This is a genomic window from Bradyrhizobium sp. USDA 4473 (assembly GCF_054063335.1).
In genome coordinates this window covers 4,680,464-4,733,848 of record NZ_JBSSGE010000001.1, presented here as the reverse complement: position 1 = coordinate 4,733,848, position 53,385 = coordinate 4,680,464, and the positions used below count along the sequence as shown (strand labels likewise).

60 protein-coding genes and 1 pseudogene (2 of these 61 only partly in view) are annotated in these 53,385 nt (G+C 65.3%); 25 read left to right on the top strand and 36 right to left on the bottom strand.

Annotated features, from left to right (window positions below; all coding sequences use genetic code 11):
* Nucleotides 1-321: the 5' portion of an SRPBCC family protein gene (locus tag ACVW17_RS21985; RefSeq protein WP_456753866.1), read on the bottom strand. It extends 120 nt beyond the left edge of the window; only the first 321 of its 441 coding nucleotides appear in the window; its start codon is at nucleotides 319-321; the stop codon falls past the left edge of the window.
* Nucleotides 321-647 (bottom strand): ArsR/SmtB family transcription factor, encoded by a 327-nt coding sequence (locus tag ACVW17_RS21980; RefSeq protein WP_456753865.1) that lies wholly within the window; start codon nucleotides 645-647, stop codon nucleotides 321-323. The genes ACVW17_RS21985 and ACVW17_RS21980 overlap by 1 nt, the downstream gene beginning before the upstream one ends.
* Nucleotides 648-802: 155 nt before the next feature.
* Here ACVW17_RS21980 and ACVW17_RS21975 point away from each other — a divergent pair, with 155 nt between their 5' ends.
* Together ACVW17_RS21975 and ACVW17_RS21970 are read left to right on the top strand one after the other, a co-directional pair.
* Complete coding sequence (locus tag ACVW17_RS21975) at nucleotides 803-1,477, top strand: methyltransferase family protein (protein ID WP_456753864.1); 675 nt, start codon at nucleotides 803-805, stop codon at nucleotides 1,475-1,477.
* A gap of 9 nt (nucleotides 1,478-1,486) precedes the next feature.
* A complete protein-coding gene (locus ACVW17_RS21970; protein WP_456753863.1) occupies nucleotides 1,487-1,846 on the top strand; it encodes a GFA family protein in 360 nt (119 codons plus the stop codon).
* A gap of 100 nt (nucleotides 1,847-1,946) precedes the next feature.
* On the opposite strand, the gene ACVW17_RS21965 is transcribed toward ACVW17_RS21970, so the two are convergent.
* On the bottom strand, nucleotides 1,947-2,654 hold the full coding sequence (locus ACVW17_RS21965; protein WP_456753862.1) for a glutathione S-transferase: 708 nt from the start codon (nucleotides 2,652-2,654) through the stop codon (nucleotides 1,947-1,949).
* Nucleotides 2,655-2,807: 153 nt separating this feature from the next.
* Between ACVW17_RS21965 and ACVW17_RS21960 the strand changes: the two genes are divergently transcribed.
* Nucleotides 2,808-3,212: a DUF3606 domain-containing protein gene (locus ACVW17_RS21960; RefSeq protein WP_456753861.1), complete on the top strand. Its 405-nt coding sequence runs from the start codon at nucleotides 2,808-2,810 to the stop codon at nucleotides 3,210-3,212.
* 298 nt (nucleotides 3,213-3,510) lie between these two features.
* Here ACVW17_RS21960 and ACVW17_RS21955 read toward each other — a convergent pair whose 3' ends face one another.
* Nucleotides 3,511-4,470: a Tim44 domain-containing protein gene (locus tag ACVW17_RS21955; RefSeq protein WP_456753860.1), complete on the bottom strand. Its 960-nt coding sequence runs from the start codon at nucleotides 4,468-4,470 to the stop codon at nucleotides 3,511-3,513.
* Nucleotides 4,471-5,002: 532 nt separating this feature from the next.
* Between ACVW17_RS21955 and ACVW17_RS21950 the strand changes: the two genes are divergently transcribed.
* Nucleotides 5,003-5,254 (top strand): hypothetical protein, encoded by a 252-nt coding sequence (locus ACVW17_RS21950; protein WP_456753859.1) that lies wholly within the window; start codon nucleotides 5,003-5,005, stop codon nucleotides 5,252-5,254.
* A 100-nt stretch (nucleotides 5,255-5,354) separates the two neighbouring features.
* Here the strand turns inward: ACVW17_RS21950 and cckA are convergent, their stop codons facing one another.
* The 7 genes from cckA to flgB form a co-directional block, all read right to left on the bottom strand.
* Nucleotides 5,355-7,946, bottom strand: coding sequence for a cell cycle histidine kinase CckA (gene cckA, locus ACVW17_RS21945; protein WP_456756495.1), 2,592 nt, complete (start codon nucleotides 7,944-7,946; stop codon nucleotides 5,355-5,357).
* 142 nt (nucleotides 7,947-8,088) lie between these two features.
* Nucleotides 8,089-9,162, bottom strand: a complete 1,074-nt coding sequence (flhB, locus tag ACVW17_RS21940) for a flagellar biosynthesis protein FlhB (protein WP_456753858.1) — start codon at nucleotides 9,160-9,162, stop codon at nucleotides 8,089-8,091.
* Nucleotides 9,163-9,174: 12 nt separating this feature from the next.
* Nucleotides 9,175-9,945: a flagellar biosynthetic protein FliR gene (gene fliR / locus ACVW17_RS21935; protein WP_456753857.1), complete on the bottom strand. Its 771-nt coding sequence runs from the start codon at nucleotides 9,943-9,945 to the stop codon at nucleotides 9,175-9,177.
* A gap of 18 nt (nucleotides 9,946-9,963) precedes the next feature.
* Nucleotides 9,964-10,227 (bottom strand): flagellar biosynthesis protein FliQ, encoded by a 264-nt coding sequence (gene fliQ, locus ACVW17_RS21930; protein ID WP_456753856.1) that lies wholly within the window; start codon nucleotides 10,225-10,227, stop codon nucleotides 9,964-9,966.
* 109 nt (nucleotides 10,228-10,336) lie between these two features.
* Entirely contained in the window at nucleotides 10,337-10,657 is a 321-nt protein-coding gene (gene fliE / locus ACVW17_RS21925) for a flagellar hook-basal body complex protein FliE (RefSeq protein ID WP_050631837.1), read from the bottom strand.
* A 26-nt stretch (nucleotides 10,658-10,683) separates the two neighbouring features.
* Nucleotides 10,684-11,109 (bottom strand): flagellar basal body rod protein FlgC, encoded by a 426-nt coding sequence (gene flgC, locus ACVW17_RS21920; RefSeq protein WP_456753855.1) that lies wholly within the window; start codon nucleotides 11,107-11,109, stop codon nucleotides 10,684-10,686.
* A 27-nt stretch (nucleotides 11,110-11,136) separates the two neighbouring features.
* Nucleotides 11,137-11,547, bottom strand: a complete 411-nt coding sequence (gene flgB / locus ACVW17_RS21915) for a flagellar basal body rod protein FlgB (protein ID WP_456797871.1) — start codon at nucleotides 11,545-11,547, stop codon at nucleotides 11,137-11,139.
* A 370-nt stretch (nucleotides 11,548-11,917) separates the two neighbouring features.
* On the opposite strand from flgB, the gene ACVW17_RS21910 reads away from it, so the two are divergent.
* From ACVW17_RS21910 to ACVW17_RS21895, 4 genes are all read left to right on the top strand, one after another.
* The gene (locus tag ACVW17_RS21910; RefSeq protein WP_456753853.1) at nucleotides 11,918-12,853 is read left to right on the top strand and encodes a flagellar biosynthetic protein FliO; all 936 of its coding nucleotides are present in this window, start codon (nucleotides 11,918-11,920) and stop codon (nucleotides 12,851-12,853) included.
* Nucleotides 12,850-13,602: a flagellar type III secretion system pore protein FliP gene (gene fliP, locus ACVW17_RS21905; RefSeq protein WP_456753852.1), complete on the top strand. Its 753-nt coding sequence runs from the start codon at nucleotides 12,850-12,852 to the stop codon at nucleotides 13,600-13,602. The genes ACVW17_RS21910 and fliP overlap by 4 nt, the downstream gene beginning before the upstream one ends.
* Before the next feature lie 87 nt (nucleotides 13,603-13,689).
* Nucleotides 13,690-14,577, top strand: a complete 888-nt coding sequence (locus ACVW17_RS21900; RefSeq protein WP_456753851.1) for a hypothetical protein — start codon at nucleotides 13,690-13,692, stop codon at nucleotides 14,575-14,577.
* 51 nt (nucleotides 14,578-14,628) lie between these two features.
* Nucleotides 14,629-15,780 carry an aminotransferase class V-fold PLP-dependent enzyme gene (locus ACVW17_RS21895; protein ID WP_456753850.1) on the top strand — a complete coding sequence of 384 codons (1,152 nt, stop codon included), beginning with the start codon at nucleotides 14,629-14,631 and terminating at the stop codon, nucleotides 15,778-15,780.
* Here the strand turns inward: ACVW17_RS21895 and ACVW17_RS21890 are convergent.
* The 4 genes from ACVW17_RS21890 to ACVW17_RS21875 all read right to left on the bottom strand — a co-directional run bounded on the left by ACVW17_RS21890 (nucleotide 15,777) and on the right by ACVW17_RS21875 (nucleotide 19,170).
* Nucleotides 15,777-17,018, bottom strand: a complete 1,242-nt coding sequence (locus tag ACVW17_RS21890) for a YbfB/YjiJ family MFS transporter (protein ID WP_456753849.1) — start codon at nucleotides 17,016-17,018, stop codon at nucleotides 15,777-15,779. The genes ACVW17_RS21895 and ACVW17_RS21890 overlap by 4 nt on opposite strands.
* Before the next feature lie 130 nt (nucleotides 17,019-17,148).
* Nucleotides 17,149-17,859 (bottom strand): SDR family NAD(P)-dependent oxidoreductase, encoded by a 711-nt coding sequence (locus ACVW17_RS21885; protein ID WP_456753848.1) that lies wholly within the window; start codon nucleotides 17,857-17,859, stop codon nucleotides 17,149-17,151.
* Nucleotides 17,860-17,946: 87 nt separating this feature from the next.
* Nucleotides 17,947-18,906, bottom strand: a complete 960-nt coding sequence (locus tag ACVW17_RS21880; RefSeq protein WP_456753847.1) for a LysR family transcriptional regulator — start codon at nucleotides 18,904-18,906, stop codon at nucleotides 17,947-17,949.
* Nucleotides 18,907-18,933: 27 nt separating this feature from the next.
* A complete protein-coding gene (locus tag ACVW17_RS21875; RefSeq protein ID WP_456753846.1) occupies nucleotides 18,934-19,170 on the bottom strand; it encodes a hypothetical protein in 237 nt (78 codons plus the stop codon).
* A gap of 33 nt (nucleotides 19,171-19,203) precedes the next feature.
* On the opposite strand from ACVW17_RS21875, the gene ACVW17_RS21870 reads away from it, so the two are divergent.
* On the top strand, nucleotides 19,204-20,286 hold the full coding sequence (locus ACVW17_RS21870) for a glyoxalase superfamily protein (RefSeq protein WP_456753845.1): 1,083 nt from the start codon (nucleotides 19,204-19,206) through the stop codon (nucleotides 20,284-20,286).
* 12 nt (nucleotides 20,287-20,298) lie between these two features.
* On the opposite strand, the gene ACVW17_RS21865 is transcribed toward ACVW17_RS21870, so the two are convergent.
* The 5 genes from ACVW17_RS21865 to fliL all read right to left on the bottom strand — a co-directional run bounded on the left by ACVW17_RS21865 (nucleotide 20,299) and on the right by fliL (nucleotide 27,330).
* Nucleotides 20,299-24,090, bottom strand: a complete 3,792-nt coding sequence (locus ACVW17_RS21865; protein ID WP_456753844.1) for a tetratricopeptide repeat protein — start codon at nucleotides 24,088-24,090, stop codon at nucleotides 20,299-20,301.
* Nucleotides 24,091-24,359: 269 nt separating this feature from the next.
* Entirely contained in the window at nucleotides 24,360-25,160 is an 801-nt protein-coding gene (locus ACVW17_RS21860) for a MotE family protein (RefSeq protein WP_456797870.1), read from the bottom strand.
* Nucleotides 25,157-25,627, bottom strand: coding sequence for a DUF6468 domain-containing protein (locus tag ACVW17_RS21855; protein WP_456753842.1), 471 nt, complete (start codon nucleotides 25,625-25,627; stop codon nucleotides 25,157-25,159). The genes ACVW17_RS21860 and ACVW17_RS21855 overlap by 4 nt, the downstream gene beginning before the upstream one ends.
* Entirely contained in the window at nucleotides 25,624-26,826 is a 1,203-nt protein-coding gene (gene fliM / locus ACVW17_RS21850; RefSeq protein WP_456753841.1) for a flagellar motor switch protein FliM, read from the bottom strand. Before fliM ends, ACVW17_RS21855 begins: the two co-directional genes overlap by 4 nt.
* Nucleotides 26,827-26,844: 18 nt before the next feature.
* Entirely contained in the window at nucleotides 26,845-27,330 is a 486-nt protein-coding gene (gene fliL, locus ACVW17_RS21845; RefSeq protein WP_456753840.1) for a flagellar basal body-associated protein FliL, read from the bottom strand.
* A 381-nt stretch (nucleotides 27,331-27,711) separates the two neighbouring features.
* Between fliL and flgF the strand changes: the two genes are divergently transcribed.
* The 6 genes from flgF to ACVW17_RS21815 all read left to right on the top strand — a co-directional run bounded on the left by flgF (nucleotide 27,712) and on the right by ACVW17_RS21815 (nucleotide 32,398).
* Nucleotides 27,712-28,476 carry a flagellar basal-body rod protein FlgF gene (flgF, locus tag ACVW17_RS21840; RefSeq protein WP_456753839.1) on the top strand — a complete coding sequence of 255 codons (765 nt, stop codon included), beginning with the start codon at nucleotides 27,712-27,714 and terminating at the stop codon, nucleotides 28,474-28,476.
* Nucleotides 28,477-28,492: 16 nt separating this feature from the next.
* Nucleotides 28,493-29,281: a flagellar basal-body rod protein FlgG gene (flgG, locus tag ACVW17_RS21835; RefSeq protein ID WP_456753838.1), complete on the top strand. Its 789-nt coding sequence runs from the start codon at nucleotides 28,493-28,495 to the stop codon at nucleotides 29,279-29,281.
* A 2-nt stretch (nucleotides 29,282-29,283) separates the two neighbouring features.
* Entirely contained in the window at nucleotides 29,284-30,339 is a 1,056-nt protein-coding gene (flgA, locus tag ACVW17_RS21830) for a flagellar basal body P-ring formation chaperone FlgA (RefSeq protein ID WP_456753837.1), read from the top strand.
* A 5-nt stretch (nucleotides 30,340-30,344) separates the two neighbouring features.
* Entirely contained in the window at nucleotides 30,345-31,097 is a 753-nt protein-coding gene (flgH, locus tag ACVW17_RS21825; protein ID WP_456753836.1) for a flagellar basal body L-ring protein FlgH, read from the top strand.
* Nucleotides 31,098-31,444: 347 nt separating this feature from the next.
* A complete protein-coding gene (locus ACVW17_RS21820) occupies nucleotides 31,445-31,879 on the top strand; it encodes a hypothetical protein (RefSeq protein ID WP_456753835.1) in 435 nt (144 codons plus the stop codon).
* Nucleotides 31,880-32,104: 225 nt separating this feature from the next.
* Nucleotides 32,105-32,398 carry a hypothetical protein gene (locus ACVW17_RS21815; RefSeq protein ID WP_028337177.1) on the top strand — a complete coding sequence of 98 codons (294 nt, stop codon included), beginning with the start codon at nucleotides 32,105-32,107 and terminating at the stop codon, nucleotides 32,396-32,398.
* A gap of 95 nt (nucleotides 32,399-32,493) precedes the next feature.
* On the opposite strand, the gene ACVW17_RS21810 is transcribed toward ACVW17_RS21815, so the two are convergent.
* The 4 genes from ACVW17_RS21810 to ACVW17_RS21795 all read right to left on the bottom strand — a co-directional run bounded on the left by ACVW17_RS21810 (nucleotide 32,494) and on the right by ACVW17_RS21795 (nucleotide 34,170).
* Nucleotides 32,494-32,940 (bottom strand): DUF1801 domain-containing protein, encoded by a 447-nt coding sequence (locus tag ACVW17_RS21810; RefSeq protein WP_456797869.1) that lies wholly within the window; start codon nucleotides 32,938-32,940, stop codon nucleotides 32,494-32,496.
* Nucleotides 32,941-32,995: 55 nt separating this feature from the next.
* Nucleotides 32,996-33,220 (bottom strand): hypothetical protein, encoded by a 225-nt coding sequence (locus ACVW17_RS21805; RefSeq protein ID WP_456753833.1) that lies wholly within the window; start codon nucleotides 33,218-33,220, stop codon nucleotides 32,996-32,998.
* Nucleotides 33,221-33,418: 198 nt separating this feature from the next.
* On the bottom strand, nucleotides 33,419-33,850 hold the full coding sequence (locus tag ACVW17_RS21800) for an SRPBCC family protein (protein WP_456753832.1): 432 nt from the start codon (nucleotides 33,848-33,850) through the stop codon (nucleotides 33,419-33,421).
* Complete coding sequence (locus ACVW17_RS21795) at nucleotides 33,847-34,170, bottom strand: ArsR/SmtB family transcription factor (protein ID WP_163154645.1); 324 nt, start codon at nucleotides 34,168-34,170, stop codon at nucleotides 33,847-33,849. The genes ACVW17_RS21800 and ACVW17_RS21795 overlap by 4 nt, the downstream gene beginning before the upstream one ends.
* A gap of 1,061 nt (nucleotides 34,171-35,231) precedes the next feature.
* On the opposite strand from ACVW17_RS21795, the gene ACVW17_RS21790 reads away from it, so the two are divergent.
* Together ACVW17_RS21790 and ACVW17_RS21785 are read left to right on the top strand one after the other, a co-directional pair.
* Nucleotides 35,232-35,984 (top strand): carbonic anhydrase, encoded by a 753-nt coding sequence (locus ACVW17_RS21790; protein ID WP_456753831.1) that lies wholly within the window; start codon nucleotides 35,232-35,234, stop codon nucleotides 35,982-35,984.
* A gap of 53 nt (nucleotides 35,985-36,037) precedes the next feature.
* A complete protein-coding gene (locus tag ACVW17_RS21785) occupies nucleotides 36,038-36,445 on the top strand; it encodes a ClpXP protease specificity-enhancing factor SspB (RefSeq protein ID WP_456756494.1) in 408 nt (135 codons plus the stop codon).
* Nucleotides 36,446-36,467: 22 nt separating this feature from the next.
* On the opposite strand, the gene ACVW17_RS21780 is transcribed toward ACVW17_RS21785, so the two are convergent.
* Nucleotides 36,468-37,253, bottom strand: a complete 786-nt coding sequence (locus tag ACVW17_RS21780; RefSeq protein ID WP_456797868.1) for a 2-keto-4-pentenoate hydratase — start codon at nucleotides 37,251-37,253, stop codon at nucleotides 36,468-36,470.
* A gap of 108 nt (nucleotides 37,254-37,361) precedes the next feature.
* On the bottom strand, nucleotides 37,362-38,390 hold the full coding sequence (locus ACVW17_RS21775; RefSeq protein WP_456753829.1) for an SDR family oxidoreductase: 1,029 nt from the start codon (nucleotides 38,388-38,390) through the stop codon (nucleotides 37,362-37,364).
* Between the two features lie 95 nt (nucleotides 38,391-38,485).
* Here ACVW17_RS21775 and ACVW17_RS21770 point away from each other — a divergent pair, with 95 nt between their 5' ends.
* Nucleotides 38,486-38,914 carry a winged helix-turn-helix transcriptional regulator gene (locus tag ACVW17_RS21770; protein ID WP_456753828.1) on the top strand — a complete coding sequence of 143 codons (429 nt, stop codon included), beginning with the start codon at nucleotides 38,486-38,488 and terminating at the stop codon, nucleotides 38,912-38,914.
* A 30-nt stretch (nucleotides 38,915-38,944) separates the two neighbouring features.
* Here ACVW17_RS21770 and ACVW17_RS21765 read toward each other — a convergent pair whose 3' ends face one another.
* From ACVW17_RS21765 to ACVW17_RS21755, 3 genes are all read right to left on the bottom strand, one after another.
* A complete protein-coding gene (locus ACVW17_RS21765) occupies nucleotides 38,945-39,751 on the bottom strand; it encodes a phytanoyl-CoA dioxygenase (protein WP_456753827.1) in 807 nt (268 codons plus the stop codon).
* Between the two features lie 255 nt (nucleotides 39,752-40,006).
* Nucleotides 40,007-40,372, bottom strand: coding sequence for an RNA polymerase-binding protein DksA (gene dksA, locus ACVW17_RS21760; RefSeq protein ID WP_456753826.1), 366 nt, complete (start codon nucleotides 40,370-40,372; stop codon nucleotides 40,007-40,009).
* Nucleotides 40,373-40,582: 210 nt separating this feature from the next.
* Nucleotides 40,583-41,194, bottom strand: a complete 612-nt coding sequence (locus ACVW17_RS21755) for an NAD(P)-dependent oxidoreductase (RefSeq protein ID WP_456753825.1) — start codon at nucleotides 41,192-41,194, stop codon at nucleotides 40,583-40,585.
* A gap of 102 nt (nucleotides 41,195-41,296) precedes the next feature.
* On the opposite strand from ACVW17_RS21755, the gene ACVW17_RS21750 reads away from it, so the two are divergent.
* Nucleotides 41,297-41,683, top strand: a complete 387-nt coding sequence (locus ACVW17_RS21750) for a winged helix-turn-helix transcriptional regulator (RefSeq protein ID WP_212015608.1) — start codon at nucleotides 41,297-41,299, stop codon at nucleotides 41,681-41,683.
* 57 nt (nucleotides 41,684-41,740) lie between these two features.
* Here the strand turns inward: ACVW17_RS21750 and ACVW17_RS21745 are convergent, their stop codons facing one another.
* Nucleotides 41,741-42,154, bottom strand: coding sequence for a flagellar assembly protein FliX (locus ACVW17_RS21745; RefSeq protein ID WP_456753823.1), 414 nt, complete (start codon nucleotides 42,152-42,154; stop codon nucleotides 41,741-41,743).
* Between the two features lie 267 nt (nucleotides 42,155-42,421).
* On the opposite strand from ACVW17_RS21745, the gene ACVW17_RS21740 reads away from it, so the two are divergent.
* The 4 genes from ACVW17_RS21740 (at nucleotide 42,422) to ACVW17_RS21725 (ending at nucleotide 44,971) form a co-directional block, all read left to right on the top strand.
* Nucleotides 42,422-43,546 (top strand): flagellar basal body P-ring protein FlgI, encoded by a 1,125-nt coding sequence (locus ACVW17_RS21740; RefSeq protein ID WP_456753822.1) that lies wholly within the window; start codon nucleotides 42,422-42,424, stop codon nucleotides 43,544-43,546.
* Nucleotides 43,546-43,902 (top strand): flagellar assembly peptidoglycan hydrolase FlgJ, encoded by a 357-nt coding sequence (gene flgJ, locus ACVW17_RS21735; RefSeq protein ID WP_456753821.1) that lies wholly within the window; start codon nucleotides 43,546-43,548, stop codon nucleotides 43,900-43,902. The genes ACVW17_RS21740 and flgJ overlap by 1 nt, the downstream gene beginning before the upstream one ends.
* A gap of 22 nt (nucleotides 43,903-43,924) precedes the next feature.
* Nucleotides 43,925-44,422, top strand: a complete 498-nt coding sequence (locus tag ACVW17_RS21730) for a hypothetical protein (RefSeq protein WP_456753820.1) — start codon at nucleotides 43,925-43,927, stop codon at nucleotides 44,420-44,422.
* Nucleotides 44,423-44,584: 162 nt separating this feature from the next.
* Nucleotides 44,585-44,971 carry a hypothetical protein gene (locus ACVW17_RS21725; RefSeq protein ID WP_456753819.1) on the top strand — a complete coding sequence of 129 codons (387 nt, stop codon included), beginning with the start codon at nucleotides 44,585-44,587 and terminating at the stop codon, nucleotides 44,969-44,971.
* Between the two features lie 23 nt (nucleotides 44,972-44,994).
* Here the strand turns inward: ACVW17_RS21725 and ACVW17_RS21720 are convergent, their stop codons facing one another.
* The 3 genes from ACVW17_RS21720 to ACVW17_RS21710 form a co-directional block, all read right to left on the bottom strand.
* Nucleotides 44,995-45,360 (bottom strand): hypothetical protein, encoded by a 366-nt coding sequence (locus ACVW17_RS21720; protein ID WP_456753818.1) that lies wholly within the window; start codon nucleotides 45,358-45,360, stop codon nucleotides 44,995-44,997.
* Nucleotides 45,361-45,388: 28 nt separating this feature from the next.
* The gene (gene flaF / locus ACVW17_RS21715) at nucleotides 45,389-45,754 is read right to left on the bottom strand and encodes a flagellar biosynthesis regulator FlaF (RefSeq protein WP_456753817.1); all 366 of its coding nucleotides are present in this window, start codon (nucleotides 45,752-45,754) and stop codon (nucleotides 45,389-45,391) included.
* Nucleotides 45,755-45,960: 206 nt separating this feature from the next.
* A complete protein-coding gene (locus tag ACVW17_RS21710; protein ID WP_456753816.1) occupies nucleotides 45,961-47,130 on the bottom strand; it encodes a flagellin N-terminal helical domain-containing protein in 1,170 nt (389 codons plus the stop codon).
* Between the two features lie 365 nt (nucleotides 47,131-47,495).
* On the opposite strand from ACVW17_RS21710, the gene flbT reads away from it, so the two are divergent.
* The gene (gene flbT, locus ACVW17_RS21705; RefSeq protein ID WP_456753815.1) at nucleotides 47,496-47,915 is read left to right on the top strand and encodes a flagellar biosynthesis repressor FlbT; all 420 of its coding nucleotides are present in this window, start codon (nucleotides 47,496-47,498) and stop codon (nucleotides 47,913-47,915) included.
* Nucleotides 47,916-47,989: 74 nt separating this feature from the next.
* Here flbT and ACVW17_RS21700 read toward each other — a convergent pair.
* Nucleotides 47,990-49,454 (bottom strand): annotated as a pseudogene (locus tag ACVW17_RS21700) (flagellar protein).
* Here ACVW17_RS21700 and ACVW17_RS21695 point away from each other — a divergent pair.
* The gene (locus ACVW17_RS21695) at nucleotides 49,383-49,886 is read left to right on the top strand and encodes a hypothetical protein (RefSeq protein WP_456799039.1); all 504 of its coding nucleotides are present in this window, start codon (nucleotides 49,383-49,385) and stop codon (nucleotides 49,884-49,886) included. The pseudogene ACVW17_RS21700 and the gene ACVW17_RS21695 sit on opposite strands and share 72 nt — an antisense overlap.
* Here the strand turns inward: ACVW17_RS21695 and flgK are convergent.
* Nucleotides 49,879-51,756 (bottom strand): flagellar hook-associated protein FlgK, encoded by a 1,878-nt coding sequence (gene flgK / locus ACVW17_RS21690; RefSeq protein WP_456797867.1) that lies wholly within the window; start codon nucleotides 51,754-51,756, stop codon nucleotides 49,879-49,881. The genes ACVW17_RS21695 and flgK overlap by 8 nt on opposite strands.
* A 46-nt stretch (nucleotides 51,757-51,802) precedes the next feature.
* Nucleotides 51,803-53,385, bottom strand: the 3' portion of a protein-coding gene (locus ACVW17_RS21685; protein ID WP_456753812.1) for a flagellar hook-basal body complex protein. It continues 250 nt past the right edge of the window; only the last 1,583 of its 1,833 coding nucleotides appear in the window; the start codon falls outside the window, past its right edge; the stop codon is at nucleotides 51,803-51,805.

Here is a 53,385-nt window from a genome sequence, read left to right as displayed (position 1 = left end):
CGTGCCGCCGTCGACCGGCGTCAGCGTCCAGGTGACCACCGAGTCGAGCTTCGAGCCGTATTGCGGATTGGTATCGGCGCCGCCCTTCCAGGAATAGCGCAGCAGGCGCGGCGGATCGCAATCCAGCACCTCGCAATGCACGACGCCGTCCCAGTCGCCGATCGGCTTGGTGCGGAAGTTGAAGCGGTGTCCGACGCGCGGCTGAAAATCGTTCGGCATCAGCCATTTCATCAGCAGTTCGCTCGTGGTCAGCGTCCGCCAGATTCTGTCGGCGGCATAGGGCAGCACCTTCTCGACCGTGATCGCGTGCGTCTCGCTCATCACTCACTCTCCTTCAACAATTTCTCCAGATTGGCGAAGCGCTCGGCCCAGAACGTCTCGTAGTGGGCGAGCCAGTCGATCAGCGGACTGAGCCCCTTCGGCGCGACGCGGTAGTGGATGTGCCGGCCCTCGCGCCGCTCGGCGACCAGCCCGGCGTCACGCAACGCGCGCAGATGTTGCGACACCGCCGGCTGCGACACCTTGGAGCCCTGCACCAGCCCGGTCGCGGCGATCTCGCCTTCGCGGATGATCCGCTCGAACACCGCGCGCCGCGTCGGGTCCGCGAGGGTTTTGAGCACATTGGTCAGCTGCATGGCTGCGGTCATGCAGATATATAAGCAATTACTTATACGATTGTCAATTGAGGTGCGATGCGACCGCGCCCCAGGAACACCTCACCGGCTCCGAAAGTTGATGATCGGGGCCGCATGCCTGCCGGGAAAAGGGTGCGATAATCGCGGCCGGACTCACGGAGCCGCCCATGATCGCAAAGCTCCTCGTGCAAAACACCTTCTTCGTCATCGCCATGGCCGCGCTGCTGTTTGCCTCCGCCGGCACGCTGCACTGGCCCGGCGCGTGGGCCTATCTGATCGCCTCGGCGCTGATCGGCCCGGCCTGCGGGCTGTGGCTCGCCAAGGTCGATCCCGGCCTCCTGGCCGAGCGCATGCGGCTCACCGCACGTGAGGGCCAGCCGACCGAAGACAAGCGCTTCATGCTGGCCTTCCTGGTCATTGCGGTGCTGTGGTTCATCGCGATGGGGCTCGACCGCCGTTTTGGCGGCGCCAATGCCGGCGTGGCGCTGATCGTGCTTGGCCTCGCGCTGTACCTGCTCTCGACCGGGCTGATCCTGTGGGTGTTCCGCACCAACTCGTTCGCGGCACCGGTCGTGAAGGTGCAGAGCGAGCGCGACCATCACGTGATCTCGACCGGGCCCTACGCGCTGGTCCGCCACCCCATGTATACGAGCGTGATGCTGTTCTTCATCGGCGTGCCGCTGACGCTCGGCTCCTGGTGGGGTCTGGCCTTCGTGCCGGTGTTCTTCGCGATGTTCGCGTTCCGCACCCGGATCGAGGAGCGCACGCTGGTGGCGGGATTGTCAGGCTATGCCGATTATACGGCACGGGTGCGCTACCGCCTCGTGCCCGGGCTGTGGTGAGGAGCGATCATGGCAGAGAGCAAGATCTACACCGGCGGCTGCCATTGCGGCCAGGTCCGCTTCGAATGCACCACCGACATGGCCATGGTCACCGCCTGCAACTGCTCGATCTGCACCAAGAAGGGCCTGCATTTCGTATTCATGCCGCCAACGAGCTTCCAGCTCCGCGCCGGCGCCGAGAACCTGAAGGAATATCTCTTCAACCGCCACGCCATCCGCCACCAGCTCTGCGTCGATTGCGGCGTCGACGTGTTCGCGCGCGGCAACAAGCCCGACGGCAGCGACATCGTGGCGCTGAATGTCAGCTGCATCGACGGCATCGATCTGTCGAAGATCAAGATGACGCCGGTGGACGGCAAGAGCCGGTGACTGCGAAGCAGTCATTCCGGGGCACGCGGAGCGTGAACCCGCAATCCAGAGATTGTGGCGCGAGATTCCGGGTTCGCTTCGCGCCCCGGAATGACGGCGATCACAAATCCAGCGCCTTGTAGCGCCGGAAAATCCCCTCCTCGTTGAACGGGATCCGCCGCGCGCTCGCCAGATAGGCCTTGATGTTCGGCCGCTCGGCGACGCGATCGCGGAGCGCGATCAGGCGCGGAACCTTCTTCTCATATGCCGCCATGCGCTTTGGAAACGCGTAGCGCAGTCCTTCCACGATCTGGAACAGCGACAGGTCGACATAGGTCAGCCTGCGGCCGGTGACGAACGCGCCGCCATTCGCCGCGACCAGATCCTCGAAATAGCCGAGATATTTCGGCACCCGCGATTTCCAGAACTCTTCCGTGCGCTTCTTCGCCGGCGCCTTCTGGTCTTCATAATACAGCGACGGGCCGAGCGGATGATGGGTGTCGTGGATCTCCAGCACGAAATCCGCGATCGTCAGCTGCAGCTGATGCACCCAGAGCTTTCCGCCTTCAGCTTTCGGCGCCAGGCCATGGCGCACGCCGAGATAGAGCAGGATGTTGGCGGTTTGCCCGATCACGAGCTGGCCTGCCTTGAGGAACGGCGGCGCGAACGGCGGCGTGCCCTTGTGCGCGTCCATCATCTTCATCATGGCGCCGGTGCCGCCCTTGGCCCGCGCGACATCGGTATAATCCGCGCCCGCATCCTCGAGCGCGAGACGGACATATTCGCCGCGCCCCTGGATCATCGGCCAGTAGTAAAGCTGATAGTGCATGGACTTATCTCCAAAAACTTCACCGCATCGGTTCGCGCAAGGTCGATCGTAGCCGCGCCGTCGTCAGATCGTCCACCTCGCGCAGTCCGCCTGTGCGAACCGCGCGGCGACTGCTAAGGTTCCAACGTGGAATCTTCGACGAAGGATCATCTGATGGCGGACAACAAGAAGAAGCGGGGCGCACGCGATCGCGCTCTGATCGCGTTGAGCGAGTCCTACGAAGTTGCGTACTGGTCCAAGAAGTTCAAGGTCACGCCGGCCAAGCTCAAGGCCGCGGTCAAGAAGGTCGGCCATTCAGCCAGGAAGGTGGAAGCCCATTTCAGGGAGCAGCGCCACAAGGCCGCCGACCGCGCGCTGATCGCGCTCAGCCAGCCCTACGAGGTCCGCTACTGGTCGAAGAAGTTCAAGGTAACCCCTGCCCGGCTGAAGGCGGCGGTCGACGAGGTCGGACATTCCTCGAAGAAGGTCGGGGCCTACTTCGCGGCGAAGAAAGCAGCGAAGAAAAAGAAGGCGGCCAAGAAGGCCGTCAAGAAGACGACCAAGCGCAAGAAGGCCTGAGCGCCTTCCGTCATTGCGAGCCAACGGGCCGCGCGAACCCGCGCCCGATGACAGGCTCCGCGAAGCAATCCATCGTGCGGCATATGTGGACAGATGGATTGCTTCGTCGCTATCGCTCCTCGCAATGACGGGCATACACGCGCAGACGTTCTGACTGCCCCCGTACTGCCGCCTCAATTCGCCGCGAAGTCGGCCGGCAGGCCATCGCCGCCAGTGCCGCGACACGCGAATGAAGCGCGCAAAACAAAAGCGCCGCGGACCAAGCCGCGGCGCCTTGTCCGTCATCTCGGACCAGCGATCAGTTGGTCTGCTGGATCGCCGAGAGCTCCCAATTGCCGCCGCGCTGGCGCACGAAGGTCCAGACCTCGGTGACCTCCTCCGGCTGCCCGCCGCTGAGCTGGCGGCCGGTGCCGCGCTCGAGCATGGTGTCGACCAGCGAATAGCGCATCGCGACCGTCGCATATTCGCTGTCGCCTTCGCGCCAGGCTTCCGCCAGATCGCCCTGCAGGAGCTTCACGTTGGACGTCTTGTTGGTGACGTTGCGCGCCTTGTTGTCCTCGAGATCCCTGGAGAAGTACGACACCATCTCCGGCGTCGCGAGCGTGTGCAGCTTCGCAATGTCCTCGTTCGACCACGCAGCCTGGATCTCGCCGAGCAGCCGCTCGAAGGTCTCGTAGTCGGCGGGCGCGATCTCGACCGGCGCGTTCGATCCGCCGCCGAGGCCAAAGCCGAAGCCCGAGCGGGCGTTGGCCTGCGGGCCCGGGCCGACATCGGGTCCGCCCGCGTAAGCAGCGGCCGGCTGATTGCGGCGCTGCCACCACGACATCGCGAGCCGGACCACGAGCACGATCAGGCCGATCTGCAGCAACAGGCCGAGCATCGACGACAGGCCGCCGAGGCCCGAGAACAGGCCGCCGCCGAACAGCATGCCGAACAGGCCGGCGCCAAGGAAACCCGCGGCCAGGCCGCCGAGCAGACCACGGCCCATTCCGCCGCGGCCGAACAGGCCGCCGGAATTCGCCGCCGCCGGCGAGCTCATGCCCGGGCTACCGGGCTGGCTGAAGGTCCGGTTCAGCGGCGCAACCGAGCCCGGTGCGGTGTTGGTCGAGGGCGGCGCGGAGAACGTCCGCGAGCCGCGCGAGCCGCCACCGCCAACGCGGGCGTCGGCCGCCGAAACGGTCATCATCACGGGCAGCGCCAGCGCCATCGCGACGGCGATCGCCCGAACAATTCCACGCGTGCGTTGCGAGAAATTCATGTTGGTTTCCTCAAAGGATTCCCCGGCATGGGGAAACGCCCCTAAGATGGGCAGGGCCTGATAAAAGTGAAGCGGGAAACGGGAACTGCGGCTGCGGCCCTCGGTCGCGGCGATGTGACACTATGGTCCTTGTGGATGCGACGGCGCGTCCTAGCGCGGGACGAGGTTTCGGTTCAACCGTAGCCGCGCCGGAATTTCGCCTCGCACCTGCGAGAAGCCAAAGCGCATGCGCCTCGACGTATAGCTAGGGCGCGTCCTCATAAATTGGCCATGGCGGATTTACCTCGAAAACCTGACATCGCCGCATGACGATGGCTTGTCGGTTTTGGGGCCAACTGCGGACAATGTTGCCAACCAAGCGCGTCTAAGTCGCTGTGGTTACTTTCCGACGCAGTCAAGAACCAAAAACACGGGAAGCTGAGAAGCCGCTGCTCCCATGAGGCACATCCGAATTAGAATGTACTCAACGGGTACCAAGGCTAGTTGGTCCTTTTCAGCCGCTCTGCGCAAGCACCAATCCCATCGAACCACAATGAAACAGTGGAACGCTAATATTGGAGCTGTCCACACCGCCAGCGCCTCCCATAAGGAGGTTGAAGAATGGCGCAAGTGCCAGCCGGGGCATGCCTTTGGAGGATTAATCAGCAGCAGTGCCGCGGCCGTCATAGCGGAGAGCAGCAGGGCGATCAAAGTGGAAGTGCGAGCTGTTTTCATCCTGACTAATGATAGGTTGCGCAGCATCGGTCGATCAACCGAAAAGATCGGCGTACCAAACGATGAATAAAGCGGTTGCGACTTCCGCAAAGGGTCAAAAGCCGCCGATCACGACCGAGCTGGGCAACTTCCGCTCTACGACTGGAAGCCGACGTTTATGAGCACACGCCCTAGTTCGCGGTCATGGTTTCCTTCACCGCGGCGACCAGCTGCGTCAGCGTGAACGGTTTCGGCAGGAACGCAAATTGCTGGTTTTCCGGCAGGCTCTTCTCGAAGGCGTCCTCGGCGTAGCCGGAGACGAAGATGATCTTCAGCTCCGGATTGCGACCGCGCATTTCCTTGAGCAGCGTCGGGCCGTCCATCTCCGGCATCACGACGTCGGAGACGACGAGATCGACCGCGCCGTTCTTCTCCTCGAACGCTTCCAGCGCCTCGACGCCGTTGGCCGCCTCGATCACGCTGTAGCCGCGCGAGCGCAGGCCGCGCGCATTGAGCGAGCGCAGGCCGTCCTCGTCCTCGACCAGCAGGATGGTGCCCTGCCCGGTGAGATCGGGCTTCGGCTTGGCCGCCTCGGCAGCGGAGACTTCCTTCGACGCACCGTTGCCGGCCTGCACCCCGGATGCGACCTCCTGCGCGATCTCCTGTTCCTGGCGATGCCGCGGCAGGTAGATGCGGAACGTGGTGCCGCCACCCGGCACGGAATCGACATAGACGAAACCGCCGGTCTGCTTGACGATGCCGTACACGGTGGACAGGCCGAGGCCTGTGCCCTTGCCGACCTCCTTGGTCGAGAAGAACGGCTCGAAGATCTTGTCGATGATCTCGTGCGGAATGCCGGTGCCGGTGTCAGCAATCTCGATCTTCACATAATCCGCGGCCGGCATGCCCTTGTTGGCAAGCTGAGCGGCTTCCTCGGTCGGCACGTTGGCGGTGCGGATGGTGAGCTTGCCGCCGTCGGGCATCGCGTCGCGCGCGTTGACCGCGAGATTGACCACGACCTGCTCGAACTGCGAGACGTCGACCTTCACCGGCCACAGGTCGCGGCCATGCACCAAGTCGAGCTTGACCTTCTCGCCGATCAGCCGGCGCAGCAGCATGGTGAGGTCGCTCAAGGCGTCGCCGAGATCCAGCACCTGCGGCCGCAGCGTCTGGCGGCGCGAGAACGCCAGCAGCTGCCGCACCAGCGTCGCGGCGCGGGTGGCGTTCTGCTTGATCTGCATGATGTCCTGGAACGACGGGTCGGTCGGCTTGTGCGCGTTCAGCAGGAAGTCGTTGGCCATCATGATGGCGGAGAGCACGTTGTTGAAGTCGTGCGCGATGCCGCCGGCGAGCTGGCCGACCATCTCCATCTTCTGCGACTGGTTGATCTGGTTTTCCAGCGCGCGCCGCTCGGTGATCTCGAGCATGTAGACGATCGCGGTCTCGGCGTCGCGCTCGTCCTTCTCGATGGTCGTGACGAAGAACTGGGCGAAGCGCTCCTTGGGGCCGTCGAGCATCACCTCGACCGGCGCGATATCGCCCTGCCCCTCGGCGGCCTGGTTGATGGCGGCGATCAGGAGGCCGCGGTCGCGCGGATTGACCGCGCGGAAGATCGACCTGGCGGCGCCGCCGTCGCCGTTCAGGCTCTGCGCCAGCTTGGCGTAGCGCGCATTGGCGCCGACCACGTTGCCGCCGCGATCGACGGTCGCGATCGCCATCGGCGTATGGTCGAAGAAGCGCATGAAGCGCACCTCGGCGGCGCGCTCCGGATCGGAACGCTCGTCGCGGGCGCGGCTGATCACCAGCGTGCGCGAGGCGCCCGCCGCGCCGTCGGCGCCGAAGGCGAGCTTGTGATAGAGCCGGACCGGCACGGTCTTGCCGCCGCGCATCCGCAGGTCGATGTCGAACACCTCGGTCTTGACCTCGCCCGGCACCGCCGCGATTGAGGTCAGCAAGGCCGCGCCATCGCCCGAGACGATGTCGGTCAGTTTCAGGCCGCCCGAACCGATTTCGGCCAGATCGTAATCCAGCCAGTTGGCGAGCGTGGCGTTGACATAGGCGATCTCGCCGGCCGGATTGACCGAGAAGAAGCCGCACGGCGCGTGGTCGAGATATTCGATCGCGTGCCGCAGCTCCTGGAACACGTCTTCCTGGCGCTCGCGGTCGCGCGTGATGTCGGCGATCGACCACACCGCGTATTTCGCGTCGCGCTTGCCCTCGCCGAGCGGCCGGACGCGCAACCGCAGCCAGCGGCCCTGTGCACCACCTTGCCCGGCCTCATGGCCGGCGATGCGGACCTCCTCCTGCTGCCGCTTGCCCTCGCGTGCGGCCTTCAGGAGGCGGAACACCGCCTCGGAGACGTCGGGGTTGCCGATGAAGACGCGCTCGACCGGACGGACGTCCTGCGGCCCGGCCGCACCGGTCAGCGTCAAATAGGCGGCGTTGGAATAGACCACGTGGCCGCGGGAGTCGGTGACGACGAGGCCTTCCTGGGCCTGGTCGGCGATCCGCGCCATCACCGGGTCGTCGGTCGCGCGGTCGGAGAAGCGGATGATGCCGGCGGCAAGGGCGAATAGGTTGAAAACCCCGACGGTGGCGAGCAGCGCCAGCACACCGAGGATGTAGGGTTGCGCCTGGCTGCGGCCGATGATCACGAGCCAGACCGCCACCGCGACGATGCCGGCCGCGACCAGCAGCACCAGCAGGATGCTGCCGCTGCGCCGCGCCGGCCCGTGGGCCACGAACGGCTCGGCCGCAGGAGGATCGTTGCTATCGGCGGTCATCTGGAGAGACATGGCTCGTCTGCATCACGAAGGCGACCGGCCGGCCACCTCGCACCTGAGTGCCTGAATCGGACCCGAAAACGCAAGTCCATCAGGCGGCAATTTCGCAAGTTACGCGCATTTCAAGCGGTTTTCCGCCCTTTTACTTACGCTGGCCGGACAGGCCGCGCCTCAGCCGCATCACGTAGCCGATGATTTCGGCAACCGCATGATAGTGCTCGACCGGGATTTCCTTGTCGATGTCGACGGTCGCATAGAGCGCCCGGGCCAGCGGCACGTTCTCCACGATCGGAATGTCGTGCGCCTTGGCGATCTCCCTGATCTTGAACGCGAGGACGTCGACGCCCTTGGCGACGCAGATCGGCGCCGACATGCTGCGGTCATAGGCCAGCGCCACCGAATAGTGGGTCGGGTTGGTGATGATCACCGAGGCCTTCGGAACCTGGGCCATCATGCGCTTCCTGGCGCGCTGGACCCGCAACTGCTTGATCCTGCCCTTGACGTGCGGGTCGCCTTCCGACTGCTTGAACTCCTCCTTCATCTCCTGCAGCGACATCTTGTGACGCTCGTACCAGGTCCGGTACTGGAAGAAGTAGTCGGCGATCGCAACCGCGGCGAGGATCGCGACCACCGCCGCCATCAGGTGCACGGTCATGCCGGTGATGGCGGGCAGCAGCTCGGCCGGGTCGACCCGCAGGAACGATTCCATCCGCATCCGATCGGGCCACAGCACCATGACCATCACGGCGCCGAGCGCGATCAGCTTGAACAGGCCCTTCAGGAAGTTCGCCACGGCCTGCTTGCCGAACAGCCGCTTGAAGCCGGCGGCCGGCGAGATCTTGGAGAATTTCGGCTTCAGTTGCTCGCCCGACCACACCAGCTGATGCTGGATCATGTTGCCGGCGACCGCGGCCAGCGCCAGCATCAGGAACGGCACGCCGATCGCGGCGACCACGGCGTAGCCAAGCGTCTGGGTCAGCTGCAGCAGGCCGGCACCGTCGGTGCGGATCATCCATGAATTGGCGATCAGGTTGCGCAGCGGCATCAAGATGCCGCCCCCGATCGAGCCAGCGAAGGTCGACAGCACCAGCGTGGCGCCGGCGATCATGAACCAGGTGTTGACCTCCTGGCTCTTGACGACGTCGCCTTTCTCGAGGGCTTCGTCGAGGCGTTTTTGCGTAGGGTCTTCTGTTTTGTCTTCGGTATCGTCGGCCATTTCTGCTCCTGATTAGTTCATCGGAGCGAGCTGGCGCATGACGCCGTTGAAGTAGTCGAAATAGGTGCTCATCATCGCCGCGAGCACGGCGGCGAAGATCAGGAAGCCGACCATGATCGAGAGCGGCACGCCGACGAAATAGACCTGCATCTGCGGCATCAGCCGCGCCAACACGCCGAGCCCGATGTTGAAGACGAGGCCGAACACCAGGAACGGCGCCGACAGCTGCAGGCCGATCTTGAAGGCGGCGGAGAAGGCCGAGGTCGCGAGCGCGGCGACGTCGCCGGTCGGCATGATCTCGCCGGGCGAGAAGATCCGGTAGCTCTCGCTCAGCGCCGCGATCACGAGATAGTGGCTGTCGGTGGCGAACAGCAGCGTCAGGCCGAGGATGGTGAGAAAGTTGCCGACGATCTGGCCCTGCTGGCCCTGGGTCGGATCGACGGCGGTGACGAAGCCGAGGCCGAGCTGCTGGGCGATCACCGAGCCCGCGACGTTGAGCGCCGACAGCGTCACCCGCGCGGTGGCGCCGAGCACGATGCCGATGATGAGCTCATGCACCATCAGGACGCCGAGCGCGGAGATCGACGTCAGGTCGACATGGTAGGCGTTGCGATGCAGCGGCAGGATGATCAGCGTCAGCAGCAGCGCGATCGACAGCTTGACCCGCGCCGGGATGTTGCTCTCGCCGAAACCGGGCAGCAGCATCACCATCGCGCCCACGCGCGCGAAGACCAGCACGAAGATTGCGGCCAGCGCCGGCAGCAGGGAGACATCGATGCGCATGACCGCGGCATTAGTGCATCAACCGCCGATGATTCGCGATGAAATCCGCATCATGTGGCTACTAAGCGAGTCCGCCATGAACGGCAGCGCCAGCAGCAATGTGACGAAGATCGCGAGGATCTTCGGCACGAAGACCAGCGTCTGCTCCTGGATCTGGGTCAGCGCCTGGAACAGCGACACCACGACGCCGACCACCAGGCCGACCACCATCAGGGGCGACGACACCACCACGATGGTCCAGATCGCATCGCGCGCCACGTCGAGAGTTTCAGGGCCGGTCATTTTGGATTCTCGCTTGCTGGTTGTTCAGTCATTCCGGGGCGCGAAGCGAACCCGGAATCTCGAGATTCCGGGTTCTGGTCCTTCGGACCATCCCGGAATGACACCGTCGTCAAATCGGCATCTTCATGATGTCTTCGTAAGCCTGGATTACGCGATCGCGGACCGAGACCAGCGTCGACACCGCAACGTCGGTGTCGGCGACCGCGGTCACCACGTCCATCACATTGGCCTTGCCCGAGGCCATCGCCATGGTCTGCGCGTCGGATTTCTTGCCCGCTTCCAGCACGCTGCCGACCGAGTCCTTCAGCAGCGCGCTGAACGACGGGCCGGCGACGGCCTGCCCGCCCAGCCCGGCCTTCTCGGCGCCGCCGCGCTCCATCATCCTGGCGAGGCTGGCATAGGCATTGGCGGCGACTGTCGGTGTAGCCATGAGTTACGTTCCCTGTTCTTGTTGCGTCAGGACTTGAGGATGTCGAGCGTGCGCTGGATCATCCGCCGCGTCGCGCTGATGATGTTGAGGTTCGCCTCGTAGGAGCGCTGGGCGTCGCGCATGTCGGTCATTTCGACCATCGCATTGACGTTCGGATATTTGACGTTGCCGGAGGCGTCCGCTGCCGGATTGCCCGGCTCGTGCTTGACGCGGAATGACGACTGGTCGGGGCGAATCCGGCCGAGCGTCACGACCTGGGCGTCGAGCGTGCGATCGAGCGCCGAGGAGAAGGTCGGCACCTTGCGGCGATAGGGATCGCCGCCCGCGGTCTGCGCGGTCGAATCGGCGTTGGCGATATTTTCCGAGATCACCCGCATCCGCCCCGCCTGCGCCCGCAGGCCAGAGGTCGCGATGCTCATCGAGCGGGCGAAATCGCTTGTTCCGTCTGCCATGGGATCCTCCCGCCGCCGTTAAATGGCCTAGCCCTTGCCGATCGCGGTCTTCAGCAGATGCAGGCTCTTGCTGTAGAGCGAGGTGGCGGCGGCGAAGTCCATCTGGTTGGCCGACACTTTCAGCATCTGCTCCTCGAGATTGACCGCGTTGCCGGCCGGGCGGGTCTGGAACCCGCTCTTGCCGCGATCATTGTCGAAAGTGTCCGGCGCGCCGGACGCCGCCATATGGGTGGCGCTGGTCTGCATCATCGGCAGCGTCCCCATGCCGGCGCCGACGGTTGCGCCGCCCTTGTCGAACGTCGGCTCGACCAGGTCGCGCGGCCGGAAGTTCGGCGTGTCGGAATTGGAAATGTTCTCGGCGAGCACCCGCTGGCGCTCCTGATGCCACTGCATCTTGGTGCGCAACGCCGACAGGATCGGGAGATCGTTCATGGCCATCGCGGCGGCTCCGTTAACCTCTTGGACGCCCATGGGCCTTCCGAGGTAGGCAGAATTTGCCCGGTGTATGGTTAACGGGTGGTTAAAATATCCGATGGAGCCGTGGAGAACGCCGCAACGGCGGCCGGCGAGCGCATTTTCGCCACGAATGCTGCGTTAACCAGCACAAACCAAGACAGCGTGGGGCGCTGAGAAGTCGTTTTGGGACAAGCGATTCTTGGTTTATTAATAGAACAATGGGCTGCAAGCCGCTGGGAATTAAGAAATAAGGCGAATCTCGGGCGCGATTCGCTGGCGCAAACCACATCTATCAATCCGCGCTCGTTGATGGCGGAAGCTGAGGAAGGCCACGATGGCCGGGGACTCCAATATGCAGGTCATTACATTCGTCTTGGCATTCGTTGTCGTGCTGGCGCTGATCGGCGTCACCGCATGGCTCGTTCGCCGCTTCGCCGGAAACCGCCTCGGCGCCAATGCCAACCGTGGCCGCATGCCGCGCCTGGCGGTGATCGACGCCGCCGCCGTCGACGGCCGCCGCCGCCTGGTGCTGGTCCGCCGCGACAATATCGAGCATCTGCTGATGATCGGCGGCCCGACCGACATCGTCGTCGAGCCGAACATTGTGCGGGCCATGCCCGGCCGCGATCAGATGTCGAGCCGCCCCGCAGTTGCGCCCGAGGCTGCGCTGCCGCGCGCAGCACCGCTGCCGGATGCGGCCTGGAACGAGAGCGAAGCCGCCCGCTCCGACGCGTTCGAGCTTCCCGAGCCTGAGCCGGCGCCGCGTCCGGCGCGCCCCTCCTTTGCCGACGAACTGCGCCGGCCCCCGCCGCCGCTGGCCGAGCGTCGCAGCGATCCGCTTGCCGGCTTCACGCCCGAGCGCGGCGAGCCGCGGCCCGATCCGATGCCGCCGCGCCTGCCGCCGCGCTCCGAGCCTGCCATCCCGCGCCCGCCGCGCGCGGCCGAGCCGCCGAAGGCACCGCCGCCGCTGCGCGCGCCCGAGCGCGCCGTGACGCCGCCGCCTCCCCCGGCTGCGCCGCCGGTTGCAACCCAGTCACCTCCGCCTCCGCCGCCGGCATCGAATGCCGATGCCAATCTCGCCGAGATGGCGCAGCGACTCGAGGCGGCGCTGCGCCGCCCGACCGGCGCCGGCGAAACCGTCGCGCCGCCGGTTGCGCCCGAGGCGCCGCCGGTGCGTGCCCCGCGCAGCGAGCCGCCCGCCCCGCCCGCAGGCGGACCGAAGAGCGGCTTCGAGAATCTCGAGGACGAGATGGCCTCGCTGCTCGGCCGACCGAAGAATCCTTCGTGAGATCGGGGACAGTCCCGCGTAGAGTTTTTTTCATCGCTGTCCTGATCGCCGCCGGATCCTTCGCTGGTCCGGCGATGGCGCAGGACATCAGCATCAACCTCGGCGGCGGCAATGGCGGCGTGACCGAGCGCGCGATCCAGCTGATCGCGCTGCTCACGGTGCTGTCGATCGCGCCGTCGATCCTGGTCATGATGACGTCGTTCACGCGCATCGTGGTGGTGCTGTCGCTGCTGCGCACCGCGCTCGGCACCGCCACCGCGCCGCCGAACTCGGTGATGATCGCGCTGGCGATGTTCCTCACCGCCTTCGTGATGGAGCCGGTGCTGCAGAAATCCTATGACGACGGCATCAAGCCGCTGGTCGCCAACCAGATCGGCGTCGAGGAGGCCTTGCAGCGCGCTTCGGTGCCGCTGCGCGGCTTCATGCAGAAGAACGTGCGCGAGAAGGACCTGAAGCTGTTCATGGATCTCTCCGGCGAGCCGCCGCCGGCGACGCCCGAGGAGATGTCGCTGCGCATCCTGGTGCCGGCCTTCATGATCTCCGAGCTGAAGCGCGCCTTCGAGATCGGCTTCCTGTTGTTCCTGCCGTTCCTGATCATCGACCTCGTGGTCGCCTCGGTCCTGATGTCGATGGGCATGATGATGCTGCCGCCGGTGGTGGTCTCGCTGCCGTTCAAGCTGATCTTCTTCGTGCTGGTCGACGGCTGGGCCTTGGTCGCCGGCAGCCTGGTGCAGAGTTACGGGGGGTAGCGCCCTGCGAAACATTCATGGCCCGTCGGCTGGATCGGCCGTGCCGTTGCACTATCATGCGCGGCATCGCATCCAGGGAGCCGTGCCGTGCAGCAGCCATTCGACCGCGCCGCAGAAGATCTCGGCAACGCCATCCATCTCGAGCATGTCAACGTGCAGGTGCCCGACCAGCGCCTCGCCACGCTGTTCTATGTGGCCGGCATCGGGCTGACCCGCGATCCCTATCTGATGGTCTCCGACAGCAACATGTGGGTGAATGCCGGCCGCAGCCAGTTTCATCTGCCGAGCGGCAAGCCGCAGGTGCTGCGCGGTCACACCGGCATCGTGATCGCCGGACGGCAGGCCTTGCTCCAGCGGCTTGCCGCAGTCGCGCCCAAGCTCGAAGGCACCGCGTTCAGTTATCGCGAGCACAACGATCACGTCGAGGCCATTTGCCCCTGGGGCAACCGCCTGCGCTGCTACGAACCCGACGCGAAGCGGTTCGGCCGCATCGCGCTCGGCATGCCCTATGTCGAATTCGCCGTGCCGCGCGGCACCGCCGAGGCGATCAGCCGGTTCTATCCGGAGATCATGGGCATCCCGGCCCGCGTTGTGAACGGCGACGGGGTCGTCGCGCGGGCAAAAGTCGGCAAGGACCAGTATCTGCAATTCCGCGAGAGCGACGAAGCGCAGGGCGAGTTCGACGGCCATCACGTTCAGATCTACATCGCGGATTTCTCGGGCCCCTACAAGCGGCTGCGCGAGCGCAATCTGGTCTCGCGCGAGGACAACCAGTATCAGTATCGCTTCTGCGACATCGTCGATCCCGCCAATGGCCGGCATCTGTTCACGATCGAGCACGAGGTGCGCAGCGCGACGCATCCGATGTATCTGCGGCCGCTGGTCAACCGCAATCCGGCGCAGACCAACCGCACCTTCGCCAACGGCTACGACCAGGCGCCATGGGCGATGGGGCCTGACCAGTATGATGGGTGAGCCGAGCGCTCCCCACCGCGACATCATCAGCAATCCCAGCCACGAGACCACATGCTTCCCTCCCAGCGCCATCTGTTCGAGATTCCTCGCGAGGTCTGCTACCTGAACTCGGCATCCTACAGCCCGCTGCCGCTGAAGACGCTCGACGCCGGCCGCGCCGCGGTCGGACGCAAGGGCCAGCCCTGGACGATCGATGCCGGCTTCGCCGGCCGCCAGCATGAACGCGCCCGCGCCGCGGCGGCACGCCTGATCAACGCCGATGCGAACGACATCGCACTGATCCCGGCGATCAGCTACGGCATAGCGACCGTGGCGAAAGCGCTGACGATTCCGCGCGGCACCCGCGTCGTGGTGCTGGAGAACGATCACTCCTCGCCGGTGCTGGAATGGCACGTCCGCGCCGAGGCGCAGGGTTTTGTCGTCGACACCGTGCGGCAGCCCGCCGACGGCGACTGGACGTCGGCGGTGCTGGCAACGATCGAGCGACCAGGCGCCCCGCCGGTCGGCCTTGCCTCGATCTCGTCGGTGCACTGGTCGGACGGCGGCTTGATCGACGTCGACAGGATCCAGGCGGCGCTGCAGCGGCACGGCGCAATGTTCGTCATCGATGCGACTCAGAGCGTCGGCGTCGTGGCGATGGATGTGAGACGACTTGATCCGGATGCGGTGATCTTCCCGACCTACAAATGGCTGATCGGCCCCTACGGCCGCGCCTTTCTCTATGTTGCCAAACGTCATCAGAACGGTGTGCCGCTGGAGCAGACCTCCGCCGGCCGCCGTGACGTCAATTCCGAGAACCCGGTCTATTTCGGCGATCTCGGCTATGTCGACAACGCCCGCCGCTACGACATGGGCGAGCGCGATCATTTCATCACCCTCGAAATGGCCTCGATCGGCATGGAGATGATGGCGGAATGGGGTGCCGCGGCCGTCAGCGCGCGGCTCGCGATGCTGAACCAGCGGATCGCCGATGGCGTCCGTGATCTCAACCTCAACATGCTGGCGCCGAGCCTGCGCGCGCCGCATATCCTGAGCCTCGGCATGGCCGGCGGCATTCCGAAGGAGTTGATCGCGCGGCTCGCCGCCGAGAACATCCACGTCGCGCTGCGGCTGGGGCGGATGCGGATCTCGCCGCACGTCTTCAACGACGAGGCCGATGTCGACCGCCTCGTCGCTGTGTTGACGAATTCGCTGCGCGGTTAGCGCGACTTACGGCCCAGGGCGACGGCGCTGACCAGTTCGAGCGCCAGTGCCGTGGCCACGCCCGCCGCGCCGATCACGAACAGCAGCGCGTAGTCGCCGCCGCTGCGCGCGAACAGCCAGGACAGGCCATAGGCGCCAGCCGCCTGGAACAGCGCGAAGGTGGTGGTGGCCTGCGCCCAGGCGGAGCGCTGGCTCACGGCCGAATGCGGGATCAGTTCGTGGATGCGGCCGATCACCAGCGGCACGATGCCGGGTGTGAAACCGCCGACGATCAGGCTCGACGCGATCAGCGCGGCAGGCGACGTGGTCACAGCAGGGATCGCGACCGCGACGGCCTCGATCAGGAACGCCACGCGCAACGCCGCAGCGAAGCCGGCGCGATCGGCGAGATGTCCGGTCAAGAGCGGCCCGACCACGGCGCCGATGCCGTACAGCACCCAGTAATACGATCCCGCAGGAATCCCCTGCCCGAGACCGCGGGCGACGAAATCGACCAGGAACACCATGTGCGGCACCAGCGCCAGCGCGTTGAGGCCGTACTCCACGCACAACGCGATCACCAGCGGCGAGCGCGTGCCATGCGACACCACGTGCGGCTCGGCTGCACCATGCGCGGCAGGCACGTCCGTCGGCCACGCCTTCCAGCTGATCGCGGTCAGCAGCGCCGACAATACGCCAAGACCATACCAGGCTTGCTTGACGCCCTGCTGCAGCAACAGCGGCACCAACGTGCCGGACGCCGCGACGCCGAGGCCGACGCCGGCGAAGATCACGCCGCCGATCAGGCCACGCTTGCTGGGGGCGGTATGCGGCAGGATCGCGGTCGCCGCCAGCACCATGATCACGCCGCCGCTGATGCCGGCGAGGAAACGGAGGCCGAAGAACCAGATGAAGGAGATCGGTACCGCGCAGGCGAAGCAGGTGATCGCGGCGAGCCCCATCATGCCGCGCAGCGCCCATACCGAGCCGATCCGCGCGCCGAGGTCGCGGGCGATCAGCGCACCGGCGAGATAGCCGGCCAGGTTGGCGGCGCCGAGATAGACCGCTTCCGCCGGCGTGAACCACTTTGCAGCGATCAGTGCCGGGATCAGCGGCGTATAGGCAAAACGCGCGAGCCCAAGCCCGACCAGTGAGGCGCACAGCCCCGCGACGGCGAACAGCCACAGCGGCCCGCCTGTATCGCGCTGCGGCCCGGCGTGATGGCGCCTGTCACGATCGACATTGGTTGACATGGACATCGCAGTAGGCCCTCCGGCCATTCGTGAAAAATGATTAGTTGCGATCGCAGCAATCGGTTGCAGCGATCACCGCATCTCTCCCGATCGGGGAGAGATGCTCGTTTCGCTTGGGCCAAGGCCATCGCGCTCGTCAGTGACCGGCGCTCTGGCCGCCGTCGACATGCAGGATTTCGCCGGTGACGAAGCCTGCGGCTTCCAGAAACAGCACCGCGTCGACGACGTCCTTCATCTCGCCCATGCGGCCGACCGGATGCAGCTTGGCCAGGAAATCGTGAGTCTCCGATGCGTGCATCGGCGTCTTGATCACGCCGGGCGCCACCGCATTCACGCGGATGCCCCTGGCGGCATATTCGATCGCGAGCGACTTTGTCGCGGCATTCAGGCCGCCCTTGGTCAGCGAGGCCAGCACCGAGGGAACATTGCTGTTGGCATGATCGACCAGGCTGGTCGTGATCTGCACGATGTGCCCGGAGCCCTGCTTCACCATCTCCTTCGCGACGCGGCGGGTGATGTAGAAGAAACCGTTAAGATTGGTGGCCAGGATCGAGGCGTAATCCTGATCGGCATAGTCGGTGAACGGCTTGGCGATAAAGATGCCGGCATTGTTGACCAGCGTGTCGATGCGGCCGAAGCGCCCAAGCGCCTGCTTGACGATACGGTCGGCCACTTCGGGATCGCCGATGTCGCCGGCGACGGCTAGCACGTCATTGTCAGTCGACGGCTTGATGCTGCGGGAGTTGGCGACGACGCGATAGTTGCGGTCGCGATAGCCCTTGACGATCGCCTCCCCGAGGCCCTGCGACGCCCCGGTGACGATTGCGACCTTTTGCTCTGCACCCATGGTCTCTCTCCATCTGCTGCTGAAGCGACCCAGCGCCGCCTCGATGGAGAGCAAACTAGATAGAACCGATTTTCGTGCGAATGCACGCTATTCGGCAGACACTCTTCCGCGGCGCGAACGACTGGCCCGGCTGGCCTCGCGGGACAGCCGCTCGAAATAGCGCTTCAGCCGCGGCGTTGCGAAATCGACAAAGGCGCGCACCTTCGGCACGTCGAAGCGACCCTGCGGCGCCAAGAGATGCACCGGCAGCGGCGGAGGCTCGTCGCCAGCAAGCAGGATCTGCAGCCGCCCGTCACGGATTTCCTCGGCGAGGTGGTACGAGAACAGCCGCGTGATGCCATGCCCTTCGCTGGCCGAAGCGACCGCGGCCCGCACCGTGTTGACAACTAGCCGCGGCGCGAACTGCACCGCGCGCGCGACCTTCGACTTCGCGGCCGGAGGAAAGCTCCAGGATTCGAGCCCGAAATGCGTCATCGCGATGATCTGGTGTTTCGCGAGATCACCAGGCTCGCCGATCACCGGGTGCTGCGCGAGATAGCCGGGCGAGGCCGCGACCACGCGGCGAACCTCCCCAACCTTGATCGCGATGAAACTGGAATCGGCGAGATGGGCGATGCGCAGCGCAACGTCGATGCCCTCGTCGATCAGGTTGACGGTGCGATCGAGCATCACAAGCCGCACCGCCACGGCGGGATAGTCCGTCATGAACGCATCGAGCACCGGCCGTAGCACGTCCTCGCCGACGACGACCGGCGCCGTGATGGTCAGCGTGCCGCGCGGCGCAGCCCGCTCGCCGCCGGCCGAGATGTCGGCCTCCTCGAGCTCGCTGAGAATACGGCGGCACGCCACGGCATAGCGCTGTCCGGCATCGCTCAGCTTCAGCGACCGCGTGGTGCGATGGAGCAGCTCGGCGCCGACATGATGCTCGAGGAAGGCGATCGCCCGGCTGACCGCCGCCGGCGAGCGCCGCAGCTTCCGTCCCGCACCGGCAAGGCTGCCCTCGTCGACCGCCGCGACGAAGACCCTCATGGCGTCGATGCGGTCCATCGCCCCTCCCCTGCTTCGCGGCAGCCGCTAACCTTTCACGTCATACTGCTTGCTGAGGTGGTCGCCGATCTGCACCAGCATCGCCACGCATTCGGGATAGCCGGGCCTTGCCACCGTGGCCTCGCTGGCGCTGGCGCGGAATTCCCAGCTGTCGCCGTCGCGCAGCACGGAGATGTCGATGCCATCGGGACAATCGGCGTGGACCTTCAGCTCATCCCGCGCCATCGCGATCAGTTCGGCTTCGGTCTTGATCGGCTTGCTCATGTGACGACGTCCTCCCGGCTGGCGACATCAGCCATGGTTGCCGATTTGGCGGCGGAATGTCGAGAGGACGAGCGCGATCACGGCCTCTTGCAATTGACAAATCGCACCGCTCCGGCGAACATTCCACCGGGTCGATACTACCCGCCGCTTGCACCCCGCCCGGGAACGGTGAATGTATCAAGCCAGTTTCAGGCTTCCTTTGCCCGCACGAACGGGTCAGCAACGCAAGCCCCTGACGCTTTTCCGTTCGTCGATGCAAAGGTTGACCCCATGCGCGACTTCCGTGATGCCAAGGCCATGGCGCAGACGCTGCGCGAAGCGCTGGCCGCCAAATCGATCCCCCTCACCCACAGTGACAGCCTGGAGCTGATCGCCAGATTGTTCGGTCAACGCGACTGGAACACGCTGGCAGCGCGGATCCAGGCCGCCGGGCCGCCAAGCATGTCGGCCCAGGCTGCAGACCCCGCTGGAGAATCGCCTCCGATCGCGGCCAGACAGGAGATCGCCGTCGATCCAGCAACATTCGACAGCTATTCCGGATTCTACCAGCTCAACGACCGCGCCGTATTCACGGTGACGCCCGATGGACATCATCTGGTGATGCAACTCACCGGACAGCGCTCGGTGCGGTTCTTTGCGGCGAGCGCAACCGAATTCTTCGCCAAGATTGTCGATGCGCAGGTCAGCTTCGTTGTCGGACCGGACGGACGCGCCAGTTCGCTGGTTCTGCATCAGAACGGCAACGACATTGCCATGGCGCGTATCGACGCCGCGACGGCAACGAAGATCGCCGATCAGACGGCGGAGCGCGTCAAGAACCAGTCGGCTAGTCCGGGAACCGAGGCTGCGCTTCATCGCCTGATCGATGGAATCGCATCGGGGAATCCCGATTACACCGAGATGAGCCCGGCGCTGGCGGCGGCCACCCGCAAGCAGATGCAGTGGCTTCAGCCCCTCGCGGACCTCGGCAATATCCGGTCGATCCGCTTTCTCGGTGTCGGCGAGCAAGGCGAAGATGTCTACAGCGTGAAGCACGCCAACGGCGCCGCACACTGGCGTATCGCGCTCGACGCGAAGGGGATCATCTCAACCGCGTGGGTGACGCCCGGACCGTAAGCTGCCACGCCGTCACTGCGCCGCGCTGGCGCGGCGCTCGCTTTTGATCGCCGGCCGCGCGCTCACCGGCGCGGCCTGCGGCTTGTCGGGCACCGATCCGGTCGTGACCGGATCGGGCAGCGGCGCGCGGGCGGTGGCGTCGGGGAAGCGGGTCTTCATCTCGCGGATGAAGCCGTCGAGCGTGTCGACGCTGGCGGCCATCCGCGCGATCTGGGCGAATTCGGCGCTCGAGGTCGCGACCGGCTTGCTGGCCGCATCGAACGCCAGCCTGTCGGCATCGCCGGACATCAGCGGCGCGTATTTCTCGCGGAACCGGGACAGCCCGATGGCATCCTCGGCGAGCGCGTAGCCCACCACGGCGCGGATGACGTCGGCCTTCTCGCTCGCATTGAGCGGGGTGAAGTCGCGCCAGCGGTCGCCGTAATAGAGCTCGATCTGCTCGGAGGCCTCGCGCCAATGCCGCGACGCCCAGTAGATGTCCGACCGCAGCCGGATCGCCTCGCGGCCGGTGATGTTGGAGATGATGTCGAGCGCGAGGTCATGGCGGCCGACGTCGCTCTGCGCGCGCGCCTCGAGCAGCAGCCGCTGCTGGCGCAACTCGCCGGAGAGGTCCGCGATCCGGGTCGATCGCAGCGCGCCGATGGCGCGGTCGGGCTTGCGGTTCATCAGATAGACCATCGCAAGCCGCGCGGCGACCTGGGCGCGCGCCGCACCTTCGAGCCGCTTGTCGACCTGGTATTGCAGCAGGTCGGCGGCCTGGTCGAGCAGATCGACGCCGACGAGACGGTCGGCGAGCCGGCGGATCATCTCGTCGCCGCGGCGGCCGATCGGCGTCAGCTCGCGATATTCGTAGAAGGTGCCGAGCGCATCGATCGGCGCCATCTCGTCGCCCTTCGGACCGAGATAGAGCTGCACGAACAGCGCCGAGGCGGCATCCTGCGCCTGGCGCGATTCCGGCGCGTTCGGTTGCAGCCGGGTCGCCGCACGCGTCACCGCGAAGGCGTCGGCATAGCGCGCGCTCTCCACATAGATCTTCGACAGCTCATAGAGCGTCTTCAGCTCGATATTGTCGCCGCGCCACATCATCGACAGCAGCTCGAGCTCTTTCAGCACATCGTCGCGGCCGATCTCGCCGCGCTTCTGCTTGAGCAGCGTCTCGAGCAGCTTGCCCTCGGCGGCGGCCTGGCGGTCGGCCGAATTGGCGGCGAAGCGGTAGGCGTCGAGCGCATCTTTCTCCTGGCCGAGCGCCTCGGCGAGCCGGCCGCGCAGCACGGCCGCCGCAGGCTTGAGCGCATCGGGGACGCCGACCACATCGAGATCGCTCTTGCGACGCGCGGCGCCGGCATAGTCCTTGACCTCGAGCGAGGCCTTCATCGAGTCCATGGTGACGATGCGCTGCAGGTCCGGCGGCAACGTCGCGACCGCGAATTCGGCATTCTTGAATTTCTCGCGCGCCTCGGGCCATTTGCCCTCGCGGGCGAAGGCGAGCCCTTTCCACAATTGGGAATCATAACCGTTGCCGATCACGGGATTGGCGAGATCCTTGATCCCGCGCTCCGGGTGCCCGATCAGGATGCTGGCGACCGCGTGCACCATCACCACGGACGCCGTCTCGCTGCCGCGCTTGCTCTCGGACAGGATCAGATTGGCGACGCCGTGGGCTTCCTGGTACATGCCCCGCGCCATGTAGAATTCGGCAAGATCGAGCCGCGCCTGCGGCAGCTGCTCGGCATTGGCGGTCGACATCGCGCCGATCAGGCCGTCGAGCTGCTTGAGGAAATTCTCCGACTGGTTCCTGCGCCACTCGTCCGGATCGAACAGCGGCTTCACCGCCGCGGTGGCGCGCTCGGCGGCGACGTCGGCCGACGACAGCGTCAGGCCGCCGGGCCGGCCCAGCATCACCTTGTCGGCGCCGACCTCGGCCTTGACGTCATCCGCATTCGGATGAACCACGACGCCGTGGATCGATTCCAAGAGCGACAGCTCGACGAAGTCCTGCCGCTTGATGATGCCGCGGGTCGGCGGCGGCGCGGTCACGACCCAGAGCGTATCGCCGGCATCGGGATCGACCAGTTTGTGCAGCAGGCCGGGATTGGCGAGCGGCACGCTGACATTGGCGAGCGAGGGCTCCGAGATGTTGCGCATCACCGTGAGCGGCAGCGGCGGCTTCTGCACCCGGTCGGCAAAGGTCAGCGTCCAGCTCACACCGCGCGAGCGGTCGTCGCTTTCCAGCGACGGCATCTGCGGCCGGTTGAGGCGGAAGCGCACCGCCTGCCCCTTGTCCAGCGCAATCCGGCTGACATCGGAGATCAGCGCGCCGCCCTTGGCGCGGATCGGATCGACATCGATCGCATCAGCCGTGTCGAACACCATCCACACCGTGTCGGCGCGGCGGAACAACGCCGCCGGCGTTGCACCCGGGAATGAGAAGGTCACCCGCAGCCCGTCGCTGTCGCGCTGGGCGTCGACCGCAGGAGCGGCGCTGGCGCGAGCTGCGGCAGGCGACGGCACAGCATCAGGCTTCGGCGCGTCCATCACCGGCGCGGCTGCGACAGTGGGCGCCGGCTTCGGCGCTTCGCTCGCGGTCGGCTTGGTCTGCTGCTCCGCAGCGCCGGCGCTGCCCTCGCGCGATGCGGCCGGCGCGGCCGCAGTCTCGACGTCGGCCGCCGGGGCCGCTGCGATCTTCGGCAGCTCGGCATTGGGCAGCTCGGATCGCGGCGCGTCGGTTTTGGCAGGCGCCGCGACGGGTTGCTCGGGTGTGGCCTGCTCTGATTTGACCGGCTCGGATTGCGCCGGCTCGGATTTCACCGGCTCCGCTTTGGCTTGCTCGGGCTTGATCTCGATCCTGGCTTGCTGCGCAATGCTTTCCGATGTGACCGGCGCGATCGCAGCAGTGCCCTTCTTGCCGCGCGGCGTGGGCAGCAGCGAGCTCAGCGGAGGCTTGGCCGCCTGCTGTTGCTCGTTCTGCTGGAAGGCGACATCGACGATGTAGTTCTTCTCGTCGCGGAACGAATGCACGTCGACATCGCCGATCAGCGTGACATCGACCGCCGAGGTGTCGGTATCGGCGCGCGCGCTGATCGAAGCGACGTTCGGCGGCGCGGCGACCTTGGCGTCGGCAAGATCGAAGGTCAGGACGGAGTTGAAGGACAGCGTCAGCTTCTGCTCGTTCAGCACCGAGGAGACGCTGACCCCGTCGGGAACCTCGAACACGAAACGCACGAAGGTCGGCTGCACCAGCGCGCGGACCCGGATCGGGGGTTTCTTCTTGGCGGCGTCGGCCGCGCGCTGGATGCGCAGCAACCGCTCCGCAGCACGGGCGCGCTCCGCAAGTTCCCGGATCACCTCCTGCGGCAGCGACGGCGGCGGGCCGGTCCAGCTGTCGGGCAGGAAGTCGACGAAGATGCGTTCGCCGGCGGTCATGGTGTTGACGGTGACGCGGCGCGCCAGCGACAGACGGATCGCCGAACCATCCGGATCGCGGCGGGCAGCGCCGACGTAATCGGGCACCGCATCGGACACTTGCTCGACGGGGATATCGACCGGCCGCTTGAAGCGGATCACGATGATCGAGCCGGCGGTCGTGACCTCCGATTCGACATCCTCCTTCAGCTTCAGCACCAGCCTTGCATAGCCGTTCGCGGCAGAGAATGTCGCCTCACCCGGCACCGGGTCTTCGGCCCGCGCCGCGGTCGAATATGTCAGGGTGGTGAGAGCAAGGCCGGTGGCGAGCAGGCATAGCCGTGCGGTCCGCGCCCAGGCGCGGCCTAGCGACCATGTTCCAGCGGCAGCCGTTCGCGCCATCTCGAAACGTCTTCTCGGACTCAAGCCATATCAGCGCAAAGCGCCCTCGCCCACGCGTCCCGATCTTGGATCGGGCGGCGTTAAGGAGCTGTTAACGACAACGGATTGCGAATACGGAGGGTACGTAATGTTTTGCAGGTCCGTCATTCCGGCGCGCGCCCCTTGGTGCGAGCTCGGAATCCATTGGCCCGCAGGCTTTCTGGATGAATGGATTCCGGGTTCTCGCTCTGCGAGCCCCGGAATGACGATCGTGAAGGGCCAACGCCCCCTCAATTGGTCTTCGGCGCGAGCATCTTGCCTTCGATCTTGGGGAGATCGTCTGTCGAGGCCGACTTGTCGCCGCCGGCGCGGCGGGCGAGTTCGACGGTGAGGCGTTCGGCCGCCTCGGGCTGCATCAGGCCGAGGATGTCGGACATCTTGCGCGGCTGGATCTGCGAGGCGATCTGGTAGAGCACGCCCATCTCGAGCCGGTCGAACACCTTGGCGGCGTCCTTCGGCTTCATGTTCTCGTACATGGTGACGATGCCCTTGAAGCGCGCCGCCTCGGCTTCCGCCTTGGCCGCCGCATCGGCATTGGCCTTGGCATCGTTGGCCTTGGCTTCCTCGACCTTGGCCTCGATGCGCTTCTCGGCCGTCTTCAACAGGCCTTCGCGGATATCGACCTCGCGCGCGCGCTGCTCGAGCTCCTGACGGCGCGCCTGCAGCCGTTCCAGGATCGCGCGCTCGGACGCCGAGACCTGCGGCGGCGCGTCCAGATTGACCGGCACACCGTCGGGCTTGGCCGGCTCCGCCGCCGGGGCGACGGGCTTCGGTGCCTCGTCCTTCTTGGCATCCTTGTGCTCGACCGATCCCGTGATGTCGCCAGGATCGGCCTTCGACCTGCTGTCAACCACCGCCTTGCTGGCGCCGGGGAAGTTGAAGTTCTGCTGCGCCCAGGAGGGGCCGGCTGGCGCGTCCTCGGCAAAGACGTAACCGCCATCGAGCACGAGGCCCGCAACCTTCAGCACCATCAGGCCGAAGATCGCCACCAGCACCACGGGCATCACTCTGATGTCACGAAGCAACTTCATGCAGCGAGGCCGCCGGCCCTCCTGCGCTCGGTGAAGGCTTCAGCCGCCGCGGCCACTGCGCGCGCGGCCGAAACCCTGGGCGCCGGCGCGGCCGGTGCAGCGGCGGCCGCTGCCGGCGCGCGCGCGGCGGGCTCGGCCGGCCGCGCGGCGAGCGCGATCTTGGAGAGCCGGCGCACCACGCCATCGCCTTCCGCGAGTTGGTTCTTCAGCTGCGCCGACATCTGCGTCGCTGCGTCGAGCTGGTTGCCGAGGTTCTCGTTGACGTCGCGCACCGCGTGCTTCAGGCCGCCGATCGCCCGCTCGGCGATCTCGGTCGCGGTGATCAGTTCGGCGATCGTCGCCTTCAGCGAATGCTCGTCCGCCTTCAGCCGCTGCAGCCGCTTGTTGAGCAGCCAGCAATAGCCGATGGTGAGCATCAGCAGCACGGCTACCAGACTCTCGATTGCCAGTCCAAGCACATGACTCATGGTGCCTCCATCATCTTGGTCCGCTCGTCCGCCTTCTCGAACATCGCGAAGGTGGTTTGGGGTTTACGCAAATTCTTGGTGACGCGGATCGCGACCCGGTCGCCGACGCGGCCCATGCGGCCTTCCGTTAGCGTGACGTTGCCGCAACGGACCGAGACCAGCGCGTCGGAGCGGATGTCCAGCGGCAGCGTATCGCCGACCTTGAGCTTCATCAGTTCCTTCAGCGGGATGTCGGCCTCGTACAGCACCGCGTCGACCGAAATCTCGGCCTGCGCCACCTCGGTGGCGAAATGGCCTTCCCAGATCGGATCGCGGCCGAATTTTTCACCCATGAACATCTGCAACAGCACGTTGCGGATCGGTTCGATGGTGGCGTAGGGCAGCAGCAATTCGACGTTGCCGCCGCGGTCTTCCATGTCAATGCGCAGCCGCACCAGGATCGCGGCATTGGCCGGGCGAGAGATCGCGGCAAACCGCGGATTGGTCTCGAGCCGGTCGATGGTGAAGGTCACCGGCGACAGCGGCCGGAACGCCTGCTCGGCATCCGACAGCACCACCTCGACCAGCCGCTTCACCAGATTGGTCTCGATCGTGGTGTAGGGCCGGCCCTCGATCTTGAGCTGGGTCTGGCCGCGGCGGCCACCGAGCAGCACGTCGATCATCGAATAGATCAGGTTGGAATCGACCATGGCGAGGCCGAAATTCTCCCACTCCTCCGCCTTGAACACGGAAAGCACCGCCGGCAGCGGGATCGAGTTCATGTAGTCGCCGAACCGCACCGAGGTGATGCGATCGAGCGAGACCTCGACGTTGTCGGAGGTGAAGTTGCGCAACGACGTCGTCATCAACCGCACCAGGCGGTCGAACACGATCTCGAGCATCGGCAGACGCTCGTAGGACACCATCGCGGAATCGATGATGGCGCGGATGCCGGAATGATCGTCGAGGCTGACATCGCCGACCGTGAAGCCGAGGAGATTGTCGATCTCCTCCTGCGACAGCACCCGCTCGCCATTGGTATTCTTGCCGCCGAAATCGCGGCTGCCGTCCTCGACCATGGCGGCCCATTGCAGCGCCATGTTCTCGGTGAGCTCGTTCTTGGCGGCCTCCGCCGCGGCCGCCGCGGGATCCTCGGAATCGAGCGAGGCTTCCCATTGGGCCGCAATGGCGTCCTGGTCCATCTGGTCGTTGCCGGCCATGGCTTTACATCCACCCCGTCACTGGATCACGACTTCCTTGAACAGCACCGCGTTGACCTGGTTGGGCGCCAGCGCGAGGTTGACGCGCTTGGTCAGCTCCTCCTTGAGGCGGAACAAGCCGGCCGAGCCGTTGAGATCGCTCGGGCGCAGCTCGCGCATATAGGTCTGGAACAGGTCGGTGACGCGCGGCAGCGCCGGCTTGATCGCCTCGACCTGCTTCTCTTCCTTGATCTCGAGCACCAGCTTCAGCTTGAGATATTGCACGCGCTCGCCGGGCGCGCCGACCAGATTGACCAGCATGTCGGGCACGTCGACGAAGCTTGGCGGCTTCGGCGGCGGCGCTTCGGCGTGCTGCTCCTCGCCGTGGCCGCGCATGAAGAAGAACCAGCCGCCGGCGCCCGCGCCGAGCACGAGGAGGCCTGCGACGGCAATGATCAGCTTGAGCTTGCCCTTCTTCGGAGCGGCCGCGCCCTCGCCGCTGTCCGTCTTTTCCTCGTCCGCCATCGTCCGCCCGCTTCATCCCAGAGGATGCGAACGCGATTTGCCCCAGCTTTGGCTTGAAGACGCGATACAAAGGCCGCCGGCGCGCACGCGCCCCACTGCCGGCAACGCTACGGTAATAATGGTTAACGGAAGCTTAGGATTTACCATCCACTAGGAAAAAACTGCCGGGCAAACATGGTCAACAAGACCTTTCTGCCGCCCTGCGCCGGCCCCGGACAAACACCTAAGCCATTCAAACATCTGACTATTCCAAGTTGGCACGGCTTTCGCTGAGAGGCTGGCGTGGCCCGAGGGTTTGGGAGAACCCAATGGTTACCGACGGTCCGGCGTGAAGGTTTGGGAGAACCTGCATCCGGATCACCTCACAGGGGAGAACCACCGATGCAGAATACGCTTCTGGTCGGACTATCGAAGCAGATGGTGCTGGAACGGCAGATGGATGTCGTGTCCAACAACATCGCGAACATGAACACCAACGGCTACAAGGCCGATCAGTCGCTGTTTGCGGAATACCTGTCCTCGAACGCGCATGAGGACAATTTCGCGGGCACCGACCGCCGCGTCTCCTTCGTGCAGGACCGCGCCACCTTCCACGACTTCTCGCAGGGCCCGACCGAAGAGACCAAGAACCCGCTCGACGTCGCGATCGACGGCAACGCCTTCCTGGTGGTGCAGACGCCGGGCGGTGAGCGCTACACCCGCGAAGGCAATCTGCAGATCAACAATCGCGGCCAGCTGGTCACCGCGTCCGGCTATCAGGTGCTCGGCACCTCCGGCCCGATCACCTTCCAGCAGACCGATCACGACGTCAACATCGCCCCCGACGGCAACATCAGCGTGCTCGAGGGCACGTCCCGCCTCGATTCGATCCGCGGCAAGCTGCGCCTGGTCTCGTTCGCGCAGGCCCAGCGCCTGCTCAAGGAAGGCTCCAATCTCTACGCGCCGGGCGAAGGCGCGCAGCCGCAGCCGGACACCAAGTCCCAGATCCGCCAGGGCTTCATCGAGAAGTCGAACGTCAATTCCGTCGTCGAGATGAGCCGCATGATCGAGATCACGCGGACCTACACCCAAATCGCCTCGCTGTTGCAGCAGCAGAGCGACCTGCACAAATCGGCGATCGAGAAGCTCGCCGACGTGCCGAACTGATCCGGGGGACTGACCGATGCGCGCACTTTATACGGCTGCGACCGGAATGGCGGCACAGGAACTCTCGGTTCAGGTGATCTCCAACAACATCGCGAACCTGCGCACCACCGGCTACAAGAAGCAGCGCGCCGCGTTCCAGGACCTGATCTACGATCACGTGCGCCGGGTCGGCGCGCAGGCCTCCGACCAGAACACCATCATGCCGATGGGCATCGACCTCGGCGGCGGCGTCAAGACCGTCGGCACGCCACGCATGATGACCCAGGGCACGCTGTCGCCGACCGGCAACGATCTCGACATCGCGATCCGCGGCGAAGGCTTCTTCAAGATCCTGATGCCGGACGGCACCTTCACCTACACCCGCGACGGCTCGTTCCAGATGGACAACCAGGGCCGCATCGTCAACGCGCAGGGCAATCTGCTGCAGCCGACGATCACGATCCCGCAGAACGCCTCCGGCCTCACCATCAATGCGCAGGGCCAGGTTTCGGTGACGCTGCCGGGCCAGACCGCATCGACCACGATCGGCACGATCGGCCTGACCCGCTTCATCAACAAGGCCGGGCTGATGCCGATCGGCGACAATTTGTTCCAGGAAACGCCGGCCTCCGGCCAGCCGCAGGACGGCACCGCCAACACCGACGGCTATGGCGACCTGCAGCAGAGCAACCTCGAACAGGCCAATGTCGAGGTGGTTTCGGAAATCTCCGACCTGATCGCAGCGCAGCGCGCCTACGAGATGAACTCGAAGGTGGTCTCGGCCGCCGACCAGATGATGCAGTCGACCTCCAACCTGTTCCGCTGAGGATGATCGCGATGATCGCCCGCTCCCTCCTGATCGCAGCCGCGCTCCTCGCGGTCACCGTGGCACCATCAGCCGCGCAAAGCCGCAGCGAGACCATCGCGGTGCCGACGCTGCGCGCCAGCATCACGGTCGCGGACGACATCGTGCGGGTCGGCGACCTCATCGACAATGCCGGCAGCGCCGGCAGCATCGCGGTCTACCGCGCGCCCGACCTCGGCACCACGGGCACGCTGCCGGTCGCGCAGGTGCTCAACGTGCTGCGCACCCACCAGGTGATCGGCGTCGACACCCGCGAGCTGAAGGAGATCACCGTCACGCGGCTCGCGCGCACCATCGACAACAAGGAGATCGAGCAGCAGGTGTCGCGCGCGCTGGAGGGCCGCCACGGCCTCGGCAGGGCCGGCGACATCGCGTTGACCTTCGATCGCGACCCCGGCGACCTCAGGCTCGAGGCCACCAATACCGGCACCATGCAGCCGGTTGCCGTGCGCTACGACGCGCGCTCGACGCGCTTCGACGTGACCTTCGAGATCGGCAACGACGCCGGCACGGCGCCCTACAAGATGCGCCTTACCGGCACCGCGATCGAGACCATCGAGGCCGCCGTGCTGACCCGCAATGTCGAGCGCGGCGACGTGCTGAAGGCCTCCGACGTGATGGTCGAGCGCCGTCCGAAGGCCGACATCGGCAACGACGCGGCGGCGCGTGACGGCACCATCGGCATGCAGATGCGCCGCCAGCTCCGCGCCGGCCAGGCGTTGCGCACAGCCGACATGGCGAAACCCGATCTCGTCACCCGCGACCAGAACGTCACGCTGATCTATCGCGCCGCCGGCATCTATCTCACGATCCGCGGCAAGGCGATGGATGGCGGCGCCGAGGGCGACGTCGTCAGCGTGATGAATTTGCAGTCCAAGCGTGCCGTCTCCGGCGTCGTCACCGGCCGCGGCGAGGTCTCGATCTCGGTCGCGACCCCGCGCGCCGCGCCTGACGCCGACGCCACCTCGTCCACTTCCGCTCCCGTCAAGCTGAGTTCAGTCGCACCAAACGCCGAGTAAAGTTCATGTCCCAGTACCGTATCAACCGCCTCGTCCTGACCGGTGCGCTCTTCGCACTCGGAACGATCGCCAGCGGTTGCTCGTCGATCGACCGCCTGTCCCAGATCGGTGAAAAGCCGAAGCTGACGGAAATCGAGAACCCGACCACGCAGCCCGGCTACAAGCCGGTGCAGATGCCGATGCCGAAGCCCGAGGTCGCCTCCTACAGCCCGAACTCGCTGTGGCGCAGCGGCTCGCGCGCCTTCTTCAAGGACCAGCGCGCCGCGCGCGTCGGCGACATCCTGACCATCACGGTGAACATCACCGACAAGGCCGCGATCGCCAACGAAACCCAGCGCAGCCGCACCAACACGGAAGACTCCGGGGTCACCAATTTCCTGGGCTCGCAGACCATCACGCAGGCGAACAAGATCCTGCCGGGCCGCATCCTGACCGCCGACTCGACCGCCTCCAGCGACGGCAAGGGCTCGGTGAACCGCCAGGAAGCGTTGCAGACCAACGTCGCCGCCGTCGTCACCCAGTTGCTGCCGAACGGCAATCTGGTGGTCGAGGGCAAGCAGGAGATTCGCGTCAACTATGAAATCCGCGAGCTGATCGTGGCCGGCATCGTGCGTCCGGAGGACATCCAGAGCGACAACACCATCGACTCCTCGAAGATCGCCCAGGCCCGCATCGCCTATGGCGGCCGCGGCCAGATCACCGACGTCCAGCAGCCGCGCTACGGTCAACAGGTCCTCGACGTGCTGCTGCCGTTCTAATGGCATGATCTCGACCCGAAGGGCCGCGTTAGCGCAAAGTGGAAACCGGTTTTCGGAAGCGGATCATGCCTAGTTAAGACTTTCCGAGCTCCCACATCTCGTCGCGAACCTAGGCGCGGCGCGGTGTACCGACACGGCCCTCGTCAGCTCCCCTGGCGGGGGCCGTGGCTTGTTGTGACCGGTGCCGTGCACGCGAACGATCGCCACTCACCAGTCCGATACCTCTGCGCGCAAGTCGCGCGATCGCCTTCTCGGTTCGTTAACCCTTGCAACAACCCGCAGTAGAAGTCTCATCGCTTGCAACGTAGCTAGGGGACAACGCAGGGTTTTCTATTTGTATGACAGTCATGCAAAGAGACGGACAATATGCGGCGTGGTTCCGGACGCCGAACGGCGAAGGCACCGGAATAGTCCGGCTGGCGAACGGCAAGATCAGCGGCGGCGACGCCATGTTCACCTATGGCGGCAGCTATCAGCTCGATGAGGACCGCTTCACGGCGGTGCTGACGACGCACCGATATGCCGACGGCCCGTTCACCACCGTGTTCGGATGCGATGAGGTCGAGGCGCGGCTGACCGGCATCTTCAACGGCAACCGGGCGGTGTGCTCCGGCACGGCCAAAGAGGCCCCCGGCGTGCTGTTCGAAGCCACCTTGTTTCTGCAACAGCACGAGCCGGAGCCCGCTCCCGGGCCGAGGACCACGACGACGCGCGCGGATGTGGCGCGGTTGCCCAAGCTCACCGACCGCCGCACGCCGATCGTGACCCGGCGTTTCGGCTGATGTAGCCGCAATCCCGATGGCATCTCCGTCCGGTCGGGCGTACGATCCGCGCTAGAGCATGATCCGGAAAAGTGGAAACCGGTTTTCCCTCGCGACAAACGCCAACGGCGTTTGCGCGGAGATCATGCTCAAACAAAGAGATGAGATCATGATGCGATTCCGTGGAAACGCATCATGATCCAGCGCGAAGCGCAGCACGATCGATGCAGCCGGAAGGAGGAACGCATGTATGCCGCCATCCGTCACGCCAAGGCGAAGACCGGGAGCGCCGAAGAACTCGCGCGCCGGATCAAGGAAGGCGCAATTCCGATCATCAGCGACGTCGAAGGCTTCATGGCCTATTACGTCGTCTATGCCGGCGACGATACCGTCACCGCGATCAGCGTCTTCAACAACCATGCCGGCGCCGAGGAAGCCAACCGCCGCGCACTGGCCTGGATCGACGACAATCTCGGCCCGTTGCTGGTCGGGCAAGCCACCGCGGTTGCGGGTCCGGTGATTGTGCATACCAAGGCATGATAGGCCTACGTGCATGCGATGACCTTATAGCCGCGATGACCTCGTAGCCCGCATGAGCGAAGCGACATGCGGGAACTGACGCATACCGGCGCGGCTCACGCTTTTTTCTTGGCGGCCGCACGGATTCCGGCGGCCGGCTTCTTCGCCGATGTCTTCGCCGGGTTCTTCGCAGATTTGCTGGACTTGGCCTGGTTGAGCGCGATCGCGGCGCGAATGAGCGCTTTCAGCGCGGGGGCGTTGATTGTGTCGCCCTCGAACAGATCGATCGCGCGCCGCACATTGCCCTCGAAGCCGGCGTTGAACAGCTTGTCCGGATCCGGTAGTTGCGCGCCATACATGAAGGTCAGCTTCACCTTGCCCTTGTGGGCGTTGCCGACCGCGATGATGCCGTCGCGCGACCACACCGGGCTGCCCATCCACTTCCATTCTTCGATGATTTCAGGATCGGCGGCGAGGATGCTCTTGCGCAGGCCGGCGAGCGTCTTGCCGCGCCAGTCGGTGAGATCCTCGATCATCCGGTCGATCCGTTCCGATGCCGTCATGTCTGCCTCGCGTCCCCCGCCTGCCCTATGCAATCATATTTGGGATGCCGGGACATCACGCTTGTGAGCCCGAGGTCGATCCCCGCCGCGGTGCCAGATAGGGCAACGCGAACAGATACAGGCCGCTGAGCAGCATAGGGATCAGCGGGAACAGGGCCAGCAGGCCGATCCAGGTCGCCTGCTGCTGCAGCACCATGGCGACGATGTTGATGATCACGGCAACCGTGAAGGCGATCGAGAGCCAGCGGTGAAATTGCCTGATCCAGTTGTTCCAGTTCATGGGGTCTCCTGTGGTGGGTTTTGAGTAAAGCGTCATTGCGAGGAGCGAAGCGACGACTTGTCCGCCGAAGCCTTGGCGAAGGCGGAAGCAATCCATCTATCCGCATATGCGGCACGATGGATTGCTTCGCGGAGCCTGTCATCGGGCGGCGCTGCGCGCCGACCCGTTGGCTCGCAATGACGAGAGAGAGCGCGGGTGTCAGCCCTCGCGCGTCATCAGCTGATCGAGCTTCTCGAGGAACTGCTTCCAACCGGCATGGGCGCCGCCATAGGCCTGCTTCTGATGCGGCTGGAAGCCGGACTGCTCGACGCGCAGATGGGTGCCCTTCGCCGTCGGCGTCAGCGTGAACACCACCACGCTCTCGAGATTGTAGGCGGCATCCTCGTGCGCGAAATTCCAGGTGTAGGACAGCGTCCGGTGCGGCTCGACCGCGAGCACCTTGCAGTCCAGCACCCCGCCCCACTCGCCGCGCAGATTGAAGCTGTGCCCGACCTCAGGCTTGAAGTCGTTCTTCATCAGCCACTCCTCCATCAGATGCGGTTGCGTCAGCGCGCGCCAGAGCTTTTCCGGCGGATGGGGAAATTCGCGCTCGACGACTGCGGCGCGCGTCTCACGGCTGGTGTTGGTCATTGGTCCATCCTTTTGAGGAGATCTTCGAGGTGGTCGAACCGGTTCTGCCAGAAGCCCGCCATCTGGCTGGTCCAGTCGATCAGCGGCGCCAGCGCGCCGAGTTGCGCGCTGTAGTGCGTCTGCCGCCCTTCATGGCGGTCGCGCACCAGCCCCGCCTGCTTCAGCACGCCGAGATGTTTCGACACCGCCGGCTGCGAGATCCTGGCCCGCGCCGTCAGCGCGCCGACGGTCTGCTCGCCCTCGCGGCACAGGCGCTCGAAGATCGCCCGGCGGGTCGGGTCGGCGAGCGTTCGAAACAGCACGTCATGAGCATCCGGCATTGATCAATAACCCATCGGTTATGGATCTACGTATAACCAGCTGGCTATGAATGAGTCAATGGAGAACTTTCACGACCGCACCACTTTGGTCAAAGATCGGCCAATTCTGCGGCCCCGTCCTGGAACATGACGGCCACGACATTCCATAACCCACAGGTTATTCACCGCGACCATTTTGCCCGACGGGCAACTCAGCAAAATCTGTCAATCCGTTCGCACAAAAATATTTCGCTTTATCCGAAGCACAACTCGGTGTATGAATTCCCCGTCTCACCCGATCGAGGGGCGCTTCGCGGTCGTCACGAACGCGGGTCGAGATGCGGTGGACGCCGAATGCGCAGTTGACGAACGCGCATGAGGCGGACGGCGAAATCGTGCAGGCCTGACGCCCTAGCGGTAGGTGTCTCTTCCGATTGCGCAAATGCGCGTTGCGAAGACGGTGACAACAAAGCCAAGTCTCGCCGGGGAGAGCACGTATAAGCCGTAACCCATCGCGCAGGGAAAGCCGGATTGCTCCGGTTACACCTGTGGTCCTACCCCCCGTGCTTTCTACCTATTGCACGGGGCCCATGGGTGCGATCGGCACCCGGCTTTCCCTGCGCCCTCACCAACGGAGAGGGCGAAACGACAAGCAAAGCTCGGACAATTCATGTCGCGAGAATGCGAAACTGTATCCTCATCTACAACTGTCATCGCCCGGCTCGCCGCCTCCGCTGAAGCTTCGGCGAGCCCAAGACCGCAAGCCCCGTCGAAGCCTTGGCGAAGACGGGACCGGGCGATCCAGTACGCCGCGGCTTCTCGGCTCAAGCACAGTCGCCTCTGGAATACTGGATCACCCGCTTTCGCGGGTGATGACGCCGCGTTGTTGGGCATCTTGAAGCGAGAAACACCCTCACCGTCGTCCTGGCGAAGGCCAGGACCCATTACCCCAATTCTCAATCGTTGCGCGACGCCGGGGCCACCAGGACGACGATGGTGTGTGTGCGGCGGGTCGTTGCGGCGGCGCCGCCCATGACCTACACATATTGCGCGGATGCGGTCCTTGTTCACGGAGAACCTTGATGTGCCAGCTCTGCGACGTCATTCCTCCCAGCCAGACCTCGCGGCGGCGCTTCCTCGCCGCGGCGGCCTGCACCGCGGCCAGTCTTGCCTTTGCGCCGCCTGCGACAGCCAAGGAGACAACGCCGCCGCCGAAGCCGCAGAACGTGGTGTCGCCCGATGCGGCGCTCGACCGGCTGCTGAAGGGCAATCTGCGCTACGTCGAAGGCGTGTCGCGGCGGCATGATTTCAAGCACGAGCGCGAAGCGCTCGCCGGCGGACAGAATCCATTCGCGGGCATCCTGAGTTGCGCGGACTCCCGCATCGCACCGGAATATGCCTTCGACACCGGGCGCGGCGACCTGTTCGTCTGCCGCGTCGCCGGCAATTTCGCCAGCAACGAGACGATCGCGAGCCTGGAATATGCGCAGTCCGTGCTCGGCGTGCCGCTGTTCATGGTGCTCGGCCATGACAACTGCGGCGCGGTCGACGCCGCGATCAAGTCGCTGAAGGACAACATCACCCTGCCCGGACATCTGCCCTCGCTGGTCACCGCGATCGCGCCGGCTGTGAAGGCGACCGAGGGCGGCCCGGGCGACCGGCTCACCAACGCCATCCGGCAGAACGTGATCGACAATGTCGCGAAGCTCAGATCGGCGACGCCGATCCTCAGCGCCGCGGTCGACCAGGGCAAGCTCAGGATCGTCGGCGCGGTCTACCGACTGGTCGACGGCAAGGTCGAACTCGTCTCGGACGCCAAGCGGCCGGCGATTTGAACCTCGGCGCAGCCCGCGGCCACTGAAGCCAGGAACGACATCGCGTGAGCGACATGGAGAAGCGGATGTGGCGCCGGTGCGCCGGGATCGCGGGAGTGCTGCTGCTGGCGGCGTCATTGACGGCGCATGCCGACGCCGAGCCGTGCAACACCGCGACGAAGCGGATCGAGATGAGGGCGTCGCTGCGCCGCGCCGCGGAGGACCGGCCGGTCAACATCACCTTCGCGACCAGGGCGCGCGGCGTGAAACTGCCCGCCGCCGTGGTCGAGAGATACCCCGAGGAGATCACCATCATCCTGCAGCACGAGTTCGATCGCCTCGTGGTGACCGAGGACGGCTTCGAGGTCGGCGTCTGGTTCAAGCGCAAATATGCCAGGGTGACCGTGCCGTTCGACGCGGTGAGCGCGTTGTGGGACGGCACGGTTCGGATGTGCGCGGACAGTGAGCCGGGAGACCAGTGACCATCGCGAAGGACATGAACAGTCACGTAAACGTCGCTTCCACCTTGCCGAGGCTGTCGAGCTCCATCACGACCGCATCGCCCGCCTTCAGCCAGATCGTCTTGACCAGGCTGCCGGTCATCACGATCTGGCCGGCATGCAGGCCGCGGCCCTTGGTGGCGAGATGATTGGCGAGCCAGGCGAGCGCGTTGTGGGGATGGCCGAGCACGTCGGCGCCGGTGCCGCGCCCTTCCTCGTTGCCGTTGACCATCGCGCGCCCGCTGACCGCGCGCAGATCGGGCACGGTGATGCGCGGCACGGCTTCGCCGAGCACGCAGCCGGCAGCGAAGAAGTCGTCGGCGATCAATGTCGGCGCGCCCAGCGTCTCCCATTTGACGTAGCGGTCGTCGACGATCTCGATCGCGGGATGATAGGCCTCGATCGCCTCCGCCACCCATTCGGCGGTGAACGGCGCTTCGCTCGGCGCCAGGTTGCGCGCCAGCCGCACCGCGATCTCGCACTCGACGCCGACATGGACGAAGTCGGCCGCCGGCAGCCGCACGCCGCTGTCATGCACCACTTTCTCGAATATGCCGCCGCCGCAGGGATGCGGAATGTTGATGTACTCCTGCATCACCGCGCTGGTGCAGCCGATCTTGTAGCCGACAAGGCTGCCGACCTGCGGCTGCAACAGATCGTGCAGCGCGTACTGCACCTGATAGCCTTCGGCCTCGTCGAGCGGCACGACGTCTTTCGGAAGCGCCTTGAGCGGCGTACGGTTGCGGCGCGCGTTGGCGATCGCCTTTGCGGCCGCGAGGACCCGATCCATCTGCGCAGCCTCCCTGATGTTCTCGGCGGCGCGTTGGCGCCAGCGTCTGCTCACGGCAATTCAGCACTCGCCGACGCGTCTGGCAAGCACGCTGGGCGGGAGCCGCCGTCAGGCCTTGACCAGACCCAGCCTGATCAGGCTCTCGGCGGTGGCGACCAGCATCTCCTCATTGCCGCGCGGCCGCCAGCCGAGCAGACTTTGCGCCTTGGCGCTGGTCGAGCGGCGCACCTTGCCGAGCAATGGCAGCGCCGCGCGGGCCAACGGATTGCGCCGCGCGGCCAGCCGCATCATCCAGTCCGGCGCCTGGAACCGCGGCACCCGCCGCGCCTTGCTGCCGAGCTTTCTGCGCAGCAGCCGGGCGACCTGCAACACCGACATGGTCTCGCCGGCGACCGCGAGGAACCGTTCGCCCTTGGCCTTGGGCGATGTCATGGCGCGCAGATGCAGGTCGGCGACATCGCGCACGTCGACCAGGCCGAAATGGATCCGTGGCACCGCCGGCATCGCGCCGTCGAGCAGCGCCTTGATGATGCCGATCGACTCCGAGAAATCGGCACCAAGCGCCGGGCCGAACACCGCGGTCGGATTGACCACCGCAAGCTCGAGGCCACCTCCTTCGCGGGCGATGAAATCCCAGGCGGCGCGCTCGGCCAGCGTCTTGGATTTCGGATAGGCCTGCACGTCGGGGCCATCCAGATTGGACCACACGGTCTCATCGAACGGCTTGGCTTGCGGCGGGTGGCCATAGCCGATCGCTGCGAACGACGATGTGACGACGACGCGTTTGACGCCGGCATCGCGCGCCGCGCGCAGCACCCGCAGCGTGCCTTCCCGTGCCGGCACGATCAGCTCGTTCTCGTCCTCCGGCAGGTGAGCGCCAAGCGGCGATGCGACATGCAGCACGTAATCGCACCTTGCGGCCGCCTCGCGCCAGCCGTCATCGCGCAGCAGGTCGGCGGTGACGAAGCCGACCCGGTCGGCCGTCAGCGCGCCGCCTTCGCGCAGCATCGCGATCACGTCGTTGCTGCGATCCGGATTGCGCACCGTGGTTCGCACCGCATGCCCGTCGGCGAGCAGTTGCAGGATGGTATGCACGCCGATGAAACCCGAACCGCCTGTGACCAAAACCGTGCTCATGTCCTCGCCCTCCTGATGGTTCGGCGGGACCGGACATTGCGCCGCCCACCCTGCACAGCCCGCATCTGGTCACTATCTGACGTTGGACAAGTAGAATGAAATTCGAGACCGGTATGGAAAACAATACCAGCGAACTGTGTGACGGCAGTGAATGCGAGAGCTGCCCGACCGACCCGAGCCTTTTGATCGAGTTCAAGCACGCGATCCGCTCGCTCGGGGGCAAATGGAAGCTCGAGATCCTGTTCACGCTGATGCATGGTGGCGTGCGGTTCGGCGCGCTGCGCCGCGCGCTGGTGCCGATCACCCAGCACATGCTGACCGCGCAGCTGCGCGAGCTCGAGCGCGACGGCCTGGTGGCGCGCAAGGTGCTCGCCGAGAAGCCGCTGCAGGTCGCATACGAGCTGACGGATTCGGCCTGGAGCCTGACGCCGGCGTTCCGCGAATTGCTGGTGTGGTCGAAGACCTACGGCCCGCGCCGTCAGACGGAGGCGAGCGAGACGGCACTCGAGGCCGGATTGGCCTGAATGTCGTCTCGCCTTCGGAACGGTACGCGGTCAACCCATGTCGAGCGCCTGACGGATCGCGATCTCGACCGGCGAGTAGGCACCATCGTCACGCGTGAGCCGATACGGCTCACCGGGGCTGAGCGCGGGCTGTGCCATGAAGCGCGGCCGCTTGCCCCGATGGATTTGCGCGGCGTGCACCAGGAACGGATGGCACAAATAGACGGTGCCGGCCTCCCCCGTCGCCAGTGCGAGCTCGCAATCGGCGCCCATCTGCGCGAGGTCCATGCGCGCGCGTCCCGCCTCGCCCGCCGGTGCGAGGTAGCGCGCCATCGGACCATGCGAGCCGACCCTGATCCGGGTCGGCGCATCGTCCTCGCCGACATCGGAGAACAGGAACAGCATCAACAGCGCGCGGCCGCGCGAGTTGACGTTGACCCGCCAAGCGGAGAAATCGCTCCGCTCGTCCGGATCGCAATCGTCGCCGGGGAAGCTGACGTCGACATGCCAGCCGGCATCGCCCGGATCATCCGGATGCGGGAAACGCACCGGGAAGGTCCCGATGTCGTGCCGCGGAGACCAGCGGCCGGGACCGACGATCTGGTCGAAGGCGCGATACAGCACCGGCGTGTTGATCGCCTCGCGGAACGGCGTGCCGCCATATCCCGGCAAGCGGATCACCGGCTGGGTCCAGCTCGAAGCATCGTACTCGCTGCACGGCAGGTCGCGCCACATGATGGCGCGGCCGGCATCGGCGAGTTCGCGGGGAAAGGCGTTGTCGATCCTGACAAAGCCCTGTTCGATGAATTGCTCGATTTGCGCGCCGCTCAGCGCGCGCGCGTCGTCTCGATCGGTCATGATTGTCTCTCAAACTGTCGCCAGCCATCGATGGTCCGCGCTGCGCGGAACCTGGCCGGTTCATTCGGTTCACTGGAATCCCGCGAGCCCAAGCTCAGGGGGACGATCAGCGCTTCGCCGTGGAAGCGTGTTTCCTTGCGGAAACCAGATCAGCCCAGGAAGAACACCGAGGCGATGTCGAGAATGCGTGTCATCATGGCGGCGCGAACCTACAACCGGTGCGCGCCGGGATCAATCGGTGGTGGTCACCCGCCACTATTCGTCGCGATAGACCTTCTCGCGCTTCTCGTGGCGTTCCTGCGCCTCGACCGACAGCGTCGCGATCGGGCGAGCTTCGAGCCGCTTCAGCGAGATCGGGTCACCAGTCTCTTCGCAATAGCCGTAGGTGTTGTCTTCGATGCGCTGGAGCGCCGCGTCGATCTTGGAGATCAGCTTGCGCTGACGATCGCGGGCACGGAGTTCGATCGCGCGGTCGGTTTCCGAGGAAGCTCGGTCCGCGAGGTCGGGGTGGTTGACGTTCTCTTCCTGCAACGTCTGCAGCGTGATCTTCGATTCGCGGAGGATCTCGTCCTTCCAGGCCAGCAGCTTGGCGCGGAAATATTCGCGCTGCCGCTCATTCATGAAAGGCTCTTTTTCAGTCGGCCGGTAGTTCTTCAGCTTTTCCAAAGGCAGCCATGTCCCTGTCTGGCGGAGGGAACAAAACCCCTCTGCGCGGCGCCTTATATAGCCACGCCATGTGACAGACAATATCTGCCACCGCGAAAGCCGGGGTGCCCCCAAGGCCTTGCACAGGCAAACTTATCCGCCCTGCCTGGGGGCCGCCCCTCCCCCTTAATAGCCGACCGTAAACCGCTGCCGGATATGGGCCGGGCGCTCGATTTCGTCGGCGAGTGCGACTGCGAAATCCTCGAACGAGATCGAGCTTTTCCCGTCGGCCGCGGTCAGGAGCCGGTCGGTGCCGAGGCGGAACTTGCCGGTCCGCTCGCCCGGCACGAACAGCGCCGAGGGCGACAAAAAGGTCCAGTTCAAGTCCTTTTCCTGGCGCAGCAGGTCGAGGAATTCGGCCCCTTTGGTCGCTTCGGCCTTGTACTGGGCCGGGAAGTTCGGGGTGGTCACCAGGCGGACGCCGGGCGCCACCTCGAGGCTGCCGGCGCCGCCGACCACGAGATAGCGGCCGACCCCGGACGCCTTGGCTGCCCCGATCAGCTTGACCGGATCGCTGACGGTGAAATGGACGGAACTGATCGCGGCATCATGGCCGGCCCACAGCGCCGCCAATCCGGCCTGGTCGTTCACGTCGCCCTTCTTGGCCGTGACGTTCGGCAGCACCGCGATCTTCTCCGGGTTGCGGGCGATGGCGGTGACGGCATGGCCGCGGCGGGCGAGTTCCGCGGTGAGGCGCGAGCCGGCCTGGCCGGACGCACCGGCGATGGCGATCTTCATTCTAGTCTCCGATTGATAGTTTCCAATGGTGACTAGATAGCGAAATGGATGTAGGTGTGAAGAAGGCACTCTTGTCTCACCTGATTACGCCGGAGTAACCCGATGAAAGCCGCCAGCCTGAAGCCGGACGCCTATGCCGCCAATTGCCCGACGCGCCAGATCCTCGACCGGGTCGGCGACAAATGGGCGGTGCTGATCCTGCTGCTGCTGCGCAACGAGCCGATGCGCTTCAACCAGCTGCGCCGCGCCATCGAGGGCATCTCGCAGAAGATGCTGTCGCAGGTGTTGAAGAGCCTCGAGCGCGACGGGCTGCTGCGCCGCCGCGCGATCGCAACCGTTCCGGTCACTGTGGAGTATTCGATCACGCCGCTCGGGCTGACGCTCGCCGAAGCAGTCGATCCGCTGCGCGACTGGGCCGAGCAGAATCTGAAGGAGGTGCTGGCCGCGCAGCGCCGCTACGACACGCAGCGCAAGGCACTGGCGGCCTGAGGCGCTGGCGGCCCGAGGCGCTAAGGGCTCGAGAGAAGTTGGCTGATCGAAAGGAGCCTAGTATTGCCCGGCCTTGGCGAGTTCGACTTCGACGCGCAATTCGATCTCGCTCAGCACGGCATCGAGGCCGGGATCGCCGGAGGATTCCTTCAGGCTCGCGGCGGCGTCGCGCAGCCGGTTCACGGTGGAGGAATCGAAATTGCCGGACAGCAATCCGAGCTTGAGCGCGTCGAGCACGTCGAGCGCGCCCTTGCCGCGGGCGACCGAGCGCTTGCGGCGTTCGGTCGGATCTTCGACGCCCTGCAGCGCGAGCAGCGCGTCGAGGCTGGCCGCGGCCTTCGGCGCAGTGGTGGAACGGACCTCTTCCTGCGCGGTGGTCGCATCCGGCAGCGCGAAGCCGCTTCCCGAGGTGCGCCGCGTCGAGCTGGTCGACGTGCCAAGCGTGGTGCCATTCGGTCCGTAGATGCGCATCTGGATGATCCCGCAGGCCTGAATGGGCCGAGCATCGCCGTTTTATGGTTAACGACACGTAAACGACCCGGCAATTTCTGCAGCCCACACGGCAGTTTCGCGCTGCCTGGCCAACCCGAGCCAAATGGCGACCCGACAATTTCGATAAATATATCAATTCATTGCCCCGTCGAAACGACGTGGCACGCAGCTCGCATGGTTAATGGCGGATCGCCGTCATGGGAGTGTCGCGCGATCCGCGCGTTGAAGTTCGAGGGGAGCATCGGGATGCCCGGCATCCGCATCGCAAATCTGGTCGGAGTGGCCTGCGCCGCGTTGCTGGCGCTGGCGGCTTCCGTCATGCCGGCGGCCGCGACGTCGCGGATCAAGGATCTCGCCAATATCGAGGGCGTGCGTCAGAACCAGTTGATCGGCTACGGCCTCGTGGTCGGCCTCAACGGCACCGGCGATACGCTCAACAACATCCCCTTCACCAAGCAATCGCTGCAGGCGATGCTCGAGCGCATGGGCGTCAACATCCGCGGCGCCACCATCCGCACCGGCAACGTCGCCGCCGTGATGGTCACCGGCAACCTGCCGGCGTTCGGAACCCAGGGCACGCGGATGGACGTCACCGTCTCCGCGCTCGGCGACGCCAAGAACCTGCAGGGCGGCACCCTGCTCGTCACCCCCCTGCTCGGCGCCGACGGCAATGTCTACGCAGTGGCACAGGGATCGGTCGCGGTCGCAGGCTTCGCAGCCGAAGGCGCCGCCGCCAGCGTGGTCCGCGGCGTACCGACGGTCGGCCGGATCGCCAACGGCGCCATCATCGAGCGCGAGATCGAATTCGCGCTCAATCGCCTGCCGAATGTGCGGCTCGCGCTGCGCAACGCAGACTTCACCACCGCGAAGCGGATTGCGGCCGCGGTCAACGACTATCTCGGGGTCAAGACCGCCGAGCCGATCGATCCTTCCACCGTCCAGCTTTCGATCCCACCGGAGTTCAAGGGCAACGTCGTTGCCTTCCTGACCGAGATCGAGCAGTTGCAGGTCGACCCCGATCTCGTCGCGAAGATCGTGATCGACGAGCGCTCCGGCATCATCGTGATGGGCCGCGACGTGCGCGTCGCGACGGTCGCGGTGGCCCAGGGCAACCTCACCGTCACGATCTCGGAAGCCCCGCAGGTCAGCCAGCCCAATCCGCTGTCGCGCGGCCGAACGGTCGTGACACCGCGCACCAGCGTCGGCGTCAGCGAGGACGGCAAGAAATTTGCGCTCGTCAGAAACGGCGTCTCGCTGCAGCAGCTCGTCGACGGCCTCAACGGCCTCGGCATCGGACCGCGCGACCTGATCAGCATCCTGCAAGCGATCAAGGCCGCCGGCGCCATCGAAGCCGACATCGAGGTGATGTGATGGCGAGCCTGATCAACAGCACCACCGGCAGCATGCCGAACAAGGCCTTGATGCCGATGTTCAACGGCCGCCCCGATCCCGTGCTGCAGGACGCGATCAAAAAGGTGACGCCGCAGCAGCTCGCCAAGGCGAAAGCGACCGCGACCGACTTCGAATCGATGTTCCTGAACTCGATGTTCTCGCAGATGACCACCGGCCTGAAGGGCGAAGGCCCCTACGGCGACACGGTCGGCACCGGCCCGTGGCGCTCGATGCTGACCGACGAATATTCGAAGAACTTCGCCAAGGCCGGCGGCGTCGGCATTTCCAACGAAGTGTTCCGCTCGCTGATCCTGCAGCAGGCGGGCAAGAGCTAATTCGGTTTCAAGGAGCAGCGCGATGAACCAGCGTCCACAGCACCGGCCAGCATCCACCCCCGCCGCGCGGGGCGCGACGTCGACGCCGCCCGACGTCGCCCGGCTCGCCAATGAGCTGACCGACGTGATGAGCGGGCTGCTTGCCGTCGTCGAGCAGGAAACCGAATTCGTCCGCGCCGGCAAGATCCGCGAGGGCATGCGGCTCGAGGCGCAGAAGTCGGAACTGTCGCGGCGCTACATGCTGGCGGTCGAGCACCTGAAATCGATGCAGAAGATGCTGGCGCAGAGCGATCCCGAATTGCTGGCGACGCTGCGGCGGCATCACGAGACGTTCCGCGCCATGCTGCAGGTCAATCTGACCGTGCTTGCGACCGCGCATGCGGTCTCCGAAGGCATCGTGCGCGGCGTCAATGCCGAGGTGCAGCGGCGCAACATCCCGAACACCTACACCGCGAACGGCCAGCGCGCAGCGCCGGGCCCGCGCAACATGACGCCGATCGCGGTCAGCCGCACGCTCTGACGCGCATACGCCGACAATTTAGCTCAATTCGGCGCGGCGGCGGCAGCGCGCCGTTCAGCGTGTTTTCTAACACCCTATTGAGAGGTTCCCCGTAGAGTTGCGGATCGTGAGGGGTTGGGATTTGACTCAAGCAAACGAGTGCCTGTGCACTACGAGGCTGCCATGAGTACAGATTTCAACATCAAGCCGGTGGGGGCACCGGTCGCAGCGCCGATGATCACTCCCGTGAGCGATACGGCGCAGAAGGCGGTGAAGACCGAATTGCCCGCGAGCCAGAGCGTCACCGCTCCGGAGCCGAGCGTGCGCGTCACGATCGACCCCAATGCCGCCAATGCGTCGCTTTCGAACCAGGCTCCATCTGTCACCGACCAGGTCATCATCGACCGCGACGCGCGCGCCGTGGTCTATCAGGTGGTCGACAATCGTACCAACCTGGTGGTGAGGCAGTTTCCGGAAGAAGCCGTCTTGCGCCGCCGCGCCTATTTCCACACGCTCGATCTCAGCAAGGACGCGCCGACGCGCGCCAACGCGACCGACCGCCGCGCTTAGAACGCGAGCGAACCAACGTAACCTCAGGTCTTCTGCGTGGCGTAGGCCTTGTCGAGATAGGTCGATCCGGTGGCCGGATCGGTGACGACATTGGCGATCAGCGCCGTCCCCTGCTGCACCAGCGAGAACTTGGTATCGCCGATCCGGAACGCGCCGTCCTTGATCAGCACGTCCTGATACTTGCTGGTGCCGTCGCTCTGGTAGTGCACCTTGGCGCGGAAGCCATCGACGTTCGACACCGAGATGCTGAACGACTTGTTGTTGGCGTACTTGCCGCTCCAGCTGCCCTCATAGAGTTTCGGATCGACGGCCACATAGGGCGTCTTTGACGGAACCGTCAGGCCGGCAGCTTTGTAGTTGGCCGACAGGATGCTCAATACGTCGGCCATGTCGAGGCCTCCCGCGCGAACCGGTCGATCAGGCGCGGCCGGAGAGGCCGGCGGCGAGATTGCAGTTGATGTCGATCAGCGACTTCAGCTTCGCCGGGTCCGGATTCATCTGGATGTCGACGGTCTGCTTCATCACGAACACGCCGATGTTGGCGATGTTCTGCCGCACCTCGAGTGGCTGCGGATTGTCGTCGCCCTGCGCCGCGCTGAGGAAGATCGACCACAGCCGGCGGTTGAACAGCAATGCATGATCGAGCGCCTTGTCGGCACCGTTCCAATTGGTCTGGACTTCCTGCAACTGACGGGCCGCCTTCAGGAGCGCCTGCGCTTCGATTTCACGTGGGGACGCCGTCGTCGTGGACGTACGGGCGTAGGCCTGGGCTGCATTCGACATTAATGACCTCGGTGGGATGCGGATTTCTCGAGCCGCGGAGACGCAATTCTAGCGCCCGATATTTATGCATCCGCCGCCTTTAAATATGGTTAGCAGCCGTTACGAAATGCGTCATTCTGACGATGCGGAAAGATACCGTAATATCCCGGAGACAAACAAAAACGGCGGGGTTTCCCCCGCCGTTCCTGAAGAGCTTGTCGTTGCGCTTAGCGGAGCAGCTGCAGCACGCTCTGCTGGCTCTGGTTGGCGAGCGCGAGCGCGGAGACCGCGATCGACTGGCGGGTCGACAGCGCCTGGCTGTTGGCCGCTTCCTCGTTGGTGTCGGCCAGCGTCAGATTCGACGAACCGGTCTGCAGCACGTTGATCAGGTTCTTGGAGAAATCCTGACGGATCTGCACGATCGAGAGGTTCGAACCCAGCGTCGAGGCTTCGCTGCGCAACGCCGAGCTCGCCGAACTCAGCGACGCGATCACGCTGTTCGCCGAGTTGTTGTCGAGGAAGTCGGTGCCGGCGGTCAGCGACTTCAGACCGAGGCCGGAAGCGCTGAAGGTCACGCCGGTGATGCTCAGCGTGGACTTGCCGGTCTCGTTGAAGGTCAGCTTCAGGCTGTCGCCGTTCAGCAGGTTGATGCCGTTGAACGACGCATCCTGCGCCGTGGTCGTGATCTGCGAGATGGTGTTGTTGTACTGCTGCACCAGCGCCGCGCGCGCCGACTGCGAGGCGGAGTCGGCAACCGGAGCGGTGCCGGCTGCGCTGAACGTTGCGGTGCCGCCGCCGGTGTTGGTGAAGGTCGTCGCACCGATCGTCGAGGACGCCGCGTCATTGGTCGTGGTGATGACGAGCTTGTTGGAGCTGTCAAGGCTCGCCGTCAGGTTGCTGGCCGACAGCGCCGTGTTCAGCTGCGCCAGCGAGCTGCTCGCACCGAAGGTGAAGCTGAAGGCGGGCTGACCGGCCGAAGCCGCGATCGCCAGCACGTCGCCGCTCTTGATCGTGGTGCCGTCGACCAGGTTGGCCGCCGTGCCGCCGAGCGCCGCGGTCGAGGTGACCTGCGACCTGGTGGTGTAGCCCGTCGGGCTCTGCAGCACCTGGTTGGCAATCGATTTCGCGGAATCGACCAGCTTCTGCAGCGAGGTGATGCCGGTGTTGGCAGCCTGCAGCACCTGCACGCCGTTGCCGATGCCGTCGAGCAGGTTGTTGATGTCGCTGGCGCGGTTGTCGAGCGACTGTGCGGTGAAGAAGTTGGTCGGGTTGTCGAGCGCCGTGTTGACCTTCTTGCCGGTGGCAAGGCGGTTCTGCGTGGTGGAGAGCAGATCGGCGGTGGACTGGAGGGAGAGGAGGTTCTGGCGAACGGAGGACGAGAGAATGATATCGGACATTTTCATACCTTTCTGGTGTGAAACTGAGGAAAATGCCGCGCCGATCCTTTCTGATCGGGCGGATGGCCGATCCTGCGTTCAAGCCCGCGAAGGAAACAGAAATCTTCGGAACCGCATTTGAGACAAATGCAGAAGAATAAAATTGTCGCCATCAGGCGAGATTCGCCGCCGAAAACGACTGAGAGAACTACCGATTCCGGCCGCACGCCGATCCCTGCGCCCGCCCCATGTTCACCAAGCATTAACCATCATGGGAAAGGATCGCTGTCGCATCGGCCCCGGGGCCGCGACGGCGGCTGCTAAGCAGCGCCGAACATGTTCCGCTAGCTGCGACATCGCGCGACTGCCGGCAAAGGAGAACGGTCATGGCCCTGAAGGTCGAACTCAAACCGAACGAGCGCATCATCGTCGGCAATTGCGTGATCACCAACACCGATCAGCGCGCCCGCCTGCTGATCGACGGCGACCGCATCCCGATCCTGCGCGAGAAGGATATCCTGACGCCGGAGACCGCAGACACCCCGGCGAAGCTGATCTATCTCGCGGTGCAGCTGATGTATCTGTCGCCGGACCCGATGGCGCACCACCCGACCTATTTCAGCCTGGTGCGCGACATCATCACCGCGATGCCGAGCGCCTGGCCGTTCATCGAGAGCGTCAACAACTTCATCCTCAACGGCGACCTCTATCACGCGCTGAAGGAATCCAAGAAGCTGATCGCGCATGAGGAGAAGCTGCTGGAAAGCGCGCGCGCCACTCAGGATGAGACCCGCAAGAGCGCGTAGCGCATCCGCTCGTCGCATCGAAAAAGGCCTCCGCGAGGAGGCCTTTTTGCTGGCTGGAGATGGGCGGTGCGCGATCAGCTGATCGGCAGATATTTCAGCAGCGTGGTCTGATACAGCATCGACGTCGTCTGGTACGACGCCTGCAGGCTGGTCTGCAGCGCCAGGATCTTGGTCGCGACCTCGTCCTGATTGACGCCTTCGACCGAGTCCAGCATCGTCTCCGCCATGCCCTTGAGCTGGGTCTGGCGATCGGTGGCGGCCTTGGTCGCGGTCTGCGCGCCGGCGAACTCGGCCTGCACATCCTGGATCTGCTGCTGGCCGTTCTGCGGGGCAAGATTCCCGCTGACGCGCTGCGCCAGCGCCGTCACCTGCGCGCTCGCATTCGGGGTTGCTGGCATTGGTGGTGACCGCGGCATACACCGCGACGTTCTGCAGCAGATAGCGGAACGCCTGCTCGTTGGCGCGGGCGCCATATTGCACGGTGATCGATTGATCGACCTGCGCGACCGCGGTGCCGCGCGCCGATCCCGCGCCGTTCTCGCCGGTGTACCAGTAGACGGTGTTGTCGGGCGTGCCCGCGACCAGGCTGGTGGCGGTGTCGAACGGCGGTCCGCCGACCCTGAGCGGCGCCGGGGCCGCGGTGGTGTTGTTGGCGATGCCGAGCGCGCCGAGCGCAGCGGTATTCGAGCTCGAGATCGAGAGGCTCTCGCCGTCGGCGCCGTGCAAGGTGATCACGCCATTGCTGATGGTCGACGGGTTCTTGGTGCCGCTGATCTGGTCGATCTTCGCCATCAGCGTCTGCACGCTGTCGGTGATGTTGACCTGGTTGCCGGTGGCGCCCGAAGCCACGAAGGTGATCGGGGTGCCGTTCACCGTGATGGTGTCACCGGCCGCGAAGCCCGTCGACAGCGAGTCGGTGCCTGCCGCGCCCGAAAGCGCCGTGGCGCCTGAGATCGGCGCCGGCGGCGTGTTGTGGTTGTTGACGGCGGCGCCTGAGACGGTCGCGACCGGATTGAAGAAGTTGTTGGACGCTGCCACCGCGGAGGCTGCGACCAGCGAGGTGTCGCTCAACGTCTTGATCGAGGAGGTCAGCGTCGACTGCAAGTTGGCCGTCGTCGCCGTGGTGTCGGCGCCGATCAGGAACGAGCCGGTCGGCGGCGGGTTCGTCGTCGTCGCCGTCAGCTCAATCGCATCGGTGGTACCGTCGGGCAGCGTGAAATTGAACGTGATCTTGTCGCCATCCTTCGGATTGACGGCGCCGAGATCGACCGAGGCGGATTTCGGCGCGCCGGTCGGCTGCGTCACGGTAGCACCGGTCAATGACGATTGCACCGACAGCAGCTTCAGCCCGAACGGCGAGCCGTCCTCGGCGACGCTGGTCACCGTCGTGGTCGCCGGCGGCGACGAGACGCTCAGGCGCCCCATCAAATTGGCGCCCTGATCGGCCTGCTTGCGCTCATTGATGAGTTGGGTGAGACCGGCCTGGGTTGCCGTGCCCTTCAACATCGTGTCGGCGGAGACCGTGGCTGGCGTATCCATCGCGCGGCCGGAGAACAAATAGCGGTCGCCGGACTGGCTGTTCAGCATCGCGACTGCGTTGGCAAAGGCGGCCTGCGCCGTGATCTGGCCCGAGGTCTGGCCATTGTTGTTAAGCGTCAGCGTCGCCGTGGTCGCCGCGTTCTTCACCTGGGTGCCGACATCGGACAACCCCTGCAAGGTGAGGTTGGCGACATTCAGACGCGTGTTGAGATTGGTGGCAGTGTCGGAGAACGCGTTGATGCTGCTGATCTGGGCGCGCAGGCTGAGCGCGAAGCCGCGATCAAGCCCCTGCCCCGCATAGGTCGTCGAGACCTTGCCGGTCGCGAGTTGCGTCGTCAGGTCGTTGAGCTGACTGCGCAGGTTGAGGATCGTGGTGCCGATATAGGATGTTCTGCCGCTTACGCCGTCGATCGACATGTTACCCTCACGTGAGCTGCAGCAGCGCGTCGTACATCTGCTTGATCGACGACATCACGCGCGCATTGGCCGAATAGGCGTTCTGCAGCGAGAGCAGATGCGCCATCTCCTCGTCCATGTTGACGCCGGAGGTCGAGTCCATCTTGGTTTGCAGCGTATTCAGCACGACGTCCTGACCGTCGGCCAGTTGCTTGGCGGCGGTCGCCGATTCGCCCTGCTGGCTGATGAACTGCTTGGCAAAGTTCAGCAGCGTGCCGGTGAACGGCGCGCCCGACGTGCCGAGGCCGGTCTGCGGCGAATAGCTGTACGATGCGTTCGACAGCTGGTTCAGGATAAGGTTGGCGCGCGTGGTGTCGCCGGCCGGGGTCTGCGGATTGGTCGAGTACACGACCATGCGCGAGGGATCGCCGACCAGCGCGGTGTTGACGCTGATCCGTGCGGCAAGTCCGGTCGACTGGGCGCCGTTCGCGGTGATCGCACCGGTGTAGAGCCCGCCATTGTCGGTGAACAGCGGCAGCTGCGGATCGCCTGACGTCAGCGACGAGACCGTCGAGGTGACGGAGGCTGCGGTCACGTCGGCCTTGTTGGCGGCGCCGTCGTCAAGCACGCGCAGCGTCGATCCCGAGGGATTGGAGAATTGCAGGCCGGTTCCGCCGAGCGCGCCGTTGAGCTGTGCCAGCACCGAGCTCATGCCGCCGGAGAAATCCACGCCCAGCACCTCGTCGTTCGGATCGACGGTCGCGGTATTGCTCAGCGGCAGCACGCTCGGATCGTCGACGCGGATGATCGACAGATTGTGCGTCAGCCCGGTGGTGTTGTCCTTGTAGGAGACGTGGATGGTGTTGCCGTTCTGCAGCCCCGAAAGATCGAGGTCGAAGCCGGACTGCGCCCCCGCCGTGGCCGCCGTCCCCGCGGTGGTCTTGTCCGACAGCGCGCTCGACATCGCGGCGGCGAACTGGTCGATCTGGGTCTGGGCCTGCGCCAGCGTGTTGTCGCGCAGCTCGAGATAGGCCGCAATCTTGCCGGAGCGGATCGAGTTGGTCGACACCATGTCGTAGGTGCCGCCATGCGGGAACGTGATGGTGATGGTGCCGACGGTGCTCTTGGTCGGGTCGGTGTTGTACAGCGTGTTGGGCGTCATCGTGCCCTGGGCATTGAAGCTGAGCGTCGCCGCCTCGGTGCCGACCAGCTGCACGCCGGAATTGGTGAACACGGACACCTGGTTCTGGCCGTTGGTGACGGTGCGGATATCCATCAGCTGCGAAAGCTGCGTGACGTAGCGATCGCGCTGATCGAGCAGCGCCGCAGTCGACGCATCGGTCACGCCGCTATTGGCCGCCAGCTGCACATTGAGGCGCGCGATCTGCTGCATCGCATTGTTGGCGGTGTTGATGGAGTCGCTGATGCCGGCTTCGGCATTGGCGCGCAGCGTCTGGATGCCCTGCGAGGTCGCATTGAGCTGCTGCGCCATCGATTGCGCGGCGTTGACGACACCGATGCGCGCCGACTGCGAGTCCGGGCTGGTCGACAGCCCCTGCAGCGCGGTCAGGAACTTGTTGTAGGCATCCTCGATGGTGCCGGTGGTGTCGGGATTGCCGTACACGCCCTGCAGGTTGGCCAGGAATTGCGAGCGGACGTCGGCATAGGCGGCACCCGACGTCTCGGTGCGAAGCTGGGTCTGCAGGAATTCGTCGAGCTGGCGGTTGACGCCGGTGATCAGGACGCTCGAGCCGAACTGGCCGGTGGTGCCGGTGGTCTGGTTCAGCGTCTTCCTGACGTAGCCGGGCGTCTCCGCGTTGGCGACGTTCGACGACACGAGCGAGAGCGAGGCCTGCGTGGCGCGCAGGCCGGACATCGCGGTGGAAAGGGCTTGGCTCAAACCCATGCTGTGTACTCGCCTTTACTGCTTCACGCGTGCGTCAATGATGCGATCAGCGCACCACGTTCAGGAGATCCTGCACCATCGAATTGGTCGTCGTGATCACCTTGGTGTTGGCCGAATAGGCCTGCTGAGTCACGATCAGCTTGGTGAACTCGTCCGCAATGTCGGTGTTCGAGCTCTCGAGCGACGAACCGACGATGGTGCCGGCCTTGCCGAACAACGCCGCGCCGGATTCGTCGGTCGCCTCGAACGCGCCGCCGTCGATGCGCTTGAGGAAGTTGGTGCCGTTGAAGGTCGCGACCGAAATTTCCGCGAGGTCGATGTTGCGGCCGTTGGTGTAGTTGCCGACGATGCGGCCGTTGGTCGAGACGCTGACCGATTGCAGCTGGCCGGCCGGAAAGCCGTCCTGCTGGATCTGGTTGACCTGGACGTTGCCATTGGCATCCGCGAACTGGGTCACGCCGCCGGAGCCGAAATTGATCACGGGGTTGCCGAGCGAGACGCCGTTGACGACGGCATTGTTGAGGGTGACCGACGAGATCGCCGGCGACATCTGACCGTTCGAGGCGAAGGTGAAGTTGACGTTGGCGTTCTGCCAGGAGACCTGCGTGCCGGTGGCGTTGGGGTCGACCTGATAGAACAGGTTCCAGGTATCGGTATGTCCGGCGCCCAGCGAGGAGCTGTCGGTCTTGGCCCAGCGGAATTGCAGGTTCACCGGTGCGCCCGAGACGTCGTAGGCGGTGACGGCGCCGCCCGAGACGGATTCGTTCAGGAAGGTCGAGTTGTCGTTGCCGACCACCTGGCCGGTGCCGACGGTGCCGCCGCCGCCGCGGGTCGCGACCGCCGAGCCGGTGAAGCCGAGCGCCGCGAGCGCCGTCGAGTTCGAGCTCGTCACGTTGAGGTCCGACGACGTGCCGGAATGCAGGGTGATCTTGCCGCCGCTGATGGTCGATGGCGTCGCGGTGCCGGTGATCGCGTCGATCTTGGCGAGCAGCGTTCCGATGCTGTCGGTGACGTTGAGCTGGTTGCCGGTCGCGCCCGAAGCCACGAAGGTGATGACGGTGCCGTTGACCGTGATGGTATCGGCCGGCACCACGGGCGGACCGGCGGAGCCGGCGCTGAAATTGGTATTGATCGAGTCGGTGCCCGCAGCGCCCGACAGCAGGGTCGCGGCGGTGTTGGCGACCGACGGCGTCGCCTTGTTGTTCTGCGCGGTGCCGGTGACGGAGGAATCGGTATAGGGCGCGGCCGGCGTGCCCAGCACCAGCGGGTTATGTCCGCTGCTGAACGCGCCCGGCCGGATCAGCTCGGAGCCGGGCACCGAGGTATCGTGCGAGGTGGTCAGCGGATAGGATGCGAGGTTGGCGCGATAGTCGATCTTGGTGGTCTGCTGCGCCGGCAGGAAGTCGTTCTTGAACCGCAGCACCTGCGGCGAGGAGCCCGAGGGGTTGCCGGTGGTCGGGTCGATCGGCACGCCCTCGAGATAGTAGCCGGCGCCGTTGACCAGATAGCCGTCCTTGTTGAGCTGGAAATCGCCGCGGCGGGTGTAGCGGTCGACGCCGTCGAACACCGGCGAACCGTCGGTGAAGCTGCCGGGCTTCTGCACTGCGAAGAAGCCGTTGCCGTTGATCG

Bases quoted from the DNA above. Each gene is read 5' to 3' on its own strand.
- flgF (WP_456753839.1), top strand. From the start codon at position 27,712: ATGCAGAATACGCTTCTGGTCGGACTATCGAAGCAGATGGTGCTGGAA.
- ACVW17_RS21710 (WP_456753816.1), bottom strand. From the start codon at position 47,130: ATGTCCGATATCATTCTCTCGTCCTCCGTTCGCCAGAACCTCCTCTCC.
- flgJ (WP_456753821.1), top strand. From the start codon at position 43,546: ATGGCGAGCCTGATCAACAGCACCACCGGCAGCATGCCGAACAAGGCC.
- ACVW17_RS21795 (WP_163154645.1), bottom strand. From the start codon at position 34,170: ATGCCGGATGCTCATGACGTGCTGTTTCGAACGCTCGCCGACCCGACC.
- flgB (WP_456797871.1), bottom strand. From the start codon at position 11,547: ATGGCCATGAACGATCTCCCGATCCTGTCGGCGTTGCGCACCAAGATG.
- ACVW17_RS21820 (WP_456753835.1), top strand. From the start codon at position 31,445: ATGCAAAGAGACGGACAATATGCGGCGTGGTTCCGGACGCCGAACGGC.
- ACVW17_RS21970 (WP_456753863.1), top strand. From the start codon at position 1,487: ATGGCAGAGAGCAAGATCTACACCGGCGGCTGCCATTGCGGCCAGGTC.
- ACVW17_RS21725 (WP_456753819.1), top strand. From the start codon at position 44,585: ATGAGTACAGATTTCAACATCAAGCCGGTGGGGGCACCGGTCGCAGCG.
- flgK (WP_456797867.1), bottom strand. From the start codon at position 51,756: ATGGGTTTGAGCCAAGCCCTTTCCACCGCGATGTCCGGCCTGCGCGCC.
- dksA (WP_456753826.1), bottom strand. From the start codon at position 40,372: ATGAATGAGCGGCAGCGCGAATATTTCCGCGCCAAGCTGCTGGCCTGG.
- ACVW17_RS21865 (WP_456753844.1), bottom strand. From the start codon at position 24,090: ATGGCGCGAACGGCTGCCGCTGGAACATGGTCGCTAGGCCGCGCCTGG.
- ACVW17_RS21980 (WP_456753865.1), bottom strand. From the start codon at position 647: ATGACCGCAGCCATGCAGCTGACCAATGTGCTCAAAACCCTCGCGGAC.
- ACVW17_RS21965 (WP_456753862.1), bottom strand. From the start codon at position 2,654: ATGCACTATCAGCTTTACTACTGGCCGATGATCCAGGGGCGCGGCGAA.
- ACVW17_RS21770 (WP_456753828.1), top strand. From the start codon at position 38,486: ATGAAATTCGAGACCGGTATGGAAAACAATACCAGCGAACTGTGTGAC.
- ACVW17_RS21960 (WP_456753861.1), top strand. From the start codon at position 2,808: ATGGCGGACAACAAGAAGAAGCGGGGCGCACGCGATCGCGCTCTGATC.
- ACVW17_RS21755 (WP_456753825.1), bottom strand. From the start codon at position 41,194: ATGAAGATCGCCATCGCCGGTGCGTCCGGCCAGGCCGGCTCGCGCCTC.
- flaF (WP_456753817.1), bottom strand. From the start codon at position 45,754: ATGTCGAATGCAGCCCAGGCCTACGCCCGTACGTCCACGACGACGGCG.
- ACVW17_RS21885 (WP_456753848.1), bottom strand. From the start codon at position 17,859: ATGGGTGCAGAGCAAAAGGTCGCAATCGTCACCGGGGCGTCGCAGGGC.
- flgH (WP_456753836.1), top strand. From the start codon at position 30,345: ATGTCCCAGTACCGTATCAACCGCCTCGTCCTGACCGGTGCGCTCTTC.
- ACVW17_RS21855 (WP_456753842.1), bottom strand. From the start codon at position 25,627: ATGAGTCATGTGCTTGGACTGGCAATCGAGAGTCTGGTAGCCGTGCTG.
- ACVW17_RS21740 (WP_456753822.1), top strand. From the start codon at position 42,422: ATGCCCGGCATCCGCATCGCAAATCTGGTCGGAGTGGCCTGCGCCGCG.
- ACVW17_RS21870 (WP_456753845.1), top strand. From the start codon at position 19,204: ATGGTTGCCGATTTGGCGGCGGAATGTCGAGAGGACGAGCGCGATCAC.
- flhB (WP_456753858.1), bottom strand. From the start codon at position 9,162: ATGGCCGACGATACCGAAGACAAAACAGAAGACCCTACGCAAAAACGC.
- ACVW17_RS21800 (WP_456753832.1), bottom strand. From the start codon at position 33,850: ATGACCAACACCAGCCGTGAGACGCGCGCCGCAGTCGTCGAGCGCGAA.
- ACVW17_RS21895 (WP_456753850.1), top strand. From the start codon at position 14,629: ATGCTTCCCTCCCAGCGCCATCTGTTCGAGATTCCTCGCGAGGTCTGC.
- fliR (WP_456753857.1), bottom strand. From the start codon at position 9,945: ATGCGCATCGATGTCTCCCTGCTGCCGGCGCTGGCCGCAATCTTCGTG.
- ACVW17_RS21890 (WP_456753849.1), bottom strand. From the start codon at position 17,018: ATGTCCATGTCAACCAATGTCGATCGTGACAGGCGCCATCACGCCGGG.
- ACVW17_RS21785 (WP_456756494.1), top strand. From the start codon at position 36,038: ATGGAGAAGCGGATGTGGCGCCGGTGCGCCGGGATCGCGGGAGTGCTG.
- ACVW17_RS21775 (WP_456753829.1), bottom strand. From the start codon at position 38,390: ATGAGCACGGTTTTGGTCACAGGCGGTTCGGGTTTCATCGGCGTGCAT.
- ACVW17_RS21750 (WP_212015608.1), top strand. From the start codon at position 41,297: ATGAAAGCCGCCAGCCTGAAGCCGGACGCCTATGCCGCCAATTGCCCG.
- ACVW17_RS21860 (WP_456797870.1), bottom strand. From the start codon at position 25,160: ATGAAGTTGCTTCGTGACATCAGAGTGATGCCCGTGGTGCTGGTGGCG.
- ACVW17_RS21950 (WP_456753859.1), top strand. From the start codon at position 5,003: ATGAAACAGTGGAACGCTAATATTGGAGCTGTCCACACCGCCAGCGCC.
- ACVW17_RS21975 (WP_456753864.1), top strand. From the start codon at position 803: ATGATCGCAAAGCTCCTCGTGCAAAACACCTTCTTCGTCATCGCCATG.
- ACVW17_RS21745 (WP_456753823.1), bottom strand. From the start codon at position 42,154: ATGCGCATCTACGGACCGAATGGCACCACGCTTGGCACGTCGACCAGC.
- ACVW17_RS21815 (WP_028337177.1), top strand. From the start codon at position 32,105: ATGTATGCCGCCATCCGTCACGCCAAGGCGAAGACCGGGAGCGCCGAA.
- ACVW17_RS21805 (WP_456753833.1), bottom strand. From the start codon at position 33,220: ATGAACTGGAACAACTGGATCAGGCAATTTCACCGCTGGCTCTCGATC.
- ACVW17_RS21790 (WP_456753831.1), top strand. From the start codon at position 35,232: ATGTGCCAGCTCTGCGACGTCATTCCTCCCAGCCAGACCTCGCGGCGG.
- fliL (WP_456753840.1), bottom strand. From the start codon at position 27,330: ATGGCGGACGAGGAAAAGACGGACAGCGGCGAGGGCGCGGCCGCTCCG.
- fliQ (WP_456753856.1), bottom strand. From the start codon at position 10,227: ATGACCGGCCCTGAAACTCTCGACGTGGCGCGCGATGCGATCTGGACC.
- flbT (WP_456753815.1), top strand. From the start codon at position 47,496: ATGGCCCTGAAGGTCGAACTCAAACCGAACGAGCGCATCATCGTCGGC.
- ACVW17_RS21780 (WP_456797868.1), bottom strand. From the start codon at position 37,253: ATGGATCGGGTCCTCGCGGCCGCAAAGGCGATCGCCAACGCGCGCCGC.
- ACVW17_RS21730 (WP_456753820.1), top strand. From the start codon at position 43,925: ATGAACCAGCGTCCACAGCACCGGCCAGCATCCACCCCCGCCGCGCGG.
- flgG (WP_456753838.1), top strand. From the start codon at position 28,493: ATGCGCGCACTTTATACGGCTGCGACCGGAATGGCGGCACAGGAACTC.
- fliE (WP_050631837.1), bottom strand. From the start codon at position 10,657: ATGGCTACACCGACAGTCGCCGCCAATGCCTATGCCAGCCTCGCCAGG.
- ACVW17_RS21810 (WP_456797869.1), bottom strand. From the start codon at position 32,940: ATGACGGCATCGGAACGGATCGACCGGATGATCGAGGATCTCACCGAC.
- fliM (WP_456753841.1), bottom strand. From the start codon at position 26,826: ATGGCCGGCAACGACCAGATGGACCAGGACGCCATTGCGGCCCAATGG.
- ACVW17_RS21720 (WP_456753818.1), bottom strand. From the start codon at position 45,360: ATGGCCGACGTATTGAGCATCCTGTCGGCCAACTACAAAGCTGCCGGC.
- ACVW17_RS21880 (WP_456753847.1), bottom strand. From the start codon at position 18,906: ATGGACCGCATCGACGCCATGAGGGTCTTCGTCGCGGCGGTCGACGAG.
- flgC (WP_456753855.1), bottom strand. From the start codon at position 11,109: ATGGCAGACGGAACAAGCGATTTCGCCCGCTCGATGAGCATCGCGACC.
- ACVW17_RS21955 (WP_456753860.1), bottom strand. From the start codon at position 4,470: ATGAATTTCTCGCAACGCACGCGTGGAATTGTTCGGGCGATCGCCGTC.
- ACVW17_RS21910 (WP_456753853.1), top strand. From the start codon at position 11,918: ATGCAGGTCATTACATTCGTCTTGGCATTCGTTGTCGTGCTGGCGCTG.
- ACVW17_RS21765 (WP_456753827.1), bottom strand. From the start codon at position 39,751: ATGACCGATCGAGACGACGCGCGCGCGCTGAGCGGCGCGCAAATCGAG.
- cckA (WP_456756495.1), bottom strand. From the start codon at position 7,946: ATGACCGCCGATAGCAACGATCCTCCTGCGGCCGAGCCGTTCGTGGCC.
- ACVW17_RS21875 (WP_456753846.1), bottom strand. From the start codon at position 19,170: ATGAGCAAGCCGATCAAGACCGAAGCCGAACTGATCGCGATGGCGCGG.
- flgA (WP_456753837.1), top strand. From the start codon at position 29,284: ATGATCGCGATGATCGCCCGCTCCCTCCTGATCGCAGCCGCGCTCCTC.